Annotated in this window: 49 protein-coding genes and 1 pseudogene (1 of these 50 only partly in view); 18 read left to right on the top strand and 32 right to left on the bottom strand. The window is 50.0% G+C overall.

What is annotated here, in order from left to right:
- Positions 1-314: 314 nt before the first annotated feature.
- From yhbH to ACTHRH_RS07490, 3 genes are all read left to right on the top strand, one after another.
- Positions 315-1460, top strand: coding sequence for a sporulation protein YhbH (gene yhbH, locus ACTHRH_RS07500; protein WP_144941423.1), 1146 nt, complete (start codon positions 315-317; stop codon positions 1458-1460).
- Positions 1461-1465: 5 nt separating this feature from the next.
- Positions 1466-2890 carry a SpoVR family protein gene (locus ACTHRH_RS07495; protein WP_440414855.1) on the top strand — a complete coding sequence of 475 codons (1425 nt, stop codon included), beginning with the start codon at positions 1466-1468 and terminating at the stop codon, positions 2888-2890.
- Positions 2891-3302: 412 nt separating this feature from the next.
- A complete protein-coding gene (locus tag ACTHRH_RS07490; protein WP_379289826.1) occupies positions 3303-3668 on the top strand; it encodes a helix-turn-helix domain-containing protein in 366 nt (121 codons plus the stop codon).
- Positions 3669-3710: 42 nt separating this feature from the next.
- Here the strand turns inward: ACTHRH_RS07490 and ACTHRH_RS07485 are convergent, their stop codons facing one another.
- Positions 3711-3902: a hypothetical protein gene (locus ACTHRH_RS07485; RefSeq protein WP_379289828.1), complete on the bottom strand. Its 192-nt coding sequence runs from the start codon at positions 3900-3902 to the stop codon at positions 3711-3713.
- Positions 3903-4452: 550 nt separating this feature from the next.
- Here ACTHRH_RS07485 and pseB point away from each other — a divergent pair.
- From pseB to ACTHRH_RS07445, 8 genes are all read left to right on the top strand, one after another.
- Positions 4453-5451 carry a UDP-N-acetylglucosamine 4,6-dehydratase (inverting) gene (gene pseB, locus ACTHRH_RS07480; protein ID WP_379289831.1) on the top strand — a complete coding sequence of 333 codons (999 nt, stop codon included), beginning with the start codon at positions 4453-4455 and terminating at the stop codon, positions 5449-5451.
- Positions 5438-6649, top strand: a complete 1212-nt coding sequence (gene pseC / locus ACTHRH_RS07475) for a UDP-4-amino-4,6-dideoxy-N-acetyl-beta-L-altrosamine transaminase (RefSeq protein WP_379289833.1) — start codon at positions 5438-5440, stop codon at positions 6647-6649. Before pseB ends, pseC begins: the two co-directional genes overlap by 14 nt.
- Positions 6646-7380, top strand: coding sequence for a cytidylyltransferase domain-containing protein (locus ACTHRH_RS07470; protein ID WP_379289835.1), 735 nt, complete (start codon positions 6646-6648; stop codon positions 7378-7380). The genes pseC and ACTHRH_RS07470 overlap by 4 nt, the downstream gene beginning before the upstream one ends.
- A gap of 41 nt (positions 7381-7421) precedes the next feature.
- Entirely contained in the window at positions 7422-8765 is a 1344-nt protein-coding gene (locus tag ACTHRH_RS07465) for a DUF4910 domain-containing protein (RefSeq protein ID WP_379289837.1), read from the top strand.
- The gene (locus tag ACTHRH_RS07460) at positions 8765-9502 is read left to right on the top strand and encodes a formyltransferase family protein (protein ID WP_379289839.1); all 738 of its coding nucleotides are present in this window, start codon (positions 8765-8767) and stop codon (positions 9500-9502) included. Before ACTHRH_RS07465 ends, ACTHRH_RS07460 begins: the two co-directional genes overlap by 1 nt.
- Complete coding sequence (pseI, locus tag ACTHRH_RS07455) at positions 9462-10529, top strand: pseudaminic acid synthase (RefSeq protein WP_379289842.1); 1068 nt, start codon at positions 9462-9464, stop codon at positions 10527-10529. Before ACTHRH_RS07460 ends, pseI begins: the two co-directional genes overlap by 41 nt.
- A gap of 63 nt (positions 10530-10592) precedes the next feature.
- Positions 10593-12089, top strand: coding sequence for a hypothetical protein (locus tag ACTHRH_RS07450; protein WP_440414850.1), 1497 nt, complete (start codon positions 10593-10595; stop codon positions 12087-12089).
- Positions 12090-12134: 45 nt separating this feature from the next.
- Complete coding sequence (locus tag ACTHRH_RS07445) at positions 12135-13493, top strand: DUF4910 domain-containing protein (protein ID WP_379289846.1); 1359 nt, start codon at positions 12135-12137, stop codon at positions 13491-13493.
- Positions 13494-13588: 95 nt separating this feature from the next.
- Here the strand turns inward: ACTHRH_RS07445 and ACTHRH_RS07440 are convergent, their stop codons facing one another.
- From ACTHRH_RS07440 to ACTHRH_RS07390, 11 genes are read right to left on the bottom strand one after another with little or no spacing between them, the layout of a single operon-like run.
- Positions 13589-14827 (bottom strand): LCP family protein, encoded by a 1239-nt coding sequence (locus ACTHRH_RS07440; protein ID WP_440414848.1) that lies wholly within the window; start codon positions 14825-14827, stop codon positions 13589-13591.
- A gap of 49 nt (positions 14828-14876) precedes the next feature.
- On the bottom strand, positions 14877-16226 hold the full coding sequence (locus ACTHRH_RS07435; RefSeq protein WP_379289850.1) for a sugar phosphate nucleotidyltransferase: 1350 nt from the start codon (positions 16224-16226) through the stop codon (positions 14877-14879).
- Between the two features lie 43 nt (positions 16227-16269).
- Entirely contained in the window at positions 16270-17262 is a 993-nt protein-coding gene (gene gmd / locus ACTHRH_RS07430; RefSeq protein WP_379289852.1) for a GDP-mannose 4,6-dehydratase, read from the bottom strand.
- Between the two features lie 37 nt (positions 17263-17299).
- Complete coding sequence (locus ACTHRH_RS07425) at positions 17300-18421, bottom strand: glycosyltransferase (protein WP_379289854.1); 1122 nt, start codon at positions 18419-18421, stop codon at positions 17300-17302.
- Positions 18399-19646, bottom strand: coding sequence for a glycosyltransferase family 4 protein (locus ACTHRH_RS07420; protein ID WP_379289856.1), 1248 nt, complete (start codon positions 19644-19646; stop codon positions 18399-18401). The genes ACTHRH_RS07425 and ACTHRH_RS07420 overlap by 23 nt, the downstream gene beginning before the upstream one ends.
- Positions 19643-20833 carry a glycosyltransferase family 4 protein gene (locus ACTHRH_RS07415; RefSeq protein WP_440414845.1) on the bottom strand — a complete coding sequence of 397 codons (1191 nt, stop codon included), beginning with the start codon at positions 20831-20833 and terminating at the stop codon, positions 19643-19645. The genes ACTHRH_RS07420 and ACTHRH_RS07415 overlap by 4 nt, the downstream gene beginning before the upstream one ends.
- A 25-nt stretch (positions 20834-20858) precedes the next feature.
- Positions 20859-22316: an oligosaccharide flippase family protein gene (locus ACTHRH_RS07410; protein ID WP_440414843.1), complete on the bottom strand. Its 1458-nt coding sequence runs from the start codon at positions 22314-22316 to the stop codon at positions 20859-20861.
- The gene (locus ACTHRH_RS07405) at positions 22250-23698 is read right to left on the bottom strand and encodes an O-antigen ligase family protein (protein WP_440414841.1); all 1449 of its coding nucleotides are present in this window, start codon (positions 23696-23698) and stop codon (positions 22250-22252) included. Before ACTHRH_RS07405 ends, ACTHRH_RS07410 begins: the two co-directional genes overlap by 67 nt.
- A gap of 24 nt (positions 23699-23722) precedes the next feature.
- Entirely contained in the window at positions 23723-24352 is a 630-nt protein-coding gene (locus ACTHRH_RS07400) for a CpsD/CapB family tyrosine-protein kinase (protein ID WP_379289864.1), read from the bottom strand.
- Positions 24336-25061, bottom strand: coding sequence for a YveK family protein (locus tag ACTHRH_RS07395; protein ID WP_379289866.1), 726 nt, complete (start codon positions 25059-25061; stop codon positions 24336-24338). The genes ACTHRH_RS07400 and ACTHRH_RS07395 overlap by 17 nt, the downstream gene beginning before the upstream one ends.
- Positions 25062-25093: 32 nt before the next feature.
- Positions 25094-26515, bottom strand: a complete 1422-nt coding sequence (locus ACTHRH_RS07390; protein ID WP_379289868.1) for a UDP-glucose dehydrogenase family protein — start codon at positions 26513-26515, stop codon at positions 25094-25096.
- A gap of 505 nt (positions 26516-27020) precedes the next feature.
- Between ACTHRH_RS07390 and ACTHRH_RS07385 the strand changes: the two genes are divergently transcribed.
- A complete protein-coding gene (locus tag ACTHRH_RS07385) occupies positions 27021-28373 on the top strand; it encodes a hypothetical protein (RefSeq protein WP_379288095.1) in 1353 nt (450 codons plus the stop codon).
- On the opposite strand, the gene ACTHRH_RS07380 is transcribed toward ACTHRH_RS07385, so the two are convergent.
- The 3 genes from ACTHRH_RS07380 to galU are packed head-to-tail and all read right to left on the bottom strand — an operon-like array spanning position 28352 to position 30916.
- Complete coding sequence (locus ACTHRH_RS07380) at positions 28352-29344, bottom strand: UDP-glucuronic acid decarboxylase family protein (RefSeq protein ID WP_379288097.1); 993 nt, start codon at positions 29342-29344, stop codon at positions 28352-28354. The two genes, ACTHRH_RS07385 and ACTHRH_RS07380, sit on opposite strands and share 22 nt — an antisense overlap.
- 22 nt (positions 29345-29366) lie before the next feature.
- Positions 29367-30005 carry a sugar transferase gene (locus ACTHRH_RS07375; RefSeq protein WP_379288099.1) on the bottom strand — a complete coding sequence of 213 codons (639 nt, stop codon included), beginning with the start codon at positions 30003-30005 and terminating at the stop codon, positions 29367-29369.
- Between the two features lie 8 nt (positions 30006-30013).
- Positions 30014-30916 (bottom strand): UTP--glucose-1-phosphate uridylyltransferase GalU, encoded by a 903-nt coding sequence (gene galU, locus ACTHRH_RS07370; RefSeq protein ID WP_379288101.1) that lies wholly within the window; start codon positions 30914-30916, stop codon positions 30014-30016.
- Positions 30917-31106: 190 nt separating this feature from the next.
- Between galU and ACTHRH_RS07365 the strand changes: the two are divergent.
- The 3 genes and pseudogenes from ACTHRH_RS07365 to ACTHRH_RS07355 form a co-directional block, all read left to right on the top strand.
- Positions 31107-31298 (top strand): annotated as a pseudogene (locus ACTHRH_RS07365) (helix-turn-helix domain-containing protein); the annotation flags it as partial.
- 213 nt (positions 31299-31511) lie between these two features.
- Complete coding sequence (locus ACTHRH_RS07360; RefSeq protein WP_440414836.1) at positions 31512-32363, top strand: stalk domain-containing protein; 852 nt, start codon at positions 31512-31514, stop codon at positions 32361-32363.
- 232 nt (positions 32364-32595) lie between these two features.
- A complete protein-coding gene (locus ACTHRH_RS07355; protein WP_440414834.1) occupies positions 32596-33240 on the top strand; it encodes a metal-dependent hydrolase in 645 nt (214 codons plus the stop codon).
- 94 nt (positions 33241-33334) lie between these two features.
- On the opposite strand, the gene ACTHRH_RS07350 is transcribed toward ACTHRH_RS07355, so the two are convergent.
- The 8 genes from ACTHRH_RS07350 to ACTHRH_RS07315 form a co-directional block, all read right to left on the bottom strand.
- A complete protein-coding gene (locus tag ACTHRH_RS07350; RefSeq protein WP_144939090.1) occupies positions 33335-33589 on the bottom strand; it encodes a hypothetical protein in 255 nt (84 codons plus the stop codon).
- 112 nt (positions 33590-33701) lie between these two features.
- Positions 33702-35822: a TIM-barrel domain-containing protein gene (locus tag ACTHRH_RS07345; RefSeq protein ID WP_440414832.1), complete on the bottom strand. Its 2121-nt coding sequence runs from the start codon at positions 35820-35822 to the stop codon at positions 33702-33704.
- A 168-nt stretch (positions 35823-35990) separates the two neighbouring features.
- Positions 35991-37826 (bottom strand): cache domain-containing sensor histidine kinase, encoded by a 1836-nt coding sequence (locus ACTHRH_RS07340; RefSeq protein ID WP_440414830.1) that lies wholly within the window; start codon positions 37824-37826, stop codon positions 35991-35993.
- Positions 37823-38845: a response regulator transcription factor gene (locus tag ACTHRH_RS07335; protein WP_150960311.1), complete on the bottom strand. Its 1023-nt coding sequence runs from the start codon at positions 38843-38845 to the stop codon at positions 37823-37825. Before ACTHRH_RS07335 ends, ACTHRH_RS07340 begins: the two co-directional genes overlap by 4 nt.
- A 169-nt stretch (positions 38846-39014) precedes the next feature.
- Positions 39015-40601, bottom strand: a complete 1587-nt coding sequence (locus tag ACTHRH_RS07330) for an extracellular solute-binding protein (RefSeq protein ID WP_379288112.1) — start codon at positions 40599-40601, stop codon at positions 39015-39017.
- Positions 40602-40712: 111 nt separating this feature from the next.
- Positions 40713-41585 (bottom strand): carbohydrate ABC transporter permease, encoded by an 873-nt coding sequence (locus ACTHRH_RS07325; protein WP_144939080.1) that lies wholly within the window; start codon positions 41583-41585, stop codon positions 40713-40715.
- Positions 41586-41600: 15 nt separating this feature from the next.
- Complete coding sequence (locus tag ACTHRH_RS07320; protein ID WP_144939078.1) at positions 41601-42557, bottom strand: ABC transporter permease; 957 nt, start codon at positions 42555-42557, stop codon at positions 41601-41603.
- 296 nt (positions 42558-42853) lie between these two features.
- Positions 42854-46531: a discoidin domain-containing protein gene (locus tag ACTHRH_RS07315; protein ID WP_440414826.1), complete on the bottom strand. Its 3678-nt coding sequence runs from the start codon at positions 46529-46531 to the stop codon at positions 42854-42856.
- Positions 46532-46818: 287 nt separating this feature from the next.
- On the opposite strand from ACTHRH_RS07315, the gene ACTHRH_RS07310 reads away from it, so the two are divergent.
- A complete protein-coding gene (locus ACTHRH_RS07310; RefSeq protein ID WP_144939071.1) occupies positions 46819-47286 on the top strand; it encodes a hypothetical protein in 468 nt (155 codons plus the stop codon).
- Between the two features lie 6 nt (positions 47287-47292).
- Here ACTHRH_RS07310 and ACTHRH_RS07305 read toward each other — a convergent pair whose 3' ends face one another.
- The 5 genes from ACTHRH_RS07305 to ACTHRH_RS07285 all read right to left on the bottom strand — a co-directional run bounded on the left by ACTHRH_RS07305 (position 47293) and on the right by ACTHRH_RS07285 (position 51508).
- A complete protein-coding gene (locus ACTHRH_RS07305) occupies positions 47293-48225 on the bottom strand; it encodes an ABC transporter permease (RefSeq protein WP_440414824.1) in 933 nt (310 codons plus the stop codon).
- Positions 48222-49220: an ABC transporter ATP-binding protein gene (locus tag ACTHRH_RS07300; protein ID WP_225312775.1), complete on the bottom strand. Its 999-nt coding sequence runs from the start codon at positions 49218-49220 to the stop codon at positions 48222-48224. Before ACTHRH_RS07300 ends, ACTHRH_RS07305 begins: the two co-directional genes overlap by 4 nt.
- A gap of 157 nt (positions 49221-49377) precedes the next feature.
- On the bottom strand, positions 49378-49737 hold the full coding sequence (locus ACTHRH_RS07295) for a sensor histidine kinase (RefSeq protein ID WP_440414822.1): 360 nt from the start codon (positions 49735-49737) through the stop codon (positions 49378-49380).
- Complete coding sequence (locus tag ACTHRH_RS07290; RefSeq protein WP_440414820.1) at positions 49710-50801, bottom strand: histidine kinase dimerization/phospho-acceptor domain-containing protein; 1092 nt, start codon at positions 50799-50801, stop codon at positions 49710-49712. Before ACTHRH_RS07290 ends, ACTHRH_RS07295 begins: the two co-directional genes overlap by 28 nt.
- The gene (locus tag ACTHRH_RS07285) at positions 50801-51508 is read right to left on the bottom strand and encodes a response regulator transcription factor (protein WP_144939066.1); all 708 of its coding nucleotides are present in this window, start codon (positions 51506-51508) and stop codon (positions 50801-50803) included. Before ACTHRH_RS07285 ends, ACTHRH_RS07290 begins: the two co-directional genes overlap by 1 nt.
- Before the next feature lie 387 nt (positions 51509-51895).
- Here ACTHRH_RS07285 and ACTHRH_RS07280 point away from each other — a divergent pair, with 387 nt between their 5' ends.
- The gene (locus ACTHRH_RS07280; RefSeq protein ID WP_144939065.1) at positions 51896-52411 is read left to right on the top strand and encodes a GNAT family N-acetyltransferase; all 516 of its coding nucleotides are present in this window, start codon (positions 51896-51898) and stop codon (positions 52409-52411) included.
- 9 nt (positions 52412-52420) lie between these two features.
- Here the strand turns inward: ACTHRH_RS07280 and ACTHRH_RS07275 are convergent, their stop codons facing one another.
- The gene (locus tag ACTHRH_RS07275; protein ID WP_144939063.1) at positions 52421-52792 is read right to left on the bottom strand and encodes an aminoglycoside adenylyltransferase domain-containing protein; all 372 of its coding nucleotides are present in this window, start codon (positions 52790-52792) and stop codon (positions 52421-52423) included.
- Between the two features lie 158 nt (positions 52793-52950).
- Here ACTHRH_RS07275 and ACTHRH_RS07270 point away from each other — a divergent pair, with 158 nt between their 5' ends.
- Positions 52951-54726 (top strand): ABC transporter substrate-binding protein, encoded by a 1776-nt coding sequence (locus ACTHRH_RS07270; protein WP_144939061.1) that lies wholly within the window; start codon positions 52951-52953, stop codon positions 54724-54726.
- A 63-nt stretch (positions 54727-54789) separates the two neighbouring features.
- Here ACTHRH_RS07270 and ACTHRH_RS07265 read toward each other — a convergent pair whose 3' ends face one another.
- The 3 genes from ACTHRH_RS07265 to ACTHRH_RS07255 form a co-directional block, all read right to left on the bottom strand.
- Positions 54790-55965 (bottom strand): LCP family protein, encoded by a 1176-nt coding sequence (locus ACTHRH_RS07265; RefSeq protein WP_144939059.1) that lies wholly within the window; start codon positions 55963-55965, stop codon positions 54790-54792.
- A gap of 350 nt (positions 55966-56315) precedes the next feature.
- Positions 56316-56723 (bottom strand): GtrA family protein, encoded by a 408-nt coding sequence (locus ACTHRH_RS07260; RefSeq protein ID WP_144939057.1) that lies wholly within the window; start codon positions 56721-56723, stop codon positions 56316-56318.
- Positions 56713-57671: the 3' portion of a glycosyltransferase family 2 protein gene (locus ACTHRH_RS07255; RefSeq protein ID WP_225312774.1), read on the bottom strand. 10 nt of this gene lie beyond the right edge of the window; the window shows 959 of its 969 coding nt (coding positions 11-969); its start codon lies off the right edge, out of view; it ends in the stop codon at positions 56713-56715. The genes ACTHRH_RS07260 and ACTHRH_RS07255 overlap by 11 nt, the downstream gene beginning before the upstream one ends.

The following is a 57671-nucleotide window of genomic DNA, read 5'->3' as shown; positions in this document are numbered from 1 at the left end:
GGTACGCTGTAGGACAAGGGCCATTCTCACAATCTGCCGGGTTCCGCCCCTGATTTTTAATAGAATTCCTGGCCCAAATAGGCGGATTCCATTCATGGTTTTGCGAAACTTGAATATATTTGAATAACAACCGGAATAATGCTTCATTCTTATTCATCGCTAAACATTAGCGGATTGCGGCATTCTATTGAGTTGAACAGTGTTTATAACGAAGATCATGAGACGAATGCCATTCATCCCTTATTCTGTAATTGCACAGGCTCATGCCGATCCATCCGCTAATAATCCGAGAGAATTCTCGAGGAGGTGCCTGCATGTCCGAGCCTTTATTTATCGTTTCCAGGGAAGACTGGTCCTTGCACCGCAAGGGCTACCAGGATCAGACCCGCCATCAGCAGAAGGTTAAGGAAGCGATCAAGCAAAATCTTCCTGACCTCGTCACAGAGGAGAGCATCATTATGTCGGACGGCAAGCAAATCGTAAAGGTTCCGATCCGCAGTCTGGATGAATACCGTTTTCGGTACAATTACAATAAATCCAAGCATGTCGGTCAAGGCGACGGAGACAGCCAGGTAGGAGACGTGCTGGGAACGGATCCCTCATCCGGCCGGCCGGGCCAAGGCCAGGGGGCCGGAGATCAGGCCGGCGAAGATTATTATGAAGCCGACGTGACGATGGAGGAACTGGAGACGCTTCTGTTCGAGGAACTGGAGCTGCCTGATCTGCAGGAGAAGCAGAAGGATCTGATGAAGGCTTCCGATATCGTCTTCCACGATGTCCGCAAGAAGGGTATCATGTCCAACATTGATAAAAAGCGGACGATTCTTGAAAATTTAAGGCGCAATGCCAATGCCGGAAAGCCCGGAATCTTCGGAATTTCCCCGGATGATTTGCGCTTTAAAACCTGGGAGGAAATTGAGAAGCCCCATTCGAATGCCGTCATCATTGCGATGATGGACACTAGCGGTTCGATGGGAAGCTTTGAAAAGTATGTGGCCCGCAGCTTCTTCTTCTGGATGACCCGGTTTCTGCGTTCCAAATATGAGAAGGTGGAGATCGTCTTCATCGCTCATCATACGGAAGCCAAGGAAGTAACCGAAGAAGAATTTTTCACCAAAGGGGAGAGCGGCGGAACGATCTGCTCCTCCGCTTATCAGAAATGCCTGGAAATCATAGACAGCCGTTATCCGGAGGCGTACTACAACTTGTATCCGTTTCATTTTTCCGATGGCGACAATCTTACCTCCGATAATGCCAAATGTCTGGATTTGATCGGCAAAATCATACAGCGGGCCAATATGTTCGGATACGGAGAGGTGAATCAGTACAACCGCAGCAGTACGCTGATGGCCGCTTACCGGCAGCTTCAGAACGATAAGTTCCAATTCTGCATCATTCGCGAAAAAGGCGAAGTGTACAAAGCTCTCAAAACGTTTTTCGCGAAAAAAGAAACGGGGTGATCGTCTTGACCTCCGACGAAATCAAGCAATTGGAGCGGAGCATCGCGGAAATAACGGAGATTGCGCAAGGCTTCGGACTTGACTTTTATCCCATGCGCTATGAAATATGTCCGGCCGATATTATTTACACGTTCGGCGCATACGGAATGCCGACCCGCTTCAGCCATTGGAGCTTCGGCAAAACTTTTCACAAGATGAAGATGCAGTACGATTTCGGATTAAGCAAAATTTATGAGCTGGTGATCAATTCGAACCCGTGCTATGCCTTCTTGCTGGACGGAAACTCCCTTATCCAGAACAAGCTGATTGTGGCGCATGTATTGGCCCACTGCGACTTCTTCAAAAATAATGTGCGCTTCTCGCGTACGAATCGCAATATGGTGGAGAGTATGTCGGCCTCGGCCGAAAGAATCCGTCTCTATGAAATTGAATACGGCAGCAAGAAGGTCGAAGCCTTCCTCGATGCGGTGCTGGCTATTCAAGAGCATATCGACCCGAGCCTTGTTTACCGTTACAAACAGGATGCCAGGGAACGCGAAGACAAGGAAGGCGAGAAGGAAAAGCTTCCGAGCGTCTCTACCCCCTATGATGATCTGTGGTCGCTGGATGATATGCAGGATAGAAAGGAAGAGGCGGACACTCCGAAGAAATTCCCGCCGTCCCCGGAGAAGGATCTGCTCTGGTTTATTCAACAGTATGCGCCCGAGCTGGAGGAGTGGCAGCGTGATATTATAACCATTATGCGGGACGAAATGCTTTATTTCTGGCCGCAGCTGGAGACCAAGATCATGAACGAAGGCTGGGCCTCCTACTGGCATATCCGAATTTTGCGGGAAATGGATTTGACCCCGGAGGAGACCATTGAATTCGCCAAGCTGAATTCCGCGGTCGTTCAGCCGTCCCGGCACAGCCTGAATCCGTACTACCTGGGCCTCAAAATTTTCGAAGATATCGAGAAGCGCTGGGATAAACCGACCGCGGAGGAAATCGAAAAGTATGGGCGAGCCCCCGGAGAAGGACGCAGGAAGCTGTTCGAGGTACGCGAATTCGATTCCGACACCTCCTTCATTCGCAGCTATTTAACCAAAGAACTGGTCGAGGATCTGGATCTTTATCTGTTCGAGAAAAAAGGAAATGAGTGGAAAATTACGGACAAAACGTGGGAATCCATTCGCGAACAGCTTGTTTATTCTCGCGTGAACGGAGGATTTCCCTATCTCGTTGTAGAGAACGGAAACCATTTAAAGAACGGGGAGCTGTATTTAAAACACCAATTCGAAGGAATCGAGCTGGATTTAAAGTATGTGGAGAAGACTCTCCCTTACGTTCAGCAGTTATGGGGGAAGGCGGTCCATCTGGAAACCGTTGTAGAAGATAAATCAGTGCTATTTTCCTATGACGGAAAAAAACATATGAGACGCTTTTTATAAAATTTTATTTCAATGTTATTTTGCAAAAGCTAGCCAGGACGGGCACAGTTGACCGTCAACCTGTTCATAATGTCACGTCGTTTTAAACCAAAGACCGGACCCGTCCTTTTTCACTAAAGGAGGTCCGGTTTTATTTTATAGGACAGCCGGCCTATAAAAATCAGTATTTCCCCTGCAAAAACGAGATTGTACTACCAAAGAAAGGCAGCTGTACCATGGTTTCCAATTGCTTTTTCAACCATTTTCTGATACACTCAGTATCGCAAATCTTTTTTTTGCTTTCAAAACCTCGATACAATTTGTATCGGATATTTATTTTTTTTATTTTTTTCGATATATGATTCAAAATGATACATTTCGTTTACAGTTCTGAAGCTTACACAAATAACTGCTGCCATAGGTGGTGAACCAAATGGAATACGGAAGCCGAATTTACGCTCTTCGCACCTCCAGGGGCTTGACTCAGGAGCAGCTCGCCCAACATTTGAAAATTTCACGGGCTTCTCTCGCCCATTACGAACAGAACCGCCGAGAGCCTGATTCTTCCATGCTGAGCAGAATTGCCAACTATTTTGACGTCTCCGTCGATTATATTATCGGGAGAACGAACAACCCGCAAACTGTCCTGGACAATGAGGTTAGAGAGTTTGTGGATCAGTTGGAGCTATCCGATGAAGAGATCATTGCGAAGTTTAAATTGACAGTAGACGGCGTTGAATTGAGCCCGGAAGAGGCCAAGCGCTTTGTCGCCTTCGTCCGTGCGGAGAGATCTATGTAAACCGTCATTCCCGCTGGTTTCCTGCTTCTGCTTAGAGGAAGCTTAGCGGGTTTGATCCGTCTCCGTTCCTCTATTGAAATTCGATTCCCCCGAATCCGTCATCCCCGTAACCGTGTCGCCTTTATCTTCATTCACCAGGATTGCAAATTTACCTGGGTTGATGCTCAGTTGTTCCATCACCCTATAGACATCCAGCTCGATTTTACCCTTTGACTTTCCAGAATTTTGGCTCAATGATAAGCAACTCCCCGCGAATAAATCAATTTTTTACATTTATGGAACAATAACTAAACTGTATGATACATTTCGTATCTTGTCAAACGCTTTTTTTGTATTACTGTGTCGTATTCCTTCGAATTCGCCTTAAATTTCCCAACATCTTTATTCTACTTTATGTTCATGAACATTTTTTAACATTTATTTCAGAATATTGATCTGAAATGTTCATCGCTTGCCGTAGTAAATTCAACACACGATATAACTTTATGTATACAAATGTATATATTGCGGGTATGGGATATTGTAGCATACTTTCCTTTCTAATGCTGAACAAAATTTCTTATACCCTATAATAAGCTTTACAAATTAGCGTACTCCCCTCTAACTAATGAATCCTCCTATCACACCTTCCACTTCCAAAAGGACGTCATTTTTTCAAAAAATAACAATTGACGAAAGAAAAAGAATGTTATAGATTGGGATTGATACATATCGTATCCATTCGGAAACAATTCGTAACGTTGCGCCTTTTGGGTTCATAATTGAGGGGAGGAAAGCTATATCAATGAATCTTCAGAATAAGACGGTGCTGATTACGGGCGGAACCGGGTCCTTCGGCAAAACCTTCACGCGCAAGATCCTCGGATACGGGATCAAAAAAGTGATTGTATTCAGCCGGGACGAACTTAAGCAATTTGAGATGATGCAGGAATTCGATGATTCCAGAGTGAGGTTTTTTATCGGGGATGTGCGCGATAAGGAAAGACTCCGTCAGGCATTTGACGGGGTAGATATCGTTATTCATGCGGCAGCGCTTAAACAAGTAGGGGCCTGCGAATATAATCCGTTCGAAGCGGTCAAGACGAATATTATCGGGGCACAGAACATTATCGAAGCGGCGATAGACCGCAATGTGAGCCGCGTTATCGCTCTGAGCACAGATAAGGCAGCCAGTCCCGTAAATTTATACGGAGCCACCAAGTTGGCATCCGACAAGCTGTTCGTAGCAGGCAACTCCTATACCGGAGGGAAGGAAACACGGTTCGCCGTCGTCCGGTATGGCAATGTAGTCGGCAGCCGCGGCAGCGTTATCCCCCATTTTCTGAAAATGAAACCGACCGGAATTCTGCCGATTACCGACGAACGAATGACGAGGTTCTGGATTACGCTTGAGCAGGGTACCCAGTTCGTTCTGGACAGCTTGACCCGTATGCGCGGGGGAGAGATTTTCGTTCCGAAAATTCCAAGCGTTCGTATTGTCGATCTGGCTGAAGCGATTGCTCCGGAATGTCGGCTGGAATATATCGGGATCCGTCCGGGAGAGAAGCTTCACGAAGCGATGATCACGGAAGATGATTCCCGCCGTACCCTTGAATTCGACTCTTATTATGTGATTCAGCCCGAATTCCCCTGGTGGCAGAATGAAAGCGAACAGACGGAGCAGGGATCCCCGCTGCCTGAATCGTTCAGCTACATGAGCCACACGAACTCGGCCTGGCTGTCCGTTATGGACATCAGAGCGGAGCTGGGACTCGGAGCGGAGGCTGTCCATGCGAGCGTCTAATCTTCTGCATCCCGTGCGGGAACAAATGCTGCCCTATGCCAGACAATGGATCGATGAGGACGATGTTGATGCCGTTGTTCAGGTGTTGCGGAGCGATTACCTGACTTCCGGTCCGGCTGTAGAACAATTGGAGCGCAAAATAGCCGAATATGTCGGAGCCGCCTACGCCGTGTCGTTCGCCAACGGTACCGCCGCTCTTCACGCCGCATGTTATGCAGCCGGTATTGGGCCCGGGGATCGGGTCATTACGACCCCGATGACCTTCGCGGCGAGTGCAAACTGCGTTTTGTACCAAGGCGGAATTCCGGTATTCGCCGATATTGACGAGCAAACCTACAACCTGGACCCGATGGCGGTGGAACGCCTGCTTACGGACGATACAAAAGCGATTATTCCGGTTGATTTCACGGGCCAACCGGCCGATCTGGACGCGATTACTGAGTTAGCGCAGCGGAGAGGAATCGTCGTTATTGAAGACGCCGCACATGCTCTCGGCGCCGAGTACAAAGGCCGTAAAGTCGGTCAAATTAGCGATATGACCATGTTCAGCCTGCACCCGGTCAAGCATATTACTAGCGGGGAAGGCGGGGTGATAACGACCAATAGCCCGAAGTACTACGAGCTTCTGAAGCAATTCCGTAGCCACGGCATTACAAGGAACCCCTCCTCTTGGGAGAACGAAGGAAGCCGCTGGTACTATGAAATGCAATTTCTAGGCTATAACTACCGGCTGTCCGATCTGCAGGCCGCTCTCGCCTGCAGCCAGTTGGATAAGCTGGATCGGTTCGTTGAACGGCGGCGCACTATTGCCGCTCAATATAACGAAGCTTTCTCAAGCTGTCCGCAGCTGCAAATTCCTTATCAGGATCAGGCAGGGGTTTCGAGCTGGCATCTGTACATCATCCAATTGAACCTTGAGCAACTATCGGCTGGCAGAGACGTTATCTATGAGGCTCTTATCCAGGAAAATATCGGGGTCAATGTCCACTACATCCCCGTCTATTATCATCCTTACTATCGCGGCTTGGGATATTCCGGACGGATCTGTCCGAGAGCCGAGCGATTGTATGAACGGATACTTACCCTGCCTCTGTTTCCGGCCATGACGGACCAGGATGTGGAGGATGTCATTCAGAGTGTCCACAAGGTCATTCAGCATTATTCCATAACAGAAGCCGAACAGGAGGACTCGATTTGAAAGTTGTTGCCATCATTCAGGCCAGAATGAATTCTTCCAGGCTTCCCGGCAAAATACTGATGAAAGTGTTAGACAAGCCTCTGCTCGAATATCAGGTGGACCGATTGCGGAGAGCTTCCCTGTTAGACGAAATCGTCATTGCAACGACCGTTGGACCGAAAGACGATGCCGTTGCCGAATGGGCCGGGAGGCAAGCTCTGCCTTGCTTTCGCGGGCCGGAGTATGATGTTCTGGCCCGATATGCCAAGGCTGCCGATCTATTCGGGGCTGACGCGATCGTTCGCCTGACCGCGGACTGTCCTATTCTGGATCCGAGAATAGTCGATCAGGTTGTCCACGCCTACAAGAGTCTCGCGCCGGAAGTGGATTATGTATCCAACATTCTGAAGAGAACCTTTCCCAGAGGGATGGATACGGAAATTTTCTCCGCCCGGGCGTTGAAGCAAGCTCATATCGCAGCGGAACGGCCCTATGACAGGGAGCATGTCACTCCTTATCTATATAATCAGCCGCACCTTTTTCGAACGGCGGGCGTCACCTATTCTGCCGATGAAAGCCGCTATCGGTTGACAGTGGATACACCTGAGGATTTTCAGCTTATTCAGCGGATAATCGAGGTATTATATCCGACCGATCCGCATTTTTCTTTGGAAACGGTTCTGGAACTGCTCCGAACGCATCCCGAGTGGGCGGAGATCAACGCGCACATAGAACAAGCCCCGGCCATGTAACAGGTCATAACTAAATTGCCCAGTGCATGGAGGTCTATATTGTGGAAACGAACCCAAGGCAGCACCGAATGAAGCGGTGGATGGAACGCTATTGCCAATGGAACCGGGTTCCTGTCGGCAAGGACACTAGCTTGTTTGCCCGGGAATTGGCTGAGCAATTAGGTGCGAGGCTGCACATGATCCCTTCCGGGACCGAATGTCTGACCTGGATCATTCCGGACCAATGGACGGTTCATGAAGCTTATATCGAAACTCTGGATGGGCATCGAATCGCCGACTTCCACTCGCACCCGATACGCCTCCAGTCGTATTCCGCCCCCTTCTCCGGAGTTGTTTCCCGCGATCAGCTGCTGAAGCATATCTCTGTCCATCCCCTGTACAAGGATAAGCTGGTTTACGAGAGCCGATGGCAGTTCCGTCCCGGATCCAAAACGGATTGGGGCTTCACTCTGACCCAAGAAGAGGTCAACCGCTTGACGGAAGATCAATACCGGGTTCATATCGATGTGGAATTCAGCCAAGGCACGTTGGATATCGTTGACTGGAAACTGCCCGGCGATGCAGCCGATACGATATTGCTAGCCGCGCATACCTGTCATCCCGGTCAGGTGAACGACGGGCTTGCTTGTATTGCCGTTCTTATCGAGCTGTTTCGTGCTCTGCAGCGGAGAACCCGCCGTCTCTATACTTATCGTCTGGTCCTTGGTCCCGAATATTATGCCGCAGCCGGTCTGCTGCATTACGGACCAGGAATCGAGGAGATCCGGTATGCTATCTTTCTGGATATGCCCGGCCATTCTCAGCCGCTTAGCTTCTCCCGCTCTTTCCGTGGCAACAGCTATATAGACCGGATCACCCGCAACGTGCTGAAATTCTCCGAACCGGGATATGTGGAAGCGGACTACCGCGGCTTATATGGCAACGATGAAATGTTCTATGACGGCCCCGATTTCGAGATCCCTACAGTCGGAATCTGCCGCCGCGATTACGAGCATTATCATACCAATCAGGATAATTTGCAAAACTGTGATTTCAATAAATTAGAAGAGACTCTTGCTCTCCTGGAACAGATCATTGACGTGCTGGAGTCGGACTGCATTCCAACACGCACCTACCGGGGGCCGCTTCAATTAAGCAGATATCATCTATATATCGATCCGCTTCACGATCCCAAGGGCTACCGTAGCCTGCAAGCAGCGCAAATCCTTATGAATGGACAGCGCTCTTGCCTGGAAATTGCCGAGGAGTTGGAGATCGATTACCGCTTCGTCCGCTCGCTGGTAGACCAGCTTAAGCAGAAGGGGCTGGTAACTACCCGCCCGGTAACCTCCCCCGTTCGTATCAGGCCTGTCAGAACTGTAACTATACAAGGAAAAATCCTTTAATGACTTACGATAAGGAGTCGTTTGCCGTGTCATTATCCATTACTATCGTTTCCGGTGCCAACAGCTGGATGAATCTATATATTCCCCGATTGATCGACCGGATCAAGCAGCTAGGACATCGCGCAGGCTGGATTCACGACATCGGGGAGCTGCCCAGCGGCGATCTTGCCTTTTATTTAGGCTGTGAACAAATCATATCGTCCTCACTCCGGCAGCGTAACCGCCATAATCTGGTCGTTCATGCCAGTGATTTGCCGCGTGGCAGAGGCTGGTCTCCGCTTACCTGGAAAATCGTCGAAGGAATGAATACGGTGCCTGTCGTTCTGTTCGAAGCGGCGGATAAAGTGGATAGCGGAGATATTTATTTAAGCGAGACTATTGAATATACCGGCTTCGAATTGATAGATGAATTGCGCCATGCCTTGGCGAAGGTCACGATCAAGCTTTGCCTCTGTTTTATCAAACGATATCCGGACATTATTGGAGAAGCGAAGAAACAGGAAGGGGAAGCCACCTATTATCCGCGAAGAACCGCCCAGGACAGCCGGCTGGACCCTGATCGGACAATCCGCGAGCAATTCAACCTGATGCGGGTGGCGGATAACAAGAGGTATCCCTGTTTTTTCGAAATAGACGGGCATCTATATGTCCTCTCTATTACCAAGAAATCTGCAAGCAGCCAGGAGGTGGTTCAGGATGAAAGACATTCGGCTAGGCCATCATTGGGTAGGTGCTAACCATCCCCCGTTTATTATCGCGGAAATGTCGGCCAACCATAATCAATCGTTGGACCGGGCTTTATCCTTGGTCGATGCGGCCGCAGAAAGCGGCGCACATGCTCTCAAGCTCCAGACCTATACGGCCGACCTGATGACCTTGGATCTGGAGAAGGAGGATTTCCTCATTCGCAGTTCAGACAGTCTATGGAAGAACCGGACCCTGTATCAGCTGTATCAGGAAGCTTATACTCCATGGGAATGGCACGAGCCTATTTTCGAGCGCTGCCGGAAGCGCGGAATCATTCCGTTCAGCACACCGTTTCATCCGCTGGCCGTCGATTTCCTTGAACAATTGGACGTTCCCTTCTACAAAATCGCTTCTTTCGAGAACAATGACAAGAGGTTGATTCAGAAGGTGGCCGCCACCGGTAAGCCTGTCATTCTATCCACCGGAATCTCTACGTTGGCCGGGCTGGCAGAGACGGTGGAGTGGCTGAGAGAGGCGGGCTGTCAAGAGCTGATTCTGTTGAAATGCACCAGCACCTATCCCGCTTCCCCTGAGCAGAGCCACCTGCTGACCATACCGCATATGAAGGAATTGTTCGAGTGCGAAGCCGGGCTATCAGATCATACCCAGGGAATCGGGGCAGCGATCGCCAGTGTTGCTTTGGGGGCTACCGTCATCGAAAAGCATTTCACCCTCTCCCGTTCCGACGGCGGGGTCGATGCCGCCTTCTCCTTGGAGCCGCAGGAGATGAAGGCGCTTGTCGAGGAAAGCGAAAGAGCGTGGCGGGCGCTGGGCCGGGTGCACTACGGCAGCGATGAACGGGAGAGCTCCTCTCTCGTCTTCAAGCGTTCGTTATATGTCAGCCGGGATATGCTTCCCGGAGATACATTCGATGAAAGCAACTTGCGAAGCATCCGACCGGGTTATGGGCTCTCTCCCAAATATTACGATCTATTTATCGGGAAACCCGTATCCAGAAAAGTCGAGGCCGGCACTCCCTTAAGCTGGGATATGTTGGGGAGCAGGCAAGCAGACTAACCGGCGTCAATCCAGGGTGACATACCAATAGACCGAATTTGAGCGAGCAGAGGGGGGATGGACTTGAAAGTATTGTTTTGGGCCAACCACTACAAGACGATAGTCTTTTGGAAAATAGCAGAAATACTCGTCGATGCAGGCCACGAGATTTACTGGATTTCTCCTAGCCGTGAATGGGCGGAATGGCTTATGAGAAACGGTGCCGAGCGGCGGTTCCTTCTGGACTTAACGGATTTCGGCGAAGATTGGATGGCCGGAAGCAAGCGGGCGCCATCCGAGGAAGAACGGGACTTTATTGCTTCAGTTGAAAGCCAAGGATTATACCTTTCCAACATGATCTTGATGGACCGAATGCTGTCCAAGAAGCCTCCTGCCTATGCCAGGGCATTTCTGACCGTGTGCGGACAGAAGATCAAACAATTTCTGATTAGGCATGAAATCGAGTGTGTATTCTCGGAGCGTACCTGGGCTACGGAACTGATGACCGTGCAATTATGCGAGGAGTTGAATATTGCCAACTATAACCCTCAAGTGATACGTATTCCGGATGGAAGATTCGCTTTCTTTGGCGGCTATTCGGAAGCGTTCATGGAACCGATTCGCGAGCCGGGAAGCGAGGATTTACAGCAGGCAGAGCAATTTTTAGATTTTTTTATGAACTCCGGTCCGAAGCCGAGGTATTTTCATTTAAACAATAAAGTCCCCAGAATTAAAGCCCGCTGGCCTGTTACATTGGCGAAAAGAATTGTCCGGCAAAGACGGTATTGTTATCGTTATGATGTGGCCCAGCCTACAACGTCTCAGTTTATCCATGACCGGTTTACCGCATTGTTCAATTCATGGTCCTCCAGGCTGGGCAAGCCTTTTGAGGAGCCGTTCGCCGGCCGCGGGCCCTCCAAGCCCTATGTTCTGTACGCACTGCACAGGCAGCCGGAAGCATCCATCGATGTATTGGGCGGCTCCATCTCCAATCAACTGGAGCTTATTCGAGCGCTGACCAGGAGCATCCCATCTACACATGATTTATATGTTAAGGAGCATTCCAACAATATCGGCAACAATTCCATGAAGCTTTATAAGCAGCTGCTTTCCATACCCGGCGTAAGACTCATCTCCCCCTATTCGGACAGCCATTCCCTGTTGAAACGGGCGGACCTTGTAGTAACGGTCTCGGGTACGATTGCTTATGAAGCCGGTTTATTCGGAATACCGGCCATCTCTGTGGCCAACCTATTTTTCAATCCCCTCTTGGTCAGAGGAAATTTCAATCCCTATTCAGACAGCATAGCGGAGATTCTTCATACAGCCCGTTCCTCTCTCCCAAGCTATGAGGATAGGGTAAACTTCATAGCCCGCTTGCTGGCTAACTCCTTCCAGGGAATCATGAGCTGTCCTATGGAGGACATTGCTTGCATCGATAAGAGGAATATCGAGCATTTAGCCTATGGATTTATCTCCTTGCTTGACGTATTGGAAGGAAGACATCATTCGAAACCATCGGCAGAATCCTTTCCGTCGCATACTGTAGATGCAGCTTGTTTATCTGTGGCGTCGCACTAAACGCGTCTAGTCGTCTCCACATTAACGAGAAAAGGTTGTGATCCTATGATCATGGAATTATTCGACCGCTTATTTCCAATTCAGCGGAGCATTACCGGCGATGGAGTTCGGGAAATGCTGACGATCCTTAACGAATTAGTTCCCATTGAACAAAAGGAGTATCCGTCCGGGATGACCTGCTTTGATTGGACAATTCCTAAAGAATGGAATGTTCGGGAGGCATATATCAAGAATAAGCGGGGAGAGAAGATCGTTGACCTATGTGACCACAATCTTCATTTGGTCTCGTACAGCGTTCCTTTCCGGGGAACCGTGAGCCGCGACGAGCTGCTGGCCAGAATACATACGCTGCCCGAAATGCCGGATGCGATTCCCTATGTCACGTCTTATTATAAGGAAAACTGGGGCTTCTGCATCGAGCATAACAGACTGCGGGAGTTCGTTGATGACGAGTATGAAGTGGTGATCGACGCGACACTGGAGGACGGATATTTGACTATCGGTGAAGGCTATGTGCCGGGAAGAGGAGAACAGGAAATTTTGCTGTCAACCTATGTCTGTCACCCGTCTATGGCCAACAATGAACTGTCTGGACCTCTCGTCCAAACCATGGTTTATCAATATTTATTGAAGCGGGGAAATTTGAAATACAACTACCGGTTTCTGTATGTGCCGGAAACGATCGGCTCCATTCTATATTTGAGCCAATATGGGGATATGCTGAAGCAGAGGCTTGCCGCCGGTTATGTAGTCACTTGCGTAGGGCATGGCCCTTCCTTCACCTACAAAAAAAGCAAAAGAGGGGAGACCCTTGCAGACCGTGCCGCCATACATGTCTTGCGTCAATCCGGCAAGCCCCATCGGATCATTGAATGGTCCCCGTTCGGCAGCGATGAACGGCAGTATTGCAGTCAAGCCTTCAATTTGCCTGTCGGCAGCTTAATGAGAACGATGTACGGCGATTACAAGGAATACCATACCTCGCTCGACAACCGCGACTTAATCTCGGAGGAGGCTCTGCAGGAAACCGTCGATATGTATATCAAGATTATTGAGACGATAGAGGCGAACGAGACTTATCGCAGCACCCACATTCATTGCGAGCCTAAGCTGGATAAACGGGGATTGTACCCTTCTACGGGCGGAACCCGTTCCCGCGAAGAACGGGAGCGGGTGTCGATGATCACCTATCTTCTGGCTTACAGCGATGGTGACCATGATCTGATAGACATAGCCGATAAAATGAACAAGGTCGGCAGTGATTTGGCCGAAACAGCGTCTTTGTTGTTAGCTAAAGGGTTGCTTGTCCCTTGTTCGGGCGAAGAAATCCCTGCTTATCAGGCTTCCGGCAATCGCGAGGAGTACTCCCGGCCTATTCCCTTATCCAAGCAGGCTTCCAGCTAACGAATATGTGGCGGGGGGACCTTAACTAATGGTCCCCCCGCCACACGTTCACGGTCCAATCCATGATCCTCACTGACAGTCCCCGTATAAGGAAGTTATTGAAGATAGGTTTCCGCCAGTTCTTCCAGCTCATTCTTATCCGGCAGCCAATAGTAGAGCTCTTGGCGAACCAGCGGGTCCAACGCTCTGCCGCTGCGGCCGGAAATTTGTCTGTACATTAGCTGATCCTGCCGTAAATTTTTGAACAGCCAAGCTAGACTGAGCAGATCGGAATCGGTAAAGTTGGTATCCAGCACTTCCTCTTTCACCTTCTGGATTAAACCGGGGAGTTTAGGCAGGTAGTCCAACTGCGTAAGCTTCGCCGCCACGGAGCTAATGACCTCCATCTGAGCAGCCTGGCGCCCGAATTCCCCGTCTTCCCGTGAATAACGCTCCCTCACATAATCGAGAGCCAGTTCGCCGTTCAGTGTCTGGGGCCCGGCCGGAAGCAGCAGCGGTTCCCTCGGAATCAGCGGCTGCGTTAACCAAACCTCCTGAGGCAAGTCCAGTTCGACCCCTCCGATAGTATCAATGAAGCTCTCGAAGCCAGCAAAATCAATTTTTACATAATAGTTCACCGGAACCTTCACCAGGTTGCTGACCGCCTGAATCGCCGCCTCAGTGCCTCCGCTGTTGCCTTTTCGTACGCTTCCTATAAAGTGAGCATGATTGATCTTGGTATAACCGATTCCATCCAAATAAACTCTGGTATCCCTGGGGATAGAGAGCATATGGACTTCCTTTTCCTTCGGATCCACATGGGCAAGCAGTATAACATCGGACCGCGAGTTCTCGCCTTCTCTGGCATCGACACCCAGAATCAGCACGTTGAAGGAAGAGCCGTCCTCTGCTCCTCCCGACCGTCCCTTGCCGGTTTGCCGGAAGGTCTGCCCGTTAACCAAGGACTCTTCTACCTTATCCCCGTACGGAATCCAGCCATCGGCTTCGGTCAAAAAAACAGGTTCATACTGTCCGGACCTCAAGGCATACCACCCGGACAACCCATAATCCATAGTGTCGAAGGAAGACATCCCCTGAAATTCAGAATCCGGCCCTTGCTTCCAACGGAGATAGTTAACCAAGCTCGTTCCAACAAAATCTCTGCCCAAGGAGAAGGGCAAGGACTCGTTCCAATCTATAAAGCCCGAACCAGGGGGAGAATCTGCAGGGACAGCTAGAATCGGGTGGTTCCTCTGGTTAAAGTGAACTTCCGGAGTTAATGAATACCCCCAAATCGCCATCGTGGCCAATCCAATGAAAAAGATCACTCCGCCCCATTTCATCCAACGTTTCATCTTACTCCCCCAGTTCCTTTAGACAACCTTACCAACCGGACACCTCTTATCAGGTTCCGAGTTTCAACGCAGCCGTTCCCTGTGTTGGGGATAATCCATATTGGATTTCCACCATTTCCATATCGGTGTAAGCATGGATATGGTATTCCGCCCCCTGGGGCAGAACGGCTACGTCTCCGACATTTAAGCAGCGGGTGCTGCCGTTCACCTCAAGCTTCCCTTCGCCCGATAGCACCGCCCAGACTTCACTGCGGACCGCCTGAAGCCGTTCGGTCAATACGCTGTCTGATTTGATATAGCATTTCTGAATCCGTACATCGCTTCCTTGCGATGATCGCTGCATGTACTCCAATACTTTAAAGTGACCCCACGCTTTTTCTTCGTACATAGGGGAAAAATCGATATGCTGCAGGATGGTTTTAATGCGGGGACTGGAGCTCTTGTCCGCTACCAAAATTCCGTCCGGGCTGGCGGCGACTACTACGTCGGATAGTCCCAAAGCAACGATTGGTATTCCCAGTTCATTGATGACATGGGTTCCCGGAGAGTTTTCCTTCATGATATGACTCCCGACAATCCCTTCTTCCATCTCTTCCGTCAAGGTGTTCCAGGTCCCAAGATCTTTCCAGGGGCCGTCATAAGGCAGGGCAACGATCTTCTCCGCCTTCTCGACGACTTCATAATCAAAGCTGGTAGGAGTTAATCGCGAATACTGATGCAGCATCTCTTCATATTGAAGCGGGAGCCCTCTGCTAAATAGCAAATCGATCATATATTTCAGCTTGAAGGCAAATACTCCGCAGTTCCATAATGCCCCATTAAGAATAAGCTCTTCGGCTTCCGGTTCGGCAGGCTTCTCCCGAAAATGAGAGACTGGCCAGCCTGCAGTGCCATATCGGGTGGACCCCTCCGTTGCGGGAACGATATAACCATATTTTTCCGATGGATAGGTCGGCTTGACACCAATTAAAGCCAGGTCGGCCCCTGTCTCCTCAAGAACAGAATCAAGCTGGATCACTTTCTCGAAGAAATCCGTCTCTACATAGGAATCGACAGGAAGGATAACCATCACCTCATCCAGGGATGCGCCGGCTACCGTATACATATATACGGCAGCCAGGGCGATGGCAGGAAACGTATCCCTGCGTTCCGGTTCAACGATCAGCGGAATCTCGCTGCCCAGCTGGTTGCGGACCATATCGACCTGCTCCCGGCTCGTGGCGATGTAGCCCTTCTGGTTCAGTCCGGCTTTTGCCATCTGCCTCCACACCCGTTGAGCCATCGACTCCAGCCGGCCTTCCTCATCGCGCAGCACCTTCAGAAATTGCTTGGACCGGGCATCATTGGAGAGAGGCCATAACCTTTTACCGGAACCACCCGATAACAAAACCAATCTCATGCTATGGACACATCCTTCGATTATATTGAAGTGAATCTTACAATTAAACTGAGAATATCTCTCGGGGTTCTCCCATTCTGACTCTATGCAAATCTGCTTCAACCATCATCTCAATTAGTTCCTTAAAGGGCGTTTCCGCCTTCCATCCAAGCTTCTCCCGGGCTTTTGCCGGATCTCCCTGCAGAATATCCACCTCGGCGGGCCGGTACAGCTCCGGATCGATCACGACATAATCTTCGGCATTCAGACCTGCATACTCGAAGGCTATCTTGCACATCTCACGGACGGTTGTTGTAGTCCCCGTCGCAACGACATAATCATCGGGATGCTCCTGCTGAAGCATGAGCCACATGGCTTTCACATAATCACCCGCATATCCCCAGTCTCTTCTTGCATCAATATTGCCAAGACGAAGCTCCCGCTGCCGGCCGTATTTAATTCTGGCTACAGCATCCGTCACTTTGCGGGTCACAAATTCTATTCCCCGCAAGGGTGATTCGTGGTTGAACAGAATGCCAGAGCAAGCGTATAATCCGAAGCTTTCCCGATAATTGACAGTCGACCAATGTCCAAACAGCTTGGCAACGCCATACGGGCTTCGCGGGTATAGGGGAGTGGACTCAGATTGAACGGGCTGCTGCACCAGACCGAACATTTCACTGGTTGATGCTTGATAAAACCGGATAGATGGATCCGTAAGGCGAATGGCCTCCAGCATATGTAGGACTCCAAGCCCGCTTATTTGTGCAGTCGTAACCGGTTGTTTCCAGGAGGTTCCGACGAAGCTTTGCGCTGCCAGATTATACACTTCATGCGGCTTAGAGGCCTTTACTGCCCGGACGAGTGAGGACATGTCAGCCATATCCCCATCGATTAGCTCCACCTCCTGCTCGATGCCCAGAAACTCCAACCTCCATAATGAAGGGGTACTCCGACGAGCCGTCATCCCATACACTTTATATCCTTGATTTAGCAGCAATTGAGCCAAATACGCTCCATCTTGACCTGTAACTCCTGTAATCAGTGCTCTTTTCATTCTTTCTTCCTCCCCGTTATCTATTAATGTAATCCGCTCATGGTATCGCCCGCCGGCTGTTGATTCCAGATAGATGATGACGGTAAACCTCAAACAAGTGTTGATGGAATCTTTGTTTAAATACCTCGGTATCAAATGTTTTTGCATGGGCCACAATGGCTCCGGCGTCCCAGCCGAAGTTTTCTAATTGCCGAATGGCAGCTATAACACTATCCGGCTTCTGCTCATCGAAGAACAGTCCGTTCTTATAAGGGATAATCGTGTCCAGGGCACCGCCCGCCCGGTAAGCGACCACAGGGCGCCCTGCGGCGTTGGCCTCCAGAGGGGTGATTCCGAAATCCTCTTCCCCCGGAAACAAAAGAGCCCGGCAGCGCGACATCAATGAACCAACCTCCTCATCGGGCAGCCGGCCCAAAAATTGGATATTGCTCTTAGCCATGCTTTTCAACCGCCCCCGATCCGGACCGTCTCCGACTATATAAAGAGGGAGGCCCAACTGGTTAAAAGCCTCTATGGCCAGATCTATTCGCTTATAGGAAACTAGCCGTGAAACCAGCAAATAATAGGAGTCTATCTGACGGGAAGGTGAAAATCTGGATGTATGAACAGGAGGAAAAATGATTTCCGATTCTCTTCGGTAACACATTTGAAGTCTCTTCTTCACTACAGAAGATATGGCTACGTAGCTGTCAACGCGATTAGCGGTTTTTTCATCCCAATAGCGTAAATATTTGACATATTGTCGCAGGACCGACTTCACTGCCTTGGGATAAGCTTCCCTTTCAATATAATTTTCAAAGTCCCAAGCGAACCTCATAGGTGTGTAGCAATAACAGAAATGGAAGGTATCTTGCGGAACCCGGACCCCCTTGACGAAGGCGAAGCTGGAGCTGATGACCGCATCATAGCCTTCCAGAGTCAATTGGCGCAGCGCGATGGGGTACAGGGGCAGGAGTTTCTTGAAATTCGCCTCCACCCCGGGGATTTTCTGTATCCAGGTTGTGCGAATATCCGACTTCCGCAACGCATCGCTGAGCCGCTCGCGGTTAAGGGCGAGTGTATAGATCGGCGCCTCCGGATACATTTCGTGAAGGACCTCTACTACACGCTCGGCCCCGCCCATCTGGGTCAACAGATCATGAACGATCGCAATTTTCAATGTATTTTCCCTCCGCCGTACTCACTGTGAAAGCGGGCTTTCGTTTAGGCCGCAGTTCAGGATAAAAGTGTGCCAATGCCCGGATCGATTGTCCGATGGCGAACCGCTCCCGGACCCGCTTAATCCCTCCCTCTCCCATTGATTTGCGGCGTTCGGGAGATTGGATCATCCATTGGATGGCTTCTCCCAGCACATGAGGATCTCCCGGAGGGATCAACAGGCCGGTTTCCCCTATCTCCACAATTTCCTTAGGGCCGCCTTGGTTGGAAGCAATGACGGGCAAGCCCATCGCCATGCCTTCCACGATGACCTGACCGAACGGTTCCGGCATGACGGAAGCATGAACGAGCAGATCGGCCTCCAGCATCAACCGTTCCATCCTGGATACATGCCCCAGCATCTTGACATTCGTCAACCCTTCCTGCTCGATGAATTCCAGAAGCGATTGCTTGTAGTCGTCCTGGCCGAACAGCGCATCACCGGCGATCCAGAACTTGACGTTAGGCTGATCCTTAAATAGACGGGCGGCCTGAAGCAGCGTCCTGTGCCCTTTCCATTCATCAATCCTGCCGGCCATCAGAACGACAAATTCGTCCTCGCTCCGTCTCCATTCTTCAGGGATCGGATCCGGATCCTCCCTAATCACTTCTTCTCTGCCGAATCTTCCTGCATAAGCGGGATACAATACAAGCTCCTTCTGTCTCTTGTGTGCCGGCAGGCGCAGGGTGGCCAGAGTCGAGCTGGAATTGGCAATAATCCCGTTTGGAAGAGTACGGGCCATTTTCTGAATGAACTTAGCCACATAAGATTTTAAGTAAGGGGGCTGAATTTGATCATGGATATGCCAGACCAGCGGCAAGCGGGCCAGTTTGGCCGCAAATGCCCCATATACTGCAGATTTCAGAGAGTTCGTATGGACACAATCGACCTTCTCTTCTTTAAGCAGCCTGGCCAGCCTGCTGCTGTAACGCATGACCTCGAAGGCGGATCTGAACAATCCGCTGGACACCGCATGACGATTGCGGTCACGGACGGTCGGATCGAGAGGCAGAACGCGAACATCGACCCCTTTCTCGGCAAGCTTCTCCCGAAGCGGGCCATCTTCGGCCAAGATCACGATCGGGTCAATCGGAATCCCGATTCCTTTCAAGTGAGTTAGCAGGTTATACAGGGCAACCTCGCCGCCGCTCCACCGGGCGGTATGGTCCAAATAAGCTATTTTCATCGTTTTCCTCTCCCTTTCTGTTCGAGTACTTCGAAAAATATATTTTCTACCGATTGTAAAACCTGATCCCATGTATAATGAGACAGGACATAATCCCTGCACTGCTGGGCGGTAGGCCACCGTTCCTGATATTTTAATACAAGATTCAGTCCTTTGGCCAAAGCATCAACCGTAATATCCTCACTCAGAAAATCTGGAGAAAACCGGGTCAAAATTTCGACGTTTCCGCCCACCGGGGTTGCAAATACAGGCACCCCGCTGGCCAGCGCCTCCACCGTCACTAATCCGAACCCTTCCAGCGCCTGGGTCGGAACAACGAACAAATCGGCCGACTGGTAGTAGGCCGGAAGCAGTTCCTCCGGAATAAACCCCAGCATATGTACATTCTGCTCCAGCCCGTTGAGCTGAATCTCCGTCTCCAACGCCTCTTGCAGAGGTCCTGTACCGCCTATGTACAGAAGCGCATCGGGATGCTGCCGAACCACTTCCTTCCAGGCGGCCACCAGTTGAAGCAGCCCCATTCGATGAACCAGTCTTCGGACGGACAGGACGACCAGCTTATCGGTCGGTAAGCCCAGCTCCTTTCTTAGCCGCATCTTATCTTCTGCCGGGCGGAATCGTTCGATATCCGCGGCACCCGGAACAATATGAATTTTGTCGGGGGAGATGCCGTAGTCTTCCTGCAGAATTTTCTTGAAATAGCGGCTGAGCACTATAAAACGATCTGCCAGACGATAAGTTTGAAGTTCAATTCTCCGGGCGATCGCCGCTCTGATCCTCCCCTTCAGGCCGGCCTGCTCCACTTTCATTTCTGCGGCCCACGGGCCATGGAAACCGACAACTACCGGAATATTTTTGCCCAGTGCAATACGAGCGGCTCCCATGGCATAAGGGGCAAAGTGAGAATAAATAATGTCGATTCTGCGGTCATTCGTTGCGCGGTGAACGTACTTTTTGAATGCGGTTTGCCTTCGTACCATGGGCACCAGCGGATTGGAGATGTTGGACAGGGTCAGATTGGTTTCCGGCTCCTGCCCCGGAGGCTCGCTGCAGCAAACCAACGCTTCGATACAGTGCCGCAAAGCCAAAGTTTTGCATATGGATCGATAGTAAATATTTAGACCTCCCGGCTTTTCCGTCGGCCAATCCAATCCGGTAGCCAGTATATTAAAACTTAATTCAGCCATCGTACCCTCCTAGTGAATTTCTTCTCTATTCTTTAGCGTTAATATCCGGCTGTTGCGTCGGAACGGATGCGAACCGGCTGTACAGCCAACGCACATCCTCCCACCGCATCCACAACTGTGGGATAGGGGTATGCAGCACTTTTTTATAAAATACAAGTCCCAGCAGGAGCCGGATGAGGGAACCTGTTAGCAATGCTATTCCTGCGCTGATCAGACCAAATCGGGGGACCAGAATGACCAGCAGGACCATCCCGACGCCGATCCCGACGGCTTGCAGCGTGGACTGGTAGCCCGGCTTGCCCAACGACATGAACGACTGTGCCAAAATAAGCGTGGACCCTCCGATAACCGCCTCCAGTACCAAGATTCGATAGACGGAAACGGCGGCCGTGTACTGCTCGCCATACAGGACATTCAGCACTACTGTCCCCAACAGCATCATAGGAATCGCTGCGAGCATCGTCATGCTGAGGCTGATCCGGAATATTCTCTTGACCAGTTCGATCGCTTCTTTGTTCTCCAATCCCGCCGCCTTGGGGAAGAGGACCATAACAAGGGAGCTGTGGACCACATTAATGACTCTGGACAAGCTGAGCGCCACCAGATAAAGTCCAAGATCAGCGGGCCTCAGCAGGGCCACGACAATGAGCTGGTCCATATAAACGGATAGCGAGCTCAACACATCGGCCGCGGAAGAGCTGCGGGCATATCGGAAGATCATCCCGAACGAATGCTTGAATCGTTTAATAGATAAGCGGTAGATGGACAACAGCCGTGATGTCAGCCACAAAGTAACCGGGATTGTAGTGAACGAATAAGCCAGGGCGGCGGACAAGGGTGTCAGTTTCCCTGCTAACAGCAGTACGGCCAACCCGATCAGAGCACCGAGATGAGGAAGCGTTCTGAGCCGATTGAACAGCAGGAACTCTCCCCGTGCCTGCAGCGCTGCATTGTTAGTAGCTTCCATTAACAGAATGGGAGCGCATAGCATAAACCACTGAGCGTAAACTATCATCTGCTCGGAGCTGGAGCTAAGGGCGTGGGGCACCCCCAACACACCAATCGTTAAGGCGAAGCCGCCAAAACCAAGGCAAATCATCAAAGCGGTAGTGTATAAGGGGGCCGAATCGTCCGGATGCCTCCTCATATTGAATAACAAAGCCGATGGCAGACCCAGCCGAAACAGGTTCGCCAGAAAAGTAGGCCATAGCAATAGAGCGGAAGATTCTCCTTTGCCGGCCGGCCCCAAATAACGGGCAGTCAATATGCCGGTTAACAGGTTAACGATCATGATAAGCATGCTGACCGCTACCGTTTTAAGAGATTGGGCGGTGCTGTCCTTGCGGACCCGCAGACTTCTGGCAATCGACCACAGACGAACGGTACCGGATTTATGCAGCAGATTGGAATTGCTCATCATGGCATTCCCTTGCCGTTCAAGCTTTGGGTCGACTTCGGCAATCCGATGGCAGCGAACAGCCACACGACAAATCCTCCCAAGCCAACCAGCCTGTTCTCGAAAATTAAATAGGCGATGGCGGCGAGCAAGACGCTAAAAGCGAGAAGGGTATATTTAGCTTCTCTTGGGTCCCTCTCCTGACGCATCGGACGCAGCAGCCGGACAAGCAGCCATACCGCCCTGGCGAAGGCCAACCCGCCTACGATGCCGAAGGTCAGGAAGAGGGCCAGAAACCCGTTGTCGAAATTTCCAAACTGCCCCAGCCGCCCGTCATTCTCTAATTTCGTTCCGACTCCGACACTTCCAAGCCCGGTACCGAAAGGCTGGTCCGCCAGCATCGGAACAATCTTCCATACAAATTGCATTCGATCGTTGTAGGAATAATCACTCTCCAGATTTCCTAAGGTCGAGAACCGGTTCAGCAAATTTTCGCCGCCTGGAACTACGGTCAGCACAGAGTACATGAAGATTCCGGCCAGCAGGATGGCTCCCATAAGGGACCATCTTTTTCTTCCTTGTTCCAATAGAATGAACAGAAATAAAGCCAGCACCATCGTTACCCAAGAGGCTCTTACCAGGGTCAGGATCAACCCGAAAGTGACGATTCCTACGCCGAGCCATCCGGCAAAGCCTCTCCACGACTTGTTCATCAGCATGGCCAGCAGAGCGGTGGACAAAAAAATAGCCGCCGGTCCAGGCGAATTTAGAGTCGAGAATACTCTGATTTCATAAGGAACGGGCTGGCCGTTCGAAAACATATCGACCTCATTCATCCAAAAGGCATCCCATTCCGGTACTACAAAAAATTGAACAATTCCGTATGCCGCAGCCAAAATAGCGATATTTACAAATGAACCGATCCACAGTTTGCGCTCCTCGATATTGCTTCTGCGAACGGCTTCATAAGGGATTATTAGTAAAGGAACCGCATAGTTCGCCAAATCAAACAAGCCGGATACCCCATTCTTCAATCCGCCCACCAGGAAGCCATATCCGAGCGCAACCGCCATACAGAGCAGAAACCCTTTAAGAAGAGGGGAAAATTCCAGCGGTTTGCCCAGCATGGGCAGGACCAGTGTCAACGTAACGAGAAGAGGCAGAATACTTAGCAGAGAAACGGAGTTATACTCCAGATAAACCCATTCGTAGATGCGGCGAATGGCAGGGGTGAAGGCCCAAACCGCGATAATATAGGGAACCAGCCAGCGGGAATCGGATCTGGCTAGCAGCAGCGCCGGCGTCACCAGCAGCAGAAGGATCGCCAAGAGAACCCCTGTTTTCGGATTGAGGTAAGAGCAGATCATTCCGATCAGGACGGCCGCGGTTAACCCGACAGCGGCCGCTCTTGCCCTCTTGATCCAGGCTGACGGCCAATGGATTGCAGGTTTCTTTAATTTCGTAATCACTGGATTGCTCCCGTCTGTAAGAATCTAATGGAATACGTAGCCTATCAATTGGCCGTTCACATGCTCGAAATCTTTCATCAGCTGGCGAATTTCCTTCGTTGTAACGACCCCGCTCTTGACCACGAGCAGGGTTCCGCTGCTCTGGGCGGCCAGAAACAAGCTGTCTGCCGATTCCCCGGCGGCCGGGGAATCGATAACGATGACATCGTACTGCTCCTTATAGCGCTCCAGCAGTTTTCCTATCTCCCCGGTGATTATCAAATCCGAAGAAGACATGACCGCCCTTCCCGCGCAGAACAGGCTCAAGTTATCGATCATCGTATCATGAACGCCCTCATACACCCCGCACTTGCCTGCCAATACATCTGCAAGACCGATATCATTCGGTATGACGAACCATTGATGCAGATCCGGCTCGGATAAGTTCGCATCGATGAGAAGCACTTTCTTCCCTGACTGAGCGAACGAGACAGCCAAATTGGCCGCCACATAGGTTTTGCCTTCCCCCTGTTTCGCCGATGTAACATGAAGCACCGGCTTGCTCACTCCTGCGAAAGAGTAGTCAATTCGGGTGCGAAGAAATTTGAAATCCTCTGCAGCCTTGGATTGCGGATTTACGTGTGCGATTAACGTGCGGTTAGCCAAGGTGGCCATAAGAAGCTTCACCTACCTGTCTCAATTTGGTCTGATTTTCCGCTCTTTTAAAATCCTTCTTCTCAATCCGTGAAATCTCACCTAACTGTTTAAGCCCTAGCTCCTGCTCCAGGACACCGGCAGAGCGAATGGTAGGATCCGCGAGTTCCCTTCCAATGGCCCAGGCAGCCGAAAGTATACCGGATACGGTAAAGGCAAGAAGGACATTGACCATCCGTTTCGAAGTCGGCTTAGCCTCTTGATTCCCCTTGCTGTCCGGCAAAATGGTTACTTCCTCCACCTTCAAAATCCAGGCCGCCTGAGTTTCGAACGATTTGGCAACGGCCTGCACAATCTGCTGAGCCTTGCTGTAGGAATGATCCTCTATACTAATGGTGATCATTTGAGAATCTTTAGCGGATGTCACCTTAAGCTTCTTCTCCAGCTTCTCTACATCCAAGCCCCATTCCGGATGGCTGGCGACTGTTTGACTCAGAACGGAGGGAGATTTAATCAGTTCCTTGTACGTATTAATCAACAGCAGCCCGGCGTTCACTGCACTGTAATCCTGCTTCTCCGAGCTTCCGGCAATCAGCTTCACCGATGCCTCATAGTTTGGGGGAAGGACAAAATAACTAAGCCAAACCGCTGTCGCCGTCGTGACAATGACAAAAGAAATGATCCACCCTATCCGCTTGCGAATCATATGGATATAATCGATTAATTCCATAGTGAACCTCCCCATTAGATGTTTACGGCAGCCTACACAACATGGGACAATGTCGGTCGGGAAGCACTCTGACCGGCAGCTTTATCCGTTCCCAATCCCAGTCCTTCGTACATAAAACCAAGCCCGCGCATTTCCTCGGGATTCAGGAAATTTCTTGTATCCAGAATATAGGGGGATCTCATCGCTTCATGCATCCATTTCCAATCGAGCACCTTATATTCCGGCCAGTGCGTGACCAGTACCAGGACATCCGCCCCTTCAGCAACCTGTTCTCCAGTTGAACAATAGATGACAGGAAGATCATTATTTCTTTGATGAAAGCCGGTCATTCCTTTAGGATCATGCGCCCTGATAACTGCTCCGCATTCACTAAATTTCCTGATCAGGACGGCGGCCTGGGTATGACGGGTATCATCCGTATTCGGTTTAAACGTGAGACCGAGAATTCCTATCGTTCTGTTCTGCAGGGAGCCGATCCGGTCATGAACTTTATTCGCAATATATAAATGCATTTGATAGTTCGATTCAATGGCCGCTTTAACGATGCTGAGCTCCTGCCCATGCTTCTGGCTGGCATTCAACAATTCAGCGGTGTCTTTAGGAAAGCAGCTCCCGCTCCAGCCGCTAGAAACCTGCAGAAACTGGTTTCCGATTCTTGAATCTAGCCCCATTCCTTGAGCTACATCCATAACATTGGCACCAACGGCTTCGCAAAATCTCGCGACTTCATTGATATAACTGATTTTGACGGCCAGGAAGGCATTGGAGGCATATTTGATCATCTCCGCACTGCGCAAATCCGTTTCAAAATAAACCGGGGGAACAATTTCCCGTTCCTGTATTCCAAGAAGCTGTGCAGCTTTAACGAGAAGGTCCCGGCGCATAAAGGGGGCATACAGCTCCTTTAATCTCTCTTTGGCACGCCCGGCGGAAGCCCCGACAACGATTCGGTCAGGGAAGAACACATCTTCGAGCGCATGACCCTCGCGCAGAAATTCAGGATTGCTGGCTACCGCAAAATGCTCTCCCGGCCTCAGACCGCTAATATGTTCTATCATCGAAGTTACTTCTTCCCCGGTACCGACCGGGACCGTTGATTTGTTGACGATGACGGTAAACCGGTCGGGATTCAAATGCTTCGCAATGTTGGCCGCTGCTGCTCTTATATAGGATAAATCTGCACTTCCATCTTCGAGGGACGGGGTGCCTACTCCGATAAATACTACATCCGCATCGTACACGGATTGGTAGCTGGTAGAAGCGAACAAGAAAGTGCCCGCTTGCAGCTGTATCAAGTCCTGCAGTCCCGGCTCGTAAATGGGGCTCGTTCCTGCGTTTATGGCATCGACTTTGGCAGCGTCAATGTCGATAATGGTGCAATGATGCCCCATAACTGACAGAGACGTTCCCGTTACGCTTCCGATATAACCTGCTCCAATGCAAGTAATTTTCATGTTCTTCCTCCGATTAATGGCTTAAATAAAAAGCTCCTAACGGAGCCCTTTCGAAAAATTTGCAACAAGGCATTTAACCTTCCCTCACATCACACCCTCGACGATTAACGTCTAAGGCCCTTGAGAGGACCCACAGTGTGATCGAGTGCCTCCAGTGATACAGGTTCAGGAGACATTACCTCAGATACCAAACGGATCTTTTTTTGTTGATTTTTTCTTATTTTTGATACATATTGTATCAGTTTGGTTATTAATTTATACTAAAAAGAGTTGGACGTCAATTACAAAAATAGAAATTTTAACCTGTCCCTTTCTCTTTTGAAGTCATTTATTTTTCTATTTTTGAAAATAGTTTCATAGAGTTTTCACAACGGCAATTGAAAGTCTAACTTGAAGTGAAGCGGTTATTAAATGGCCGGATAATTATGATTTCCCGCAGCTGTCCAAGCATTTATAAGTCTTTATTCATATTTTGTAGTATCCCCTCCTAGAAAGGAGATGACATATGAGCTCGCAAATTTTCAAAGGAACGATCGTCACTCTACTAATTCTTCTACTGCTGTCCTATTCCGATGCACCCAAATCTCCTGACCGCAAAGGGTTCGATATCCCTTCGCTTCTCGGCTCCGGAAATTTCACCAACGGAGATACCAATGTTGTGGAAGACCTGGAATTTCTGCAGAGCCTTAGACTGGGATGGGCCCGGGTCAACCTCTATCCTAACTGGTACTACAAGGACGGCGCCCCTACTCCCCAAACCATTGACAGTATTGTAGCGATGATGTTCGAACACAACATTACTCCGATGCTGCTGTTCGAATACTACGGAAACTATGAATCCAAAGGAATTCCCATCGGAGATTATGACAAATGGTATTCTATCGGCCGCCAATTCGCCGAACGCTTCAGACCGGGAGGTACCTGGGCCCAAATGTACCATGTCCGTGACTGGGGTATAACCGTTTACTCAGCCTTCAACGAACCGGATGTGGAAGCTTCGATCGATCGGCAAGCTTACCGGCAAGCGCTCGAAGGGTTAGCGGACGGAGTTCATTCGGTGGACAGCTCTCTCAAGGTCATCCCGGGCGGATTCAGCTCGCAGAATGCCTTTAAGGACTGGACCTTAAAGGGGTATGGCCCGGTCATTGCCCCGCTGATTAATTCCGGAAAACTGGACGGGCTCGATCTTCATACGTATTTTGACCTGCAATATACCCCGATCAGTGGAACCTATTCAAGCTCTGTTCAATACGCATTCGATCAAGTCAAGGCACGTTCGGGAATTACAAGAGACATTCCGTTCTACACGACCGAGTTCAACGTGAAAGACCGTAATCCTACAAATCCATCATCATCGCTGCCCCCCGAGCAGTTGGCCAACTATTTCCTGACGGCCATCTGGGATTCTCTCGGAGTTGTCAAAAATGACGGGCATTCTCCGGCAACGCGATTCGCCATGCCCTTCTCGCTTCTGCTTACCCCGGAAGAAGATCCCTGGTATGGATTGTTCTCGGGAAAAACCGATGCGTCCACCGGATTGACGGCGAGAGCCAACGTACTGAGAATGGTCTCCAAGCTGACTTCTGGAATGTATTTTGAATACCTGGATCCGAAAGTGACGGGCACCTACGTTCTCTCGGGCAGCTTCAAGAAAGTATGGGTATGGCAAAATAGAAAGGGATGGACCAATCAGCCCGGAACGGAATTTACCATTTCCGGCATTCCAAGCTATGCCACCAAGATCTACATTTACAGATGGAGTGGTCTATGGAAGACGATCGGACTCAAACAAAGTGTCGCGTCCTATCGAATCACCGGACTCGTGCCGGAAGAAACCTACATGTTCGTCGCCGAGTAATAGCCTCCCTCCTGCTCTTCCATTTGCTGCCTATAGGCCGCTATCGTTCTTTGTAATCCCTCCCATAAATCAATTTGAGGCTCCCAGCCAAGCAGCCGCTTGGCTTTCTGTATGACCGGCCTGCGAACCTTGGGATCGTCACAAGGCAATGGATGGAAGGTTATCCGGCTGTCGGATCCCGTAAGCTGTTTTACCAGCTCCGCCACCCGCAGGATGGAATACTCCTTCGTGTTTCCTATGTTAATAATTTGACCGTTAGCTTCATCGCGTTCCATCATTAGCAGAAGACCGCGAATATTGTCATCTACATAACAGAAGGAGCGGGTTTGCGAACCGTCGCCATAGACGGTAATCGGCTCCCCTCTCAGAGCCTGGGTAACGAAATTGGAGATGACCCGGCCGTCATCATTGCGCAATCCTGCGGAATATGTATTAAAGATGCGCGCTACTTTAACCCGGACCCCGTAGCGATGGGCGTACTCATAACAATAAACTTCGCCCAGCCTTTTGCTCTCGTCATAACAAGCTCGCGGCCCCCATGTATTGACATTTCCCCGATATTCCTCCTCCTGGGGATGGATCTCGGGATCTCCATAGGCTTCACTGGTACTGGTATAAAGCAGCTTCGCCCCGTTCCTCCGGGCCAGCTCCAGCATGTGGTAAGTTCCCAGCGTATTCACCGCAATCGTTTCGAGAGGTTGTGCCTGATAAAATTTAGGCGAAGCCGGGGATGCGAGATGAAAGATGGCCTTGACCTTATCCATATAAGGGAGGGCCAGCACCTCCCGTTCACAAACATCGCGCTCAACGAATGTAAACCGCGGATTCTTCAAGTACGGCTCTAAGTTGCTCTTCCTGCCGGAGGACAGATTATCGAGCCCGATGACCTCCTGGCCTTGTTCCAACAGCTTCGCGGTCAGATGCGAGCCAAGGAAACCTGCAGCTCCCGTAACCAAAATTTTATTCTCCATAAACTTCCACCCTTTTCAGTTGTTAATAAGTATTGCTTTTCAGCATTACCAAGGCAGTTCTTAACAGAATGTATACATCCATCCGCCAAGAAATATTTTGGATATATGTAAAATCGTGGTGTAGATTATGATGAATCGGGGCTTTGCGATCAGCGCTGGTTTGCCAAAGTCCGGTTATTCCCGGTTTGACCAGGAATCTCTGCCTCTCCTTCTCCCCGTAAGCATCCTGTACAATTGAAAGCTGCTCCGGCCTGGGACCCACGAAGCTCATCTCGCCGCGCAAAATATTGAGAAGCTGGGGAAGCTCATCCAGACTGGTTTTGCGAATCCATTTGCCAACCTTCGTAATTCTCGGATCATCCGTCGATTCCGGAGATCTCCCTTCTTTGGGAACATGCGTATACATCGTTCTGAGCTTGTAGATCGTGAAAACTTTGCCGTCCTTCCCCACCCTCTTCTGTCTAAACAGAGCCGGACCCTCCGATTCCAGCTTGATCAGAAGGCAGAGAAGGAGGAGGAGCGGAGCGACAACCGGCAGCAATAACAATCCGGCAGTCCAGTCTAGAGCCGGTTTAATTATGGAGCAGTAAAAACCGTACGGCCTCGAAAGCTCTACTGACGACTGTGCTTCTGTACTCGATTTGGTTATAATCCCTTCCATGGACTAGATCACCCGGTTACTCCAATTTTGTTGGCGGTTCTTTCCAATTCTCCGGAGAGCGTAAGCAAATAATCACGCCATTCCGAATACAGATCCTCCCTCTTTAGCGCGAATTCGACATTGGCCTGCAGAAAGCCCAGCTTGGTGCCCACATCATACAATCTTCCTTCATACAAATAGCCGAACAGCGGTTCATAGCGGGTCAATTGCTGCAGCGCATCCGTTAATTGAATTTCGCCGCCTCTGCCCGGCGCCAATCCCCTGATCAAATCGAATATGCGTGGAGTGAGGATATATCTTCCCACAATCGCATGATTGGACGGCGCCTTCGCTTGAGGCTTCTCAACCAGTTGATCGATGCTCGACAACCTGCCCGTAAGATAGGTTCCCGATGCCACCCCGTATTTGTGCACTTCACTCCAGGGTACCGGCTGAAGGGCAATGACGGAGGATTCTTTCGCATCGTATACATCCATCAACTGCCTTAAGCAGGGGACATCGCTGTCGATAATCATATCCCCAAGCAGGACGGCAAAAGGCTCGTTGCCAATAAACTTCCGTGCTGACCAAACGGCATGACCGAGTCCAAGCGGCTCCTTCTGCCGGACATAGTGAATGTCTATCAGATTGGATACGTCCTTTACGATCTGCAGCAGCTCCTCCTTCTTGTTTTCTTCCAGAGCGGATTCCAATTCATGATTGTAGTCAAAGTGATTTTCAATGGAGTTCTTGTTACGACCTGTAACGATAATCAGATCATAGATTCCCGACCGGACCGCCTCTTCAACAATGTACTGAATGGTTGGAACATCCACGATGGGCAGCATCTCTTTCGGGATGGCCTTGGTCGCCGGCAAAAAGCGGGTGCCTAGACCCGCCGCTGGGATGATCGCTTTTTTTACTTTGCTCATTTCACTACTCCTCCTTGAATCTCAACTGAAATCGGCCAGCCCAAAATGAAATGCCAGCTCTAAATTATAGTTGTCAACTTACTATTTATTAGATACAATATGTATCATCATAAACCTAATTTAGTATACAATATGTAACGTGTCAATAGCCGCTTTTGTCACCTTTAGCATAGAGAAAGGAGTTTGGTTCATGAAGTACGGCCGCCGAATTGCGAAATTACGGGAAAACAAAGGGTTTACTCAAGAACAGATGGCACAATTTCTGAATATATCGCGAGCTTCCCTTTCCCATTACGAGAAGAACCGCAGGAGACCCGATGTGGAGACGTTAAAAAAAATGGCCGATCTCTTTCAGGTTTCGACTGATTATTTGATCGGACGGAAGGTCAACCTCAACTGCACGGGTTGGGAAGTCCTCCCCGATCTGCCCGAGGAAGAGGAAGGAGACTGACGCTTTTCCTGTGGAAGCGCTTTATAGCGATGTCATCTGCATTTAAAATAAAATATTGAATGTATCATGCAACATTCTGGGCCTTCTTCCCGTCTACATAGATGCAAAGGAAATTCCCACCATTGACAATCAGGAGGATACATAATGAACAAGATGCTAAAATCAGTCGCTGTCGTTGCTTTGTCTGTAGGATTGATCGGGTCTACCGCAGTCGCTGCCTCAACCGCGGACTGGACGGAGGTCAAGGCGATATTTAACCATAAGATGAAAGTAGCCATTGACGGACAAGCCCCCGAATCCCCCATGACGCCCCTAATGGTGGACGGAGTGGCTTATTTACCGGTCCGTGATTTGGGAGAAGCGCTCGGCATGAATGTAATCTGGAACGAGCAGGAGTACAGAATCGATATCCAGAATGGGCCGAAGGAGGCTGTCACCGATACGATGGAGGCCATAGTACTGGACGTGCAGGCAGCGGCCAACAGTGGAGATCGGATTGTCAACGTACTATCCTTGGGGGCGGATTCTCCGTATCCGGTGATCCGGCTGATCGTCCCTGCAGACCTAAACATCACCGGACCCGAGTCCGAGGATTCTAAAGAAGCACCTGAATTAAAGCCTGGAATGAAAATAGAAGCGACTTATAGTCTGGCCATGACCCGCAGCCTCCCGCCGCAAACCCGCGCTGAAGCCTTCCGTATCATTCATGAGCTCGGACAAGTGGAAGGTACCGTACAGTCCGTCAAATCCACCGATCATGGATGGACTATCAAGGTGGACGAGAAAGAAGGCGATCCAACCAGCGGCGTCATTCTTCATATCGCTGAGGATACGGTAATCCGATCAGGAGCGATGGCGGAGCCCGCCAAAGCGGACGAAATCCGGGAGGGAGCGAAAATCAAAGCTTATTACGGTCCGATCATGACCATGAGCTTGCCGCCCCAAAGCTCCGCACAAGCCATCATCCTGTTGGATGGCACCGATTCGCCGGAGTAATGCGTATAATTCCGGCCCGATAGGGTTTCACCGTTTACCTTAACCGATATGCAATAATAATTTATAAGAACCTCGGCAATCTCATTGAATAATGATGATTGGAGGTTCTTTTTTCATGCCGCTCAAGCTCTCTCGAAAATATTGCCATATAAGCGGTCGCGGCGATTGTTAAATGCAGTTACAAAGTGTATAATAAAAGATCAGAACATATGTTTCTAATTCGGGAGGAATTATGAAAGGCTCTACTCATCTTGCTATCGGCGCGGCCATTGGCGTGTTTGCCGGACTGTACCATTCGATGGATTTTAAAGAAGGGGCTATGTGTGTGGCGGCGGCCGCCTTCTCCTCCTTAAGTGCCGACCTGGACGGCAACAGCATTCTGAGCGGCAAATTGGATAAAATGTCCAAGCTGCTCCGAGAAAGCATTCTGGGCCTGGGGATTTTATCCGTAGGGGCTGTTCTTTACTTCTATTTTTACCGCCATCTCTTCTATATGGAGTGGACTATGGTGGCCACCGCCCTGTTTCTTCTCGGCCTGATTACGCGTCAAGGAGTTATCCGCAATTTTCTGCTGAGTCTTATCGGGATCGGTCTGATTTATTGGGGATGGCAGAATGAAATGATCTGGATGGCCGGACTCGGCCTGTTCATTTCCTGGGCCCCTTGGTTAAAGCACAGAGGGATGACCCATACCTTATGGGCTGTATTTCTATGGTGGGCAATCGGGTTGGGATTGGAGCGTCAAGTCGGTATTGAGGGGATCGCCGCTTTGTCCGCCATCAGCTATTTTTCTCACCTGCTGGCAGATACTTTTACACCGAGCGGGGTTAAGTGGCTGTACCCTTTATACAAGAAACCGATCCGCCTTCTCAGGTAAGAAAGAGAAAACCTGCCGCATGATTATCCCGGCAGGTTTGGCAGGCTGGGGCGGCAGCCCCCCTCATCTCTATGAAACTTTTTGAGAGCCGCTTCTAATTCTTATCCCCGTCCTCGGGATCTTCCCTGTTGGCCCGTTTCATATATTCATCATACCGGTCATCCACTTCTTTACCCATGGTCCGGAACCGCTTCGTCTCCTCAACGATGGGATCCAACTGGACGGTCTGCCGGATTTCATATTTGGATGGTAGGCGTCCGACCGCTTCATCATCCGGATCACCCTTATTGAATTCTCCCTCCAGCAGAGTCTCCGTAACGATTTTCTCCAGTTTATCCTTATCCTTCATGTCGTCCCTCCTATTTAAACACGGTGAGTAACCAGAATGATTCCTATTATATCCTAATTAGAAACAGGCCAATCCCGATCCACTGCCTGTGACCGCCCTCTTCTGCCTGCTCCTATTTCGTGCCTAAATGGTGACATACCCAAGTAAACCCGCTATAAGCCGAAGACCAGCCCTGTTCGGCCGGGGAGACCGATGTTTCGTAGCGGCCCTCTTCCAACACCCGAAGCACGGCTTCCCGCCACCGATACTCCCCTTGTTCGTAAGCGAAGCTTTCTCCGTCATCATCGAACAAGCGGAACTTGCCCGAGGCCGTGCCATAATGATGCAGCTCGATAGCTACCTGCTCCCCTTGTCGCGGGACATGCGGCAGCTCCGGCATCATCGGAATGATCGAGCCGTCCCGCACATAGACAGGAATAGTGTCCAGTCCGGGGGAGGCCTCGATATAACGTCCCCCTTCATGACGGATTCCGGTATCGAAATCGTACCATACCCCTTCCGGCAAATAAACCTGGCGGCTCCGTTCACCGGCGAACAGAGGAGCTACCAGCATGGAATCACCGAGCATATATTGGTCGTCCAGCTCGCTTTCCGCTGAAGCCCCATACGCGAAATCCGTCGAGTCCAGCTTACTCTCCCCCCGCGCATTTCGGGCCGCGAACGCTTCTTCCAGGGCCATCGGCCGGATAGGAGGAACCCCTTCTTCGTGATAGCGGGCGAAGGCCGAGTATAGATATGGAATCAACCGCATTCTCAAGCGGATATACTTGATGACGACAGGCTCAGCTTCGGGGAAGGACCACGGCTTCGTCCCGTCCGCCCAAGCGTTCAGCATGGCCAGCGGCGACAAGCAGACTACCTGCATCCGCCGGACCCAGTCTTCCGCATTCTCCGCTTTCCGCACCTCGGGAGTCCACAGCAAGCCGCTGAAGCCGGAATTGCATAATGCCCGTACGAAAGAGCGGTGATCATACAAGTCGGAATACAGAACATAAGGCATGGAAGAGGCGCATCCATTGGACGCTCTGACGAGACCGTAGGTTCTTCGGCCGGCGGCGCGGAACAGGTCCGCTGTCATCTTCTGCAGCGCCAAGCCGTAGATCTGGCGCATTTGCTCGCCATCATACCCGGACGGAAACTCGGCATGCTCGGGAAATATCCATGAATTACGCGTCAGTTCGCTCCCATCGCATTCGTCCAGCTTATATCCGGACACTCCCTTGTCCACATGCTCCCGGCGGTGCTGATCGCTGTAAATTTGCCGCGCTTCCGGCAATGTATAGTCCGGCACCAATCCATGCCATACCGTATGGGAGCCGGATAGTGCCTTAAGCGGCTCGTAGATTCCTGCATCCGGAGATACGTAAGGATGCTCCCACAGATTGACGCGGAAACCGTTCTTCTTCATCTCGTCTACAAAGCCGGCCGGATCCGGGAATCTCCCTTCATGCCACTCGTACGTTACCGGATAGCTTCTGCTGTGCCAACCCGGCTCCAGCCCGATGACATCGCACGGCACCCCCCGCTCGCGAAATTCCATGGCTTCCTTCAGCACCTCATCCGCCGAATAGCTCTTCGGCACCCGGTGCCAGAAGCCCAGCCCCCATCTTGGAGGCAGGACTCCCCCGCCATGATACAGGTTATAGCGGCGAACCGCATCCAATATGGTCGGGCCGGCAAATACATACAACTCAGCCCCCTGATCCGGGATAACCATCTCGACTTGGTCCGAAACCGGAGTCGCCTTCCAGTCCGGGTCGCTGTTGCGGTCCTTCGCTTCCCCGTACAGACAGTCCGAACGCACTGCGGACCCGCAGTAAATGGTTGCGATGCGCGAGGTATCTACATATATTCCGTATCCAAGACTGGAGACGTACCATGGAACCGGCGCATGAGTCTCGCCGGTATCCTGCTTCGGATCGCTGTTCACACGCAAATATCTCGTCCGCCCGCGATGATTCATCCGCATGAACTGAAGACCCAGCCCATACAGCCGCTCATCCCTTTGCAGCGGAAGAGTAATGACGGTTCGAAGCTGGTCCGTCCTAAGCTCAATCTCACTCAGTTGGAAAGGCAGGCTGCCGCTTCCCATTCGCTCCAGCGCCTCCGTCTTATGTAACGGCTGGACGATCGAAGACGGCGTCCGCCCGGAAGGATTCCCGACGCGAAGTCTCCATACGCCGGCCGCCACCTCCTCCCAGCCTTTGTCAGCGGAAATCCAACGATTTTCCATATACAAAGCTCCTCTCCCATGTTCGTTTAACGGCTGGCACTTATCGGACCAAGGTCGCCTCCTCTAACACCCGGTTTCCCGGAACTCCGCAGGGGGCAGGACTTGCTGACGTCCCGATTCGCAAACGGGTTCGCCCAAGCAATAGAGCTGTCCTGTCCCATAATCCGTTCAAGCCGTTCCCGGAGGTTTGATTCCGTTGCCATGCAGGGGCATATTCATAATCATTCTGGTCCCTCGTCCCGGCTCACTCTCTATCGTCAGCCCATACTCCTCTCCGAACACCATTTGGATACGCCGGTGAACATTAACCATTCCAATCCCGCCTTTATCCTTCCGCGAGCCATCCTCCTCATCCGCAAGCCGATTGGTCTGCAGCTTGGACTGCAGCCGCTGCAAATGATCAAGTGCGATCCCGACCCCATTGTCCTCCACGATGACGCGGAACCGGTCTCCCTTCTCCTCCGCATCGATCCGTATCCAGTGATGATCCTCCACTCCATCCGGAAAGGCATGCTGAAACACATTTTCCACCAAAGGCTGCAGGGTCAGACGCACCATCTTCTTCAGCAAAAATCTTGGAGGAACGGACACATCAATTTCGAATTCGCGGTCTATTCGGTGTTTTAGAATAATCATATAGTTAAGGACGTGGTTCAATTCATTCGCAACGGTAATCTCCTCCAGATTGGTCTGAATCGAATACCGGAGCATGTATGCCATCGCTTTCACAATATCCGATATTTCCTCTGAATCCTGCACTGCGGCGTAACATACAATCGTCTCCAGAGTGTTGTACAGAAAGTGGGGATTAATCTGAAGCTGCAGCGATTGGAATTCCGCCTTCTGTCTCTCCATCTGGGTTTCGTGATTTTTCAGCTCCGCCTCATAAACCTGCTCCACCAACTCGGACAATCGGTTGACCATCAGATTGTAACGGACCATAAGCTCCGTGATTTCATCCTTCTGCTCGGGCAGCGGAATCATCATCCAGTTTCCTTTTTCCGTTTGCCTCATTCCTTTTTTGAGTACCTGGATGGGGCGGGTAATGGAGCGGCTGAACCGGTACGCCAGCAGAGAAGCGAATGCAAACGTGAACAATCCTACAATGATCGTCGTCATCCTTATGCTTGAGACGGGCTTCATAATTTCATCCATTGGCATGGATACGACCAGATTCCAGCCGGAATAATCCGACTTGCGGCTCATGAACATCCGCTCGCGGCCTTCTTCGTTCACCATAAACATCTGCTCATCCGCGTGTAAAATGTTGTCCCTGAACGTTCCTTCCACATCGGTACGAATCCGGGAAGGATCCGGATGATAGACGATTTTCCCCATCTTATCCACGATAAAAAAATAACCGTCCTCGCCCAAATCGACTCCGTTCCACAGAGCAGACAGCTCCATTGATTTAATTTCAATGGCGAGAATTCCCTTGTAATCGGTAGAGGAGTAGCCCTTGATCTGCCGGGCAAGCCTCACCACCTGCTTGTCATACGATGGAAAAATGCTGCTGTTCATGATCGATAAGCTGCCGTCCGGCTTCGTGTATTCCAGCAAATACCGGAGCTGCTCCTCTATTTCGGCGGAAGAGAAAGTTTCATCCGGCATGCCGTTATAATCATAGATCGCGTTGCCGTCAAAGCTGATAATATAAATGGACAATATCTCCGGATTCCGGATCAGGATCGGCTGCAGCCCGACTTCCTTGATAAGCTTGCGATAATGATAATAATCGTAATCTTCCGGCGGATTGGGTAGGTCTATAAATTTCTTCACATCCCGATTGTTCAGAAGCGCGATAATGGAACGCTCATACGATTTCAGGTACAGGTCGGTATGATTAATGGCATTGTTAATAATTTGCGACATATGGCGCCTGATTTGGTCATCCAGCTCTTTCGAAGATTTACTGTAGGTGGATATGCCGACGGAAACGAGAGTCGCTACTATGATGACGAGAAAATACAAGAGTAGTTTCCGGTACAGACTGCCCTTGATCATTTAATCCCCAGCTTGGCCCGGTATTCCGACGGAGACTGACCGGTCACTTTTTTAAACATCTTCGTAAAATGGGGATAGTCCTCGTATCCGACCTCCGCCGCGACATCCACAATGCGAAAATGCGGAACCGCGAGCAGCTGCTGCGCTTTTTCCATCCTTCTCTTGATCCGGTATTGGACGAAGGTTTCGTTCGTCATCTTTTTGAACAGGGAGCTGAAGTAATTGGGCGTAAATCCGGCTTTCTCCGCAACCTCCTCGAGGGAGATTTCCTCGGACAGATGAAGCTCGATATAGGCCTTCGCCTCCTCCAGAGGATCCTTGAACCGGCCGTTTCTTTTCAGGCTCAGCTCATCCATGATCCGCTCCAACTGCCGTTCGAAAAAATCGAATGCTTCCTCCCGGGTCCGCGCTCCCATATATTCCGAGGAGATCCGGGGAAAAGAGGAGTCTCTAGCCTGCAGCCTTCTCTCAAGCATGCTTATACAATCTTTAAGCAATTCGCTGCATTGAAGCGCATTCATTCCCGTCGAGAAGCAGTCTTCTTTCCACTGCTGAACCAGCTTCTTCACCTTCTCCTGGTCCAAGGACCAGATGCACTGATCCGCCTGATCAATCCATTCCACATACCTGGAAATGGGAATGTAGCCTTTGACCGGCTTATTCAGCAATTTGTCCAATATGGCATGAACATCAGGCTTTGTAACCGGCTTCAATAAATAGTGCTTTACCCCGTAAGTCAAGCACTGCTGTGCATAAGCAAAATCCCCGTAGCCGGAAATGACTACGGTTTGAATATGATCGTACTGCTCATGAATATGCCTGCATAGCTCCAACCCGTCCATCTTGGGCATCCGGATGTCCGTGAAGATGATTTCAGGCTTATGTTCCTGTACAACCTCAAGCGCATGCACACCATTATTGGCGGTATATATGCTGGCAAGAGACGAATGATACTGCTCGGCCATCCTGACCAATCCTTTGCGAATGACCGGCTCGTCATCAACGATAAGTAAGTTCACAGCCTCGTCCCCCCTTCTCTCCATCTAAGGATGGAAAAAAGTATCCGCCCGAACGAACGTCGCAGCAGATACCGAAATGATTGACTATCACATGTACTGAAGTCCCGTCTATTATAGCCCCGGGGCTTGGCTGTTGTAAAACCATTTTTCCCCGGGGCTCCATGGAAGATCACTTCGTGCGGTCGATGACCCCATCGTTGTTTTTATACCTTTCCGTCGCTTCCTTAATGATTTCATCTCCGCCCTTGGCCTTGTACTCCTCGATGACTTTAGGCCAGTCAGAGATCGGCTCCCTGCCATAGATCATCTTGATCATATGATCCAGGATGAGCTTCGGCCCCACATCTCCGCCCGGAGCCAGATCCGGATATTTAGTAAAGCTGCTCAGATTAGGGTTGAATGTAATTCCCGGACGACCTTCGTGGGCGAGAATGTTATCGAAAGCGTCCAGCATATCTTTGCCGTCCTCGGTTAATTCCGCCAATTTCTTTCTATAAGTGCCGTCGTGAACCATCCAGAGATTCCCGCTGCGGAAGCCTTCCTCGTCCACTTCCTCTTTGGTTACCGGGAATTTGTAATTAACCTTGCCATTTTCTATCGTGTAAGTATCGCCTTCGATTCCGAAAGAGAAGAACATTTCCGCTTCTTCCGTCGTCATCCAGTCGAAGAACTTAATGATGTCGATCGCTGTTTCTTCACTCACCTTGCTATTAATATAATAGGTTTGTGAAATAGCAGCAACGTGCTGAAGACCTCCCTTGCCGTCCGTGCCTGTCGGCGAAGCGACAATATCCACTCTGCTGTTGGGATCGGCTTCCTTGATTTTCGTTCTAAACCCGGCCAGCCCTTCCGCATTGGCAGCCCACATTCCCGCCTTGCCCGCACTGATGTTTTTGGTGTAATCGGCTTGTGTCACCGTTGCGAAATCTTTGGGAATCAGGCCTTCATCATACATGGCCTTATAAGCTTCCAATGCTTTGGTCATATTCTCTACGTCAAAAAATTTCGGTACGACCTGGCCGTCCTGCAGTTCAAATTGGAAAGGCAGCACGTCGTAAGCTCCCAGGAAAGTATCGGCATACTTGAAATTTTCTCGGAACTGGTACGGGTATTCCACTCCCAATTCTTTGAATGCCCGCAGAACATCGAGAAATTCGTCCGCCGTCTTCGGCATTGGCAAACCGGTTTTTTCCAGAAGATCGGTGCGAAGGAAGGTTGCACGCCGGGAAGGATTGGAGATCCACAGCGGAATTCCGTATATTTTTCCTTCAAAGCTGGTCTCTTCCCAAGCTTCTTTAGGAACCTGGGCCATCAGATTCGGGGCATGCTCTTTCAGCAAATCGTCCAGAGGTCTGAACACTCCGGCTTCCACCGATCCGGCCATAGATGAAGTCGTTGGGCCGCCTCTCAGATTTCCGACGACGTCCGGAATGTCGTTACCGGCGAACATCAAGCTCATTTTCTGATCGAATTCCTTATGCGACACAGGAATAATGTTAAGATCGGTGTTGGTCAGCTCTTCCAGCTTCAATACCCATTTGTCCTTATTAATGTCGGGCGAAGACTCCAAATATGGGTTCCCGGACGTAGAGAAGGAAATCGAGAACTTCGTCGGCTCCTTCTTGGCTTCGCCGGGCTTTTCCTCCCCTGCCCCCGTATTGGGAGATGGTGAAGCTTCCTTGCCTCCGCCGGCACAGCCGGAGAGAGTCGTTACAGCCAGAACCCCGGCTAATGCCAGACCCCATGCCTTTTTCATGTTTACCCCTTCTTTCTATAATTGTATTGATAACGTTTCCAGTCTTGTTACCAATGATAACGTTTGCTCTTCTTCCCTTGTATTGGGAATTTTATTATGCCTTGTGTTCTTTTACGATTTAATGGAACCGATAAGCATTCCTTTAATGAAATACTTCTGCAAGAAAGGATAGACCATCATAATGGGCAGCGTAGAAATCGCAATGACCGCCATTTTCATCCCTTCTGGAGACATATTGGCCAGATTTTCAAAGGAGGAATCCATTTCCCCGAATGTATCGGTAATGACGATCTCCCGCAGACGAACTTGAAGCGGGTACAGGGCCCTGTTGTTAATATAGTACATGGCACTGGAATACGAATTCCAGTGGGATACGGCATAGAACAGTCCCATCGTAGCCATAGCCGGCTTGGACAGCGGAAGCACAATGCTCCACAGAATTCTCATCTCGCCGGCACCATCGATCCTTCCGGAGTCAATCAATTCACCCGGCAGGTTATTAAAGAATGACCGCATGATGAACAGATTGTAAGCACTTATGGCTCCCGGAATGATCAGCGCCCATAAAGTATCGAGCATCCCCAGGGAACGGATCAGCAAGTAGTTTGGAATCAGCGGTGCGCTGAAAATAAACGTTAGCAGCACCATCATGAGCACGTACCTGCGTCCCAAATATTCCGATCTGGATAACGGATAAGCCAGTGAGGCCGTTGCCGCCAGATTGAACAAGGTTCCGAACACCGTCACGACAACACTCACCATAAACGCTCTCCAAACCGACATATCTTTAAGAACAATCTGGTAGTTGACGAATGTGAAATCTACAGGAAGTATCGTCACCTTTCCCGAGTTAATAGCCAGTTCACCGCTTAAGGATTGAGCCAGCACATGCAAAATTGGAAGCAGCATGCTTAAGGCGATCAGCGTGATTATAAAGTAATTGAAAACCTGAAAAATTCGTTCTCCCTTGCTCATTCTTTTCATTTCTCTACACCTGCCTTAATAAAGTGAGTCTCCGGTTGCCTTCTTGCTTAAGGTGTTACCAATCATGATCAGCAGAAGTCCGACTACGGATTTGAATAAACCGATGGCCGTCGTATAGCTGTACTGCTTCTCCAGCAGACCGGCCCTATAGATGTAGGTGTCGAGAATCTCTCCCTTGTCCGCATTCAAGGAATTCAAGAAGACATAAACCCTCTCAAATCCGAAATCAAGGAAATTGCCGATGTGGAGCAGGAAAAGAATCATGATCGTAGGAAGAATCGATGGAATCGTAATCGAAATCGTTTGGCGCCAGCGATTGGCCCCGTCTATGACGGCAGACTCATACAGTTCCGGATTAATGCCGGCCAGAGCGGCCAAGTAAATGATCGTTCCCCATCCGCTGTCTTTCCAAATGCCGGAGCCGATCAGAATACTGCGGATGTAGGATTCTTCTCCAAGGAAATATATCGGCTCCACCCCGAACCGGCCGAGGATTTCGTTAACGACTCCGGTCGTCGGCGACAGAATTCCGATGGCGATTCCGCCAATTATGACCCAGGACAGAAAGTGCGGCATGTAAACGATCGTTTGCAGAATTCTTTTGTAGACAATAATGCGCATCTCGTTGAGCAGCAGCGCCAGGAGGATTGGAATCGGGAAGGCGATGAACAGATCATACAAACCAATCAATAAAGTATTTTTGAAAATAGTTAGAAATTCGTCGTAGGCGAACATTCGTTTAAAATGTGCCAACCCGACCCATTCGCTTCCCCAAAACCCTTTGAACAGATTATAATTCTGAAAAGCCATGGCGCTCCCGAATAAGGGGATGTATTTAAAAATAATAAAATAAATAATCCCCGGAATTGAAAGCAAGTAAAGCGCTTTATATTTTCGCACCATTCCCCAAAGCTCTCGTTTGTTGGCAAATCGGTATTGGACCCGATCGGAAGGCTGGATTTTGCTAGCCATCTGCACCTCTCCCCCCATTAAACTGAAGTTCTCATATGGCTGATCTTACTCTGAAAGCGGCATCAGAGACAATGGAGTTATCCTCCCTGAGTTGTGTTTTTTTACGATTGGCCCAAACCGTTGGCTCCATTGCGATCTTCCCCCTGTGGCGGACCTTGGAGGCGCGGCCGGATATAGAAAAACAGCCGGGAACTGCCCCCGGCTGTTTCTTCCAGATTATTTCTCCTTATTCATTAGTTAATAGGCTGACGTATAGAATCTACTAGTAGGCCCTGGCCTCGGGTAAATTCCGTGGGTCAGTTGGGCCTGTTCGGCCTGTCGGGCCTGTCAGGCCTATCCGGCCTGTCCGGTCTGTCAGGCCTGTCCGGTCTGTCCGGTCTGTCAGGTCTGTCAGGTCTGTCAGGTCTGTCAGGTCTGTCAGGTCTGTCAGGTCTGTCGGGTCTGTCAGGTCTGTCAGGTTTGTCAGGCCTGTCGGGTCTGTCAGGTCTATCTGGCCTGTCGGGTCTGTCTGGCCTGTCGGGTCTGTCAGGCCTGTCCGGTTTGTCGGGAGGCACATCGCCGGCAATAACAATCTCGTTGACATTATTCCAGGCATCCTTGTTGTTGCCATGACCTACCACTCTCAAATACCGCGCATAAGTGTCCGGTATCGGGTATCCTTCCAGAAGCTCCGTCAATCCGCTGCTCTCACCGCTGTACACCTTGGTCCACTGATTTCCGTCAGTCGATAACTCAATATCAAATTTATATTTCAAGTACTGGAATTGAGCCATCAGAACATAGGAAATCAATCTCTCCTGGCCGAGATCAAATTCGATCCACTGCTCCCCTTTGCCGGCCCAGCGGGTTCCCAGCTCCTTGTCAATGGCGTTTTCCGGCGGATAATCTTTATGCGAGTCACTTGCCCGTGCTGTCATAATTGGATAGACCGTCAAATTAGGGGGAATATCCCCATACACTTCCAGCGACTTGAACTGGACCGTATATTGGACGAAAGCATTTTCCTCTTCGCTCCGCGCGGTAATGACCGCTTTACCATTGGGCGATCCCGCTTGAGTCACTTCAACGGTGCTGCCGGGCTGGCCTTTCGCCGCAACCTGCGGTACCTCTTGCGTACCTACCGGCAATTCATAAGTATAATCGAATTTGTCCGGGGAGAAACCCGGCAGCGCTTCGCCGTTTACCAAAATTTCCTTCAGCAGTGGCAGGTCGCCGAAATCGGAATCCGGTACATCCAGGTCGCCGCCCCCTACCGGAGTGCGCTTGATGTTTTCCAAAGCTTCCGTCCCCAGTCTCTCCTTCAATTGCTGCTTATACAGGCTTCCCGGAGTGACATGCATACCTTCATGCTCCCAAAATCCATTGTTTCTCGGGCGCGGATCATAGGAACTCGGAACAAGAGGAGACACGTTAATGCCGTCATTGTTCGGAATATGACCGATTGCATAATTCTGCGCAGTCGGAGGCTGTTGGGAGACCAATCCTCCTTCGGTATTCCAGGTTACATAGTTGGCTCCAGACCAGCCGTGTCCGCTGCCAAGCCATGCACGGTCACGTATATTGATCCGTGCGCTTATGTTATCGAATAGACCGCCTACGGACCATCTGTGATGCGGTTCGCTCGTATTGTAATCCTTCGTGGATTGACTGTCGAGGAACACATTCGGACCCTGAACACGGCTGTCAAAGACAAAAGCATGTCTCGAGGTTTCCGCATAGGTGCGCTGAACCAGGTTCAACTGGCCTTGTATATAAAAGCTGTATCTCCGGCCGCCTGTAATGATACTGACCATATCGTACTGTTCGCTGTCCTGCACAGTTATCCATTTGGCATGGCGGCCTATTTGAACAAGCGCATAGGACAGGTGGTATCCCGTAACCTCCCTCACCCAGCCGTTCTTGACGCTGTTAAACACCACGAAGCGTTCCGCATGCTGTTCATCCGCATAATACGGATCCGTCTTTCCGTTATCATTCGTAGTATCCTTGATGCTGGGGTCAAACTCGCTGACGACGCGAATATTTTCTACTCCGACATGCTCGATACGAGCCTCGTCATTATATTTGAGCATCAGTCCGCCGCCCCATCTGCGTTCGATCGAATTTGCCAAAGGGGCATCTACAGTAATCTGATTGCCGTCGATGGCTGTAATAACCCGGTCAAAATCGAGATTGAACGGCGTCCACTGATTCGTGCCGCTGCCTCCGGGCCTCATATATATATGATCCATTCCGATTTCGTGAATCCAACGGCTGTTGCCTACCCGGCGTACCATCACCGTATCGCCTACTTGATAGTCGGAAGCATCCTTCACGTGGAAGGTCCGCGAACCGGAAGGCACGAATAAATCCGTAATTTCTACGCTGCTTCCGTTATCTACCACCGGAGCCGTGTTGGGGCCGATGACGACCAAATTTCTTGCAGCCTTACCCGTTCCGAGAATAATCGTTCCGTCCTCGCCTTTGCCTTCCCCACGGAGCACGACACCGCCTGTGTGAATATTAAGTGTCCCGGCAACACGGAATGTGCCCTGCTTCAATAAAACTGCGCCGCGGAATCCGTCCGGACCGACCGGCATTAACGAGACCTGGTCGATAGCCTCCTGGATCCTGGCCGTATCGTCTCCTTCTCCCGGTTCCAAAGCTATTCTTGCTTGAACATCAGGCAGCCGGACTCCTCCGCCCATATAGCCGCTATTGGAAAAATCAAGGATTTGATTGCCTTTATAATCCGGCACATATACCATCTTTCCTTGGTCATTAAGAAAAGCAACGCTGCTCTGACCGGCCGGTACGGCATCAGCTTCCAATACAGTGAAGTAGAAAGCATCATAGTAGATTTCCCCGCCTGCTTCTATCTTCAGCTTCACCGCATACTGTCCCGGAACATCGGCCGTACCGGGAATGGTTAGCGCCTTCTCCTCCCCTTTGGCGAATGCAACTGGATTACTCGGGCCGACGATCGTGCTTCCGTTAACTTGAACCTCCATGCTGATCGAGGCATCTACGTTCGCTCTAACCGGAATTTCCGGGTACACATCCCCAGGTACGATAACGGCCGGCTGGCCGATTTCGATTTTCATGCGGGGATGGGTCAGGTCCGTCACGGCGATTAGAGCTTCCGCATGAAATTCCTCCGGATCTTTGACCACAATCCACAAATCTTCGTTTATCAGTTCCCCCCCTTGCACCGGCACTTCTACAAATACCTGGCTTGCACCCGCTTGAAGAGCGGTAACGACGCCGTTCTGGTCGATAGTAGCACTCTGCACAGCAGAGGTATAAAATTTCTTTGGAATATGCTCCAAATCAACCTCTTCCCCTGTATTCAGCCTCGCTTTTGCTTTAAGAGTCAGCACTTCATCTTTCGTCATCTCAATCTGATCGTTAAGCTTATATCTTTGACCTTGCTCATTCACAAAATAAACGCTCTGCAAATTGTCCGGTTCCGGATTGATTTGCCCATCGAAGTTATAAACCTCGAACTCCGCCACTTGAACGTTGTTATCGCTCGCCAAGGAAAGATCGAGTTTGACGTATCGTCCCGTCACCTCTTCGAACATTACATTTTCCAGGCTTCCGATACTCCCTTTTTTGACGAAGGCATCCTTCCATTCCACACCGTCATCCGAATATTGAATCTTATATTCTGCGAACCGGCCCGCTTTAAATTGAATGACCGTTTTGTTGAAAGTTTCCTGCCGCCCCAAATCCACATAGAGCCATACATTCATATCCTGCCGGTCTGCCGCAAGTGGCTGCCAGTAAGTTGTCGGATTGCCGTCCACGGCTTTGTCCGCTTCCCGGTCGCTTGTCTTGCTGCTTGAATAGGCCGGCTTCCCCATGGCCAAATTGACGTTCATTTCGGTTTCCGCTGCTCTTGCTGTCGACATCCCGCCACCGCCGGCCGGCAGCCATGGCGTCAGCATAAGCAAAACCGCCAGACACAGACTTAATCGATTTGTCCAAGACACGATTCATCCTCACCTTTCGCTTTAATTTTGATAGCGCTTACAATTTGAACACTACCAAAACCTTCCGCCCAATCCAATGGACTAACTTATGATTCCTATATGCTAATTTATGGTTTGGAGGTAAAGGTGGCTTATCTGAGGATTCCCCCCTAGATGAACCCGGTTTGTAAGGTTGTCTTTAAAATGAGGATTAGTTCAACTCATGAGGTGAGAGTAGGAAAGCCCGTTTGGGTTATATGCGTATGCTATAATTGCATTACCTCTATCTTTTCGAAAGGATGCCGACAATGAGTAATTCATTAACCGACCTGAAACGAGTTCCGCATACTATATTGGAGCATAGATTGGAAACGGCCAGGAAGCTGGAAGAGAACGAAACCGAAGCCTATGAGCTTCTCAAGGATAAAGAGACCGGCGAACACTACCTGATGTATCACTATATTCATTTGAATGTATCGGAAGGCGGTCACAAGGAAACTTATTATCACTTCATGCCCATAGGTCATGACGACGCATTGGCTATCGTTCTCGGAGAACAGGGGTATCATTATCCCGAGCAGTGGAATCGCCCCTACCTTCGCAACAGCTCTAACGACGATTCTTATGTCTGGTTTGACCCTTCCACTTCAGAATCTTATGAGTATTACGAGCGGTTGGGCCAGTTGCTTAATGACAAGCTGACCCGGTTCAAAAAGAATGGAAAGCCGGACCCCGATGCTATCCGCAGCTTGCTGCAAGACCTGGATAAACTATAGCCGATATCAGCTTCGCACATCCCTTCGAGAGAAGACAATCCAGGAAAGTGCAATAAATAACAGGTAATAAAGAGTCAACATGAGAATGGAAAAGCTCGGCGTTAATCCTTCCATAGGTGCGCTGCCCTCCAGATAAGGAAGCAGATTGGTATGGGTGAACAGCAAGTATTTCACCCAGCTATAGCCGCTGAAGAAGAGAACGAGCGCATTCCCTGTAAACATGAGTACAATGGCACAAGCGACAGCCAGCGTTCCGTTCTTGAACAGTGTAGAGATCGTAAAGGCGAAAGTGACAATCATCAGCAGATGGACGGATTTAAGCCCGTAGATTTGAAGAAGATGCAGCAGAATGGAGCCTTCCTTGACTTCGCCGTTCGCTACGTACAGATAAGGGGAAAAGGCTTCATAGAATCCGAATTTAAACCCTCCAACCAATACGGAGACGACAAATAGTAGAATCAGCAGGAAAACCGCGAACATAAGGACGGATAAATATTTCGCAAAAAGAATGCGTGATCTGGACACGGGGCGAATCAGCAACAGCTTCATCGTCCCCCAGGAATATTCTCTGGCCACACTATCCGAAGCGATAATGACCGTAAATAAAGTAATGAATGAAATGAATAACGTGTAATCCCGAACGGTTCCCCATAGAGTCGAATCATCGGGTGGAAGATTATAGTTCAGCCTATACTCGTTAATGGCTATTTCGTTCCTTAACTTTTGCTTGTCAAAATCGGAGAGAGAGGGATCTTCCAGCATTGTAGTCAAGCTGCTGTTCGCTTCATTAAGCTGCTTCCACCATTCATCATTCTTATCGGCCGAGGGAAGGAACGAGACGGCAATGGCCACTCCAACAAGCAGCCCTATGAAAATCCAGGTGCGAATTCTTTTGTATATTTTCATATTTTCATTTTGAATGAGCGGCCATAGATTCATTTCCGGTTCCCCTCCCCTATTTTCTCCCGAAGCGTATTCCCCGTGCTTGTGATTTCGAGGAATTTATCTTCCAAATTTTTTGCCAAAATTCGGATCTCATACACTTTGACACCGGCAACGACCAAGCATTCATTCAAGGACGGAATCTGCCCGATCTCCGAAGTTACCCGAATTCCAGCCGGATCATCCTCGACCTTCATATCGGCATAGCCAGCCTTTATCGTATTTTTCGCCAAATCGGGACGGTCGATATTAAACATAACCGTGACCTGCTCTGTAGTTCCGACAGCGACGCTATGAACAATGGTTGGGACATCCCTAATCGCTCCGTCCTGTATAATGGCCACCCGGTCGCACATCAATTCCATTTCCGACAGCAGATGGCTGGAGACGACAACCGCCACGTTTTCTTCATGAGCGAGCTTTTTCAAATAATCTCTCAGTTCGCGGATCCCTGCCGGATCCAGCCCGTTGGTCGGCTCATCCAGCAGCAGCAAGGAGGGACGGTGCAGCAAAGCTTGCGCGATCCCCAGTCTCTGCCTCATGCCTAACGAATAAGTTTTAACCTTATCGCGAATGCGGGATTCCAGCCCGACGAGCTTGCTTAAGTACCCGATTCTGTATTTATCCGCTCCCGGAGCCATTCTCGAATAATGAAGCAGATTATCATATCCTGACAAAAATTTATACATTTCCGGGTTTTCGACAATTGCGCCCACATATCTTAACGCCTTCACCTTTTCCCGGGAAATATCGTGACCTGCAATTGCAATCCTGCCGGATGTTGTCGATATTAACCCGACAATCATGCGGACAAGCGTTGTTTTGCCTGCCCCGTTCGGTCCGAGCAAGCCGACCACTTCTCCGGGATAAACTTGCAGATTCAGATTCCGGATAATCTGACGGCTCCCTAACTTTTTGGACACATTATGAATATCGAGAATAGGTTGACGTTCGTTGTTGGGCATCGGCCTCTGATCAGCGTCCATCTTCATATCCATTCGCTCCTGTCCAGACTATTGATAAGATTTACAGACATCATACTTCATCCATCTTTATCAGGCCTTAACAGAATCTTTAGATGAGCTAACCTTTGTCTTAAATCGGCATGCAACCAAAAAACCGCACCTTTACGGTACGGTTCACAAAAATTTATCCGCTCTTTTGTTCATTAAGAGGAAGACGGATGGAGAAGATCGTCTTCTCTGTGCTGCTGGAAGTCAGGAACAGCATCCCTCCATGCTTCTGGACGATTTTATAGGCGATAGCCAGCCCTAGGCCATTGCCTCCCGCCGTAGATCTCGCATCATCCCCACGGACGAACGGATCGAACAAAGTCGCTTTCAGCTTGTCCGAAATCCCTCTGCCGTTATCGGCTATTTCCAAGACAACGGATCCTTCCTCCTGCCACAAAGCAATTCGCAGTTTCGTTCCCGGAGGATTGTACTTAGCCGCATTGGTCAGCAGATTCGCTACGACCCGACTCATATGGTGCTGATCAAAAGCCAGCATGATGCTCTCATGGGGCAGGTCCACCTGGATATCCAGCCTTTTTTCATCCAATTGCTCATAGGCTCCGCGACCATCTCCCGCATAAAGTCGGCAAAATCTTTGCGCTGCAGCGATAAATGGAAATCCGGTGCATCCAATTTCAACAGTTCGAACATGGAGTCGATCAGAGCGGTCATTCTTACGGATTTGTTATAGATAATCTTTAAATAGCGCTTCTTCTTCTCCTCATCAATTTCAATGGGCTCTGACAGAGTTTTGGCATACCCTTGTATAGTAGTCATCGGAGTTTTCAGATCGTGGGACAAATCTATCAGCATACGCTGCTTGCTTTCTTCCAGTCTTTTTTTCTCCCGCTCGCTATTTTCAAGTCTTTCCGAAAGGACATTGAAGGCATCCCGGATTTGCCCGATTTCCGACTCCGGCACTGCTTTCAGGTCTATTCTCGTAGCGTAATTTCCTCCAACCATTCGGGTCAGACCCTTGGCGATAGTCTGCAGAGGCCGGCTTATCCGTTTCGCGGTCCAAAATGTATAAATAAATACGATCAACATTAAAAGCACGGGAATAGCGAGAATAGAGAATAGCAGATGAAGCGCTACTTTGTTAAGGGCTTGATCGGAGTTTTTCATTAAATCAATTGCCCCATTAATCGCCTCCTTGGGAACCTTCACCAGCAAGGAATAGACAGCCCCGTCCTCTGTTTCAAAAGAAGCCGCTGACGCATAGACATCTTTGTCTCGCGAATAACTGAGAAGGCGGTAAAGCTCGGAAACGGTATATCTCTCGACGGAATCCTTCTTCTCTCCGATGACATGAATCACTTCGTTGGATTCGTTAATAATTTCTGCCCAGCCTCCAAGCTCTTCCGCCTCACCGAGCTGGATATTATGATAATCGCTCCGGACGATATCTTCCGCTTTAATCATGGGAATAGTATTGGATTCGATGCTCTGATAGATTAAATAACCGACATACACAAAGCTGGTAATGACGACAAGTGACGTAATAAGAATAATCATGAGGTAATTCCACATCAATGTAGGGTATATTTTCCTGGCCTTCATTACGGCACCTGCTTCTCCCATTTATAGCCGATACCGCGGACTGTCTTGATATACACCGGATGGCGCGGATCTTCCTCAAGCTTCTCCCGTATTTTGCTGATATGGACCATGATCGTATTGTCATCGCCATAATACATCTCTTCCCATACGGACTCGAATATTTTGCGCTTTGTAAACACCTTGCCGGGGTTCTCCATTAGCAGCAAAACCATCTTGTATTCCATGGAGGTAAGAGGTACCTCTACTCCGTTTCGGCTGACGACACAGCTTTCTTTATCCAGTATCAAATCTCCCGATCGGAGAAGCCTGACATCCTCAGATTCCCCGGTTGCCATGCCGAATTTATAGTATCTGCGAAGCTGGGCGCCGACCCTGGCCGTCACCTCCAGAGGATTGAAAGGCTTGGCGATATAGTCATCCGCTCCAAGACCCAATCCCAATATTTTATCGTTATCCTCCCCTTTGGCCGATAGCAAGATAATGGGGATGTACTTTGTTTTCCTGATTTCTCTCAAAGCCTGCAATCCATTCATATTCGGCATCATAATATCCAGCAGAATCAAATCGACGGAATGCTCGCTAAGCTGCTTCAGAACCTCCTGGCCGTCAGCCGCCTCCAGCACCTTGAACCGTTCCTTCTCCATATATAAAGAGAGCAGTTCCCTGATTTCCTCTTCATCATCGGCTACCAATATCGTATGAGACAACCCTTAACCCTCCTAAACTGTTCACGGCTTGTTCCCTCCACTCGGGCAAGCCAACCTACCTCTTCCCATTGTACCGGATTCCTCGTGTAACAATCTTAAAATTACCATAATTTTGGAAAACCTTTTTTGACCATGGCTTAGCTTCTCGGCACCGTTATCTGTATGTATGTTTGCTGACACACCGGCCAACCGGAATATTGGTTAATTGGCTGCGGCCTCCTGAAATATAATGTTGAAGAAGGAAAAGGGCCAGGTTCGGTAGAATCCTTTAACAAAGTCGGGTTCATGCGAAGCGGAAGAGTTCCCGCGTATGACTTCAGCCGCAGGAGAACAAAATACTCGGCTGGATTCTGAAGAGGATGATCAGCAGACAAGGAGGAATGCGAAATGTTCGCCAACCGCCCCGTCAAGGAAGAGGATTTGGATACCATATGCCGGTTTCCTAGCAATGAGAAGGAATTGTTCTTTATGTTTCCGGCAAGCGATTACCCTTTAACGAAGGAGCAGCTGCGAATTGCGATTGCGAAACGCTATGAATCGACCGTCATTTTGCTGGACAACAGGGTGGCGGGATTTGCCAACTTTTATTTACTGCAGCCCGGAGAAGTCTGTCACATCGGTAACGTCATTATAGATCCTTCTCTTCGTGGTCGAGGCGCCGGAGCCTACCTGCTCCGCACCATGATCGGCATCGCCCGCGATAAGTACCGGATTCCCAGAATCGTCCTTGTCTGCCATCACAACAACCTCCCGGCACTTCTGTTGTATACCAAGCTCGGTTTTAAACCTGTCAGCATCAGCAAAATAGAAAATAAGCACGGACGTCCGGTCGCCGCTATATCATTGGAATATACGATGGAACTGCCGCCGTCCATCGACGGAAGCAGCGGCCATCAGGAATAAAAATTCATGTCATGCTCTGTCGGCGGTCTCCCTCATAGGAGACCGCTCCCCGGCTTTGGGATGGTTCTCGCAATATTGAAGGATATACTGAACAAACCGGCGCAGCTCTTCAGCGCGGGCCTTCTTGGATTCGTAATACGAGACGGATGAACGAATTTTGTTGATCCTGAGCGCCTCCCGAATAAGCTTGTGCCAATGCGCAGGCAGAACCGACAGGGCATATTGGCCTGCCGCTGCTCGGGTGGCCGCCGAACGGCCATCCAAACCATAAACAATTTTAGCCAGATTCAGCACGGTGTACTCGACTGTCCTCTCATCTTCTTCCGGCAAATGCATCAACACCGCGGCGGCCTGCTTACCCCAATATGCGTTCCATTTCATCTTTTCTTTCCCTCCTGTCTCATTTAGTTCCCCTTGGGCTTTATACTTTTTATTGTACCTTGTAAAATAAGAAGAAAAAGAGCAAGTTTTTTTTCATAATTTCACATTTTATTCTGACTGCGGGAAGCTACAGCTCATTGGAAACAGGAGGGACGGAAATGATCATGACCCGGCATTATTTAAAATGGAGGCAAATGTACGCCCATATTAGCGAAGGGGAACCGATTGAGGTTAAGCTGGATGAGCTGGCCGACGCTTTGGAATGCACCCACCGCAATGTCATTCTTATTCTTAAGCGGATGAGCGAAGCCGGTTGGCTGGACTGGAGGCCCGAGCGCGGCAGGGGGAAACGGTCAACCTTGACCTTCTTGAAGCCTGTGGAAGAAATGGCGCTGCACGCAGCGAAACAACTGGTGGAGAAGAAAGATTTGAAAGGGGCTTTGGAGCAAATCCATTCTCCACTGCTTCCCTCCAGCCTGAAGGAAACCTTCCATGACTGGCTGTACAGCTACTTTGGTTATTCGAAAGAAAACGGCGCCGGTTTCCCTGTCGATACCCTCCGCTTCCCAATGAGCCAGCCGATCTATTCGCTGGACCCTATTTATATTCGTTATGCCAGCGAGCTGCATCTGGTCAGCCAGCTGTTCGACAGCTTGGTACGACGCCATCCGCTGACCGGCGAAATCGAGCCACATTTAGCCCACGCCTGGGAGACCGATGCTGCCCGAACGCAATGGACCTTCTATCTGCGCAAAGGGATTCTGTTCCACCACGGCCGGGAAATGAGGGCCCAGGATGCTGCCTATTCCCTTAACCGGCTTCGCAAGCTGGAAGAAAAATCACTCTACCGCTGGATTTACAGCGATATTGAGGAAGCTTCCGCTTCCGATGCCACGACATTAATCGTTCGGTTAAAGCGGAAGAACGAATTATTTCTTCCGTTTCTATGCACCAGCAGAGCCTCTATCGTCCCTGAAGACATAGGCGAGCAATCCGCTACGGCATTCGAAAGGATGCCTGTCGGGACAGGGCCGTTCAAACTGACGCAGAACGATCATAATATGTGCGTACTCGAAGCTTTTCCTTTCTACTTTCAAGGAAGGGCTCATCTGGACCGGGTCGAAATATGGAAGCTGCCCGATTTACATGATCCGCATCAGAATAAGCTGGACAGCTTTCAAATCATACACAACTTCCGTCTGCCCGATAAGGCGGCAGGCGGGTGGAACCAGGTCAAGCATCAGGGAACCACCTGCAAATTCATTACCTGGAATATGCTGAAAGAAGGCCCTCTCCAGAGAAAGCTTCTGCGCAAGGCCATCTTCTCTTCCGTGAACCGGAAACGTATACTGGATTCACTCGCCGGCGATGTAATCTATCCGGCGGACGGCTTTCTGCATAAGGCCGAAGGCGAATATAAGGAAGTGAACGGTGAAGAGGCTTCGGAACAATTGCGGGCAGCGGGATATAACGGGGAGATGCTGAGCCTCTGCACTATTCCCCAGTACGAGAACGATGCCAGGCTGTTTCAGAAAGTCTGCCGGGAGTCCGGGATTCGGGTGGAGCTGACTCTTCTTCCTTTGGAGCAGTTTCAAGGGGAGGATCGGCTCCGCCATGATCTGATCCTGTTCTCGATCATGCTGGATAGAGATACGGAGCTGCGATTGATTGATTTATATCAAAGTATCCTTCAGCATTCGGCAGGAGCTGTCGCGGACCTGCTGGCTAACAAAATCCGGGAATTGACCCTGGAACCGGACGCAAGCCGCCGATCCGCTCTGCTGCTTGAGCTGGAAGAGCGGCTCAAGACCGATGATATTCTTCTCTTCCTCTATCAGAAGCATCTCAAAACCGTCTATCATCCTTCGGTGAAAGGAATTTCTCTGGACTCTCTGGAGTGGGTTCAGTTCAAGGATATTTGGTTCAAGCCTTAAAGGACTGTTTGCATGGAAAATGTCAGAAGCGGCCGAAAGATCGGCCGCTTTACTGATTTGTATTTACTTCTTCCCTTGTCCGTAGGTATCTTTCGTAACCGAGGACGGTTGTTTGCTTGCATTAGGCTTCGGGCTGGGTGTTGGTGTTGCATTAGGCTTTGCGCCAGGGCTTGCACCCGGCTTGCTTGTGCTGCCCGGCTTGGGTGTCCCGGAAGGAGTTACCCCTGGCGAGGAAGACGGGTGGGCGGAAGCCTTGATGCCCAGTTCTTCCTTCAACGCGTTTCTCGCCTGGTCGATATCTTCATCCTTCACGATAATATAAGGGCTGACCCAATCCCCTTCCAGGTGAACATATTTAATATTCCCTCTATCGATGTTGTAGTATTTCTCAAGGAAGTCCCGAATTTGTGAGCTTGGAATATCGGATTTCATCTCTTCTCCGACAGCCTCGATCAGTTGGCCTACCTTCGTTAAACCGGAGAACGATTTTAGTTTTCCGAACATTTTATCCAACACTTGCTGCTGCCGCATATTTCTTGCAAAGTCTGTCGATTCCGCCGTTCTAACGGAACAGCTATTGCTTGACTTCCGATAACGGACAAAGTCCAAGGTCTGCTTGCCGTTCAGCAACTGCGTGCCCTTCTTCAGATTAATGTTCGTTCCGTCATACGAATCTTTATAGCACATATCCATATCTACATCGATGGTGAGTCCGCCCAGCTCATCAATGGCTTTAACGAAACCGTTAAAGTCAATGGTCAGCATGTAGTCGATCGGCACTTCCAAATACTCGCCGAACAGCTCCTTCGTCTTGGCGAAAGCCGTCTCCTTATCCTGCAAATAAAAATGAGGATAATAATAGTTCGCTTTCCGGTGAGGGAGACCATCCGGCGTGAGCTGAACATCCCGCGGAATAGAGACGACCGTGGCGGACTTCCGTTCCGGATTGAGGGAAACCACCATGATGACATCCGTATTCATGCTTCCGGTTTCCTTGCGATGGTCAATCCCCATCAGCATTACCGTCAACGGCTTGACCTTAGCCGATTCCTCCGGGGGAACATGCTCTTCTACCCCGACGTCATCAATTACATCGTTTGCTTTTTGATAAATATAATTCGCATAAACTCCTGCAGCCACAATCAAAGATATAAGGGCGAGTCCAAGGCCAATTATTATTTTCGCGTAGAGCGGAAGCGACCGTTTCTTGGACCTCGGAGCTAAATTTAAATCTGACATGGATTAACCCCGTTTCACGTTTTTCTTGCTGTATTGCTGAGCAAACAACCTGCTATACATGGTACATCGGCCAAATCACAAATCTGTTACAAAAAGATTAAATTTCCGACATTTTCTACCAAATTCATCCATTTCCAACCTATCCGGCAGGCACACAAATTACAGTTTACAAGAAAAACGTGAAAAAGAAAATACGATTTTATCGCCGTCCGTCCTATTTCATCTGCGCCACATTCCGCAGGACCAACGCCATGATCCACGGAGATTATTCCTTCCTTGTTCGCCGGACTTGCGGATGCACGCTCACTTACGATTATTAGACGATGGATTCCGGCAGAAAGTTTCGCTCTTTATGAACGGCTTTCATTGCGGAATACCCACAGCTTGGTGCCGGTGAAATTGACTATCATCGTAATGGCGGTCACACCTACCTTGGCGGCCAGAGGGTGGACTCCGAACCGTTCGCCCAACAAGTACAGCAAGACGAGGGACAGAGCGAAGGAAACCCCGTTGACCGCCGCAAAACGGGCAAATTGGGCTGCGGTCGTCCGGCTGCCGTTAGCGAAGGTCCATTTTTTATTGCATAAATAGCTGTTCGTCACTCCGCCGGCATAAGCGATGCACTGTGCAGCCAAATAGTGCATTCCGACATAGATGAGCAAGGTGAACAAAGCAAAATCAACGAGCGTGTTCAGAACCCCGACCAGATTGAATTTAATGAATTGGACAAGGCTCTGCCGATTTCCTTTAGCGATCATCCTCCGTACTCCCCTTCTTCGTGCCGAATCCTTTGGTTTCCTTAACAATATAGAGAGGCCGGTTCTTGGACTCATCATAGATCCGGCCGATATACTCGCCGATGACGCCAAGCATCAGCAGGACAATCCCGTTGAAGAACAGGTTGATTGCGATAATCGAAGCCCACCCCGGTTCCGTCGAATTCGTAAACAGCTTCTGATACAGAACGATCAGCAAATACAGGAAGCTGGAAAGCGACAGGACAAAACCGATATATGTGGCCAGCTTAAGAGGCTTATAAGAGAACGAGGTGATGGCGTCCAGGGCGAACCGGATCATTTTCTTAAGCGGATATTTGGTTTCCCCGGCGGCTCTCTCTTCCCGGACATATTCTACGGAAGTTTGATTAAAGCCCACCCAGCTGACCATCCCGCGGATGAACCGGTTCTTCTCCTTCAGGCCCGACAAGGCGTCGCAAACTTTGCGGTCGATCAAGCGGAAATCGCCCGTATCTACCGGAATATCAACACTGGTCAGGCTGCGGAGAAGGCGGTAGAACATCAATGCCGTCGTTTTCTTAAAGACCGTCTCTCCCTTGCGCTTCAATCGCTTGCCGTAGATGACATCGTAGCCTTCCTTCCATTTGCGGATCATGTCCGGAATGACTTCCGGAGGATCCTGAAGGTCGGCGTCGATGACGATCACCGCTTTGCCTTGGGCATAATCCATTCCGGCGCTTATGGCAACCTGATGACCGAAATTGCGCGAGAAATCGATCAGCCTCACGTTCGGGTCCGTCTGACACAGCTCCTTCACGATCTCCGCAGACCGGTCCCGGCTCCCGTCATTGACAAACACGAACTCATAGGGCTCTCCCGTCCCGTCCATCACTCCCTTAAGACGGCGGTAGGTACGGAGTATGACCTCTTCCTCGTTATACATGGGTACTACAACTGAATAGTTTGGTT

The sequence above is a fragment of the Paenibacillus sp. SAFN-117 genome (assembly GCF_051966115.1).
In the GTDB taxonomy this organism is placed as follows: domain Bacteria; phylum Bacillota; class Bacilli; order Paenibacillales; family NBRC-103111; genus Paenibacillus_L; species Paenibacillus_L residui.
Note: the sequence above shows the minus strand (reverse complement) of the source record. Positions and strands in the feature narration are given on the sequence as shown.

Coding starts and splice junctions, on each gene's coding strand:
- ACTHRH_RS07275 (WP_144939063.1), bottom strand. CDS start 52,792: ATGAAATGGAACGCATATTGGGGTAAGCAGGCCGCCGCGGTGTTGATG.
- ACTHRH_RS07340 (WP_440414830.1), bottom strand. CDS start 37,826: ATGATCAAGGGCAGTCTGTACCGGAAACTACTCTTGTATTTTCTCGTC.
- ACTHRH_RS07385 (WP_379288095.1), top strand. CDS start 27,021: ATGAGCTCGCAAATTTTCAAAGGAACGATCGTCACTCTACTAATTCTT.
- ACTHRH_RS07395 (WP_379289866.1), bottom strand. CDS start 25,061: ATGGAATTAATCGATTATATCCATATGATTCGCAAGCGGATAGGGTGG.
- ACTHRH_RS07300 (WP_225312775.1), bottom strand. CDS start 49,220: ATGAAGATGGACGCTGATCAGAGGCCGATGCCCAACAACGAACGTCAA.
- ACTHRH_RS07445 (WP_379289846.1), top strand. CDS start 12,135: ATGATCATGGAATTATTCGACCGCTTATTTCCAATTCAGCGGAGCATT.
- ACTHRH_RS07460 (WP_379289839.1), top strand. CDS start 8,765: ATGACTTACGATAAGGAGTCGTTTGCCGTGTCATTATCCATTACTATC.
- ACTHRH_RS07265 (WP_144939059.1), bottom strand. CDS start 55,965: ATGTCAGATTTAAATTTAGCTCCGAGGTCCAAGAAACGGTCGCTTCCG.
- ACTHRH_RS07360 (WP_440414836.1), top strand. CDS start 31,512: ATGAACAAGATGCTAAAATCAGTCGCTGTCGTTGCTTTGTCTGTAGGA.
- ACTHRH_RS07415 (WP_440414845.1), bottom strand. CDS start 20,833: ATGGCTGAATTAAGTTTTAATATACTGGCTACCGGATTGGATTGGCCG.
- ACTHRH_RS07420 (WP_379289856.1), bottom strand. CDS start 19,646: ATGAAAATAGCTTATTTGGACCATACCGCCCGGTGGAGCGGCGGCGAG.
- ACTHRH_RS07295 (WP_440414822.1), bottom strand. CDS start 49,737: ATGCTGGCTTTTGATCAGCACCATATGAGTCGGGTCGTAGCGAATCTG.
- pseC (WP_379289833.1), top strand. CDS start 5,438: ATGCGAGCGTCTAATCTTCTGCATCCCGTGCGGGAACAAATGCTGCCC.
- ACTHRH_RS07310 (WP_144939071.1), top strand. CDS start 46,819: ATGAGTAATTCATTAACCGACCTGAAACGAGTTCCGCATACTATATTG.
- yhbH (WP_144941423.1), top strand. CDS start 315: ATGTCCGAGCCTTTATTTATCGTTTCCAGGGAAGACTGGTCCTTGCAC.
- gmd (WP_379289852.1), bottom strand. CDS start 17,262: ATGAAAAGAGCACTGATTACAGGAGTTACAGGTCAAGATGGAGCGTAT.
- ACTHRH_RS07260 (WP_144939057.1), bottom strand. CDS start 56,723: ATGATCGCTAAAGGAAATCGGCAGAGCCTTGTCCAATTCATTAAATTC.
- ACTHRH_RS07400 (WP_379289864.1), bottom strand. CDS start 24,352: ATGGCCACCTTGGCTAACCGCACGTTAATCGCACACGTAAATCCGCAA.
- ACTHRH_RS07305 (WP_440414824.1), bottom strand. CDS start 48,225: ATGAATCTATGGCCGCTCATTCAAAATGAAAATATGAAAATATACAAA.
- ACTHRH_RS07390 (WP_379289868.1), bottom strand. CDS start 26,515: ATGAAAATTACTTGCATTGGAGCAGGTTATATCGGAAGCGTAACGGGA.
- ACTHRH_RS07330 (WP_379288112.1), bottom strand. CDS start 40,601: ATGAAAAAGGCATGGGGTCTGGCATTAGCCGGGGTTCTGGCTGTAACG.
- ACTHRH_RS07290 (WP_440414820.1), bottom strand. CDS start 50,801: ATGAAGGCCAGGAAAATATACCCTACATTGATGTGGAATTACCTCATG.
- ACTHRH_RS07375 (WP_379288099.1), bottom strand. CDS start 30,005: ATGGAAGGGATTATAACCAAATCGAGTACAGAAGCACAGTCGTCAGTA.
- ACTHRH_RS07435 (WP_379289850.1), bottom strand. CDS start 16,226: ATGAGATTGGTTTTGTTATCGGGTGGTTCCGGTAAAAGGTTATGGCCT.
- ACTHRH_RS07280 (WP_144939065.1), top strand. CDS start 51,896: ATGTTCGCCAACCGCCCCGTCAAGGAAGAGGATTTGGATACCATATGC.
- ACTHRH_RS07320 (WP_144939078.1), bottom strand. CDS start 42,557: ATGGCTAGCAAAATCCAGCCTTCCGATCGGGTCCAATACCGATTTGCC.
- ACTHRH_RS07345 (WP_440414832.1), bottom strand. CDS start 35,822: ATGGAAAATCGTTGGATTTCCGCTGACAAAGGCTGGGAGGAGGTGGCG.
- pseI (WP_379289842.1), top strand. CDS start 9,462: ATGAAAGACATTCGGCTAGGCCATCATTGGGTAGGTGCTAACCATCCC.
- galU (WP_379288101.1), bottom strand. CDS start 30,916: ATGAGCAAAGTAAAAAAAGCGATCATCCCAGCGGCGGGTCTAGGCACC.
- ACTHRH_RS07325 (WP_144939080.1), bottom strand. CDS start 41,585: ATGAAAAGAATGAGCAAGGGAGAACGAATTTTTCAGGTTTTCAATTAC.
- pseB (WP_379289831.1), top strand. CDS start 4,453: ATGAATCTTCAGAATAAGACGGTGCTGATTACGGGCGGAACCGGGTCC.
- ACTHRH_RS07355 (WP_440414834.1), top strand. CDS start 32,596: ATGAAAGGCTCTACTCATCTTGCTATCGGCGCGGCCATTGGCGTGTTT.
- ACTHRH_RS07380 (WP_379288097.1), bottom strand. CDS start 29,344: ATGGAGAATAAAATTTTGGTTACGGGAGCTGCAGGTTTCCTTGGCTCG.
- ACTHRH_RS07490 (WP_379289826.1), top strand. CDS start 3,303: ATGGAATACGGAAGCCGAATTTACGCTCTTCGCACCTCCAGGGGCTTG.
- ACTHRH_RS07440 (WP_440414848.1), bottom strand. CDS start 14,827: ATGAAACGTTGGATGAAATGGGGCGGAGTGATCTTTTTCATTGGATTG.
- ACTHRH_RS07270 (WP_144939061.1), top strand. CDS start 52,951: ATGATCATGACCCGGCATTATTTAAAATGGAGGCAAATGTACGCCCAT.
- ACTHRH_RS07350 (WP_144939090.1), bottom strand. CDS start 33,589: ATGAAGGATAAGGATAAACTGGAGAAAATCGTTACGGAGACTCTGCTG.